The sequence below is a fragment of the Prauserella isguenensis genome, assembly GCF_014191605.1.
GTDB lineage: Bacteria > Actinomycetota > Actinomycetes > Mycobacteriales > Pseudonocardiaceae > Prauserella > Prauserella isguenensis.
Genome location: NZ_JACHWU010000001.1, coordinates 975,835 through 1,032,192 on the forward strand (window position 1 = coordinate 975,835; position 56,358 = coordinate 1,032,192).

A 56,358-nucleotide genomic window follows, 5' to 3' on the forward strand; every position below is an offset into this window, starting at 1 on the left:
TGGCGGTCTGCTTGTCGCCGGAGTTGACGGCGGTGAGGAACGTGTCGACCTTCGGTCGCCACGCGCCGCTGCCCGTGGAGTCCGTGCCGCCGGTGTCGGAATCGGGGGCGTCCACGGTGCTCGACTCCGCCGGATCCGGCATCTCGGCGCTGGGGCTCATGTCCCCCGGGCTCATGTCGCCGGCGCCGATGTCGCTCGGATCCAGGCCGCTGACCTCGACCGACTGCCAGCACCACGATCCGCCGTCCTTCTTCAGGCCCGCGGTGACGGGGACATCCTGCCCCTGGATGTTGACCGAGCCGTCGGCGGTCGCGGTGTTGCCGTTCTCCTCCACCGTGCCGAGCTCGGCGCTCTGGACGTGGCTCGCGGCCTGGATGACGCCCTGGACCATCGTCTCGGCGCCGGAGCAGGTGAGTTGTTGCAGTGCGCCGCTGTCCTGGTTGTTGAAGCCCGTCATGATCTTCTCGGCGAGGGCCTGTGCGCCGGAGCCTTCCGACCCGCCGGCCTCGTCGTCGTCGCTGAGGAGGAAACCGGGCGTGACCCAGGCGAGGAGGGCGAAGACGCCGAACAGGAGGGCGGCCGAGCCGAGGGCGATGCCGACGATGAGGCCGGTCTTCTTCTTCGGCGGTTCACCGCCGGGGCCGCCCGGGTACATGCCGTACTGGCCACCGCTCGGGTCGTATCCGGGGTATCCCTGCTGGCCCGTCGGGTCGTAACCGGGGTATCCCTGTTGGCCGGGGTAGCCGTGCTGTCCCGGGTATCCCTGCTGGCCCGGGTAGCCCTGGCCCTGCTGTTCCCAGCCGCCCTGGCCGTACGGCTGTCCTGGTTGTGGTGGATACGTCACCGGGGCCTCCTGCTCGCGTTACGACCGCGCGGATTCTGCCACGCGGAGGTGGTGCGCGGGTGGTTTACCGGTGGTTCGCCGATCACGCCTCGTCCGGGATGGACAGAAACCACCCCGGACACACGAGCAGACCCGACCCCCGCGTGGTGTGGACCACGTGTGGGCCGGGCCTGCCGTCATGCCGGTGTTCAGCCGTTTGCGAGCGCCTGCAACCGGTCGTAGGCGCCGTTGAACGAGTTCTGGTCGAGCGGACTGGACGTGTACTGCCAAATGGTGTGGTAATCCCAGCCGTTGGGTAGCGAGCCGACCGAGTCGGCGTACCGCGCGACCCACAGCGGCACGGTGTCACCGAACGACTGCGCCGAGCCGACGCACATGTTCCACCAGCTCGTCGACGTGTAGATGACGGGCCAGCGGCCGGTACGAGCGTGGTACGTGTCGTGGAAGTCGCGGATCCACGCGCCCATCTGTGCCTGGTTCATGCCGTAGCACGCGTCGTTGCCGTAGGGGTTGTACTCCATGTCCAGGGCGCCGGGCAGGGTCTTGCCGTCGCCCGACCAGCCGCCGCCGTTGTCCACGAAGTAGTTCGCCTGCGCACTTCCGGAGGACGAGTTCGGCACCGCGAAGTGGTACGCACCGCGGATCATGCCGACGTTGTAGGAGCCGTTGTACTGCTGGGCGAAGTACGGATTCGTGTAGCTCGTGGCTTCCGTGGCCTTGACGTACGCGAACCGCTTGCCCTGGTCCCACCAGTGATTCCAGTCCACGTTTCCCTGGTGGCTGGCCACGTCGATGCCGGCCACCGTGGCCTCGGCGCGCATCCCGTCGGAGGTCACGCCCTGTGGCAGCAGAGCCTTGGACTTGCTCGCCGGTGTGGACGACGACTCGCCTTCCACCTTGGCGATCTGAGATCCCATCTCGTGGTTCCCGATCTCGAACGCATCCGCCGGAGCGGCATTCGCCGGGGTCAGTGTGCCGAGCAGGAGCGCACCGACCGAACCGGTCACAACAGCAGCGGTCATCCGCCGCCACATTCTTCGAACAGTGGACATGCGACGTATCCCTTCACAATGTGCCCTCGCGATGAACGGCTTACTGCAGGTAGCCGCTCGGGCGTTGATTGTTATAGGACGTCGCGAACTTTGTCACTAGTTGGCGTGAAAACTCCGCTACGCGTGGGTGATATACGTCCGGGAATTGTCCCCCGGACGGGAAAGCGTCCACTCGCGGTAGGAGTCGGCGCTGTTCGTGTGAAGTTGTCCCGCCGGAAATACTCTGGTCGTAATTCGTTCGGGTGAAAGCGGCTTTTGCGGTTTCGTGCTCCGGGTATATAGCGCCGGCGCGTGATTTCCGCCGATGCGGCGGCGAGGCCCACGGGCGAAACCCACGGGGCGGTGCCCAGGGTGGCCGGCACGCCGGAATCATGGGTACGGAGTCGCCGCCCCGTCGCACTGCACCGGAGTCACCGACCCGGGGTCACCGCACCGGAGTCACTGCTCCTGCGCGAGTGCGTGCCGCAGGTGGCGTGCCGGCACCACGGCCGTCACGAGGTCGTGCGGGTTGATCGCCAGCGGGTGCTCGCCCAGCAGGTCGACGATGTCGCGGCCGAGGACCGCGCGCGCGTGCGGCCATTCGGCGGGAACCAGCGACTTCTGCGTGTACGCGGGCACCAGGATGCGCCCGTCGGCGTTGTGGAACCCGATGACGGTGCGCTGCACGGGAGAGAGGGCGTAGACGAACAGCGTCGCGTCCAGGATCACCGGCGGCAGGTCTTCGGGCGGGTGGTGTTTGGTGTGCACCAGCTGCAGGAGCCGTTCCAGGTCGGACGCGGGTTCCGGGTAGCCGAGCGCCTTCGGGGACGGCCGGTACCGGTCGTTGGGGTGGAAGTCCTCCACGATCTCGCCTTCGTTGTTCACCGGATAGGCACCGACGACCGCCCAGGAGGGCACGCGCCCCGCCGGGTCGAACGCCTCGTCGATCACGTACAGCCAGCTGTTCGGGTTCGCTCGGGCGTTGGCCCGCATCTCCTTGGTGATCTTCGGGTTGCGGCCCGGCCGGTGCTGGGGCTCTCCCGGTACCAGCCGGTTCGCGTCGTCCCGCTGCTCCATGTAGCTCTCCACGTTCAGTGCCCGCGCCGTCGGCGCTTGCTTCCCGTAGGTGCGCCGCCTTGCCACCGCTGTCCGTACCACCGCCGCCGCGCGTCCACCGGGGCGCGGCTCGCCTCCCGCCGTGCCCGCGGCGGAGCCCGCCGCGTTCGGTCGACGCCCACTCTAGTGTGGACACATGCCCGCATCGCGCTCGGTCGATCCCGAAGAGTTACGACAGGCTGTCCGGAGCGTGACAGCCTGGCTGGACGGAACCGACCCGGAGGAACCCGATCGGAAGCAGCTGGCCTCGGCCGTCCGGTTGAGCCTGCGCACCCTCGCGGCGGTCGCCCCGGGACACAGCGTCGAGGTGCGTGTGCCGCCGTTCGGTGCAGTGCAGTGCGTCGAGGGGCCGAAGCACACGCGGGGCACGCCGCCGAACGTCGTCGAGACCGATCCCCGGACCTGGCTGGAGCTCGCCACGGGGCGACTGCCGTGGGCGGACGCGGTCGACCGTGGCTTGGTCGCCGCCTCCGGAGCTCGCGCCGACGTCTCGCACTGGCTGCCTCTCGTCCGGGTGTGACGCCGCGGGCGTCACGGTTTGCGGGCGACGCCTCCGCCGATGCAGTGCTGCGCCTCGTTGAGGGGCGTCAGCCGCGGGCCGTCCTGCCACCAGTCGGCGAGGCGGATGACCCCGGGCTCGACGAGTTCGAGATCGCCGAACAGCGCGCGGATCTCGTCACGGGTGCGGAAGGTTCCCGAGCCCATCGGGCTGTGGCGGAACTTGTCCTCCGCCCGCCGGGCCATCGGCGTGTGCTCGTTCTCGGGATCCATGAAGTGGGCGATCGCGACGAACGAGCCGGAGGGAAGGCGCTCGTAGAAGCGGCGCATGATCTCGGCAGGCCCCTCGGGCGGGCCCTCGTAGTGATGCAGGGTGCCGATGTGCAGCAGCGCGATCGGCTGCGTGAAGTCCAGTCGCTGCTGCACGACCTCGTTGTCGAGCACGTCCTCGGGATCGAAGATGTCGGCGCCGACGAGCGTGGTCTGCTCGTTCTCCTCCAGCAGCGCGCGGCCGTGGGCGAGGACGACCGGATCGTTGTCGACGTAGACGACCTCGGCGTCGGGAATGACGCGCTGGACAACCTGGTGTGTGTTCTCCGCTGTGGGCAGACCGGAACCACAGTCGAGGTACTGCGTGATGCCGGTCTGCTGGGCGAGGAACCGCACCGAGCGGATCAGGAAGTCACGATTCTCGATCGCGAGGTGCTCGGCGTAGGGCGCCTCGGAGAGGACGCCGTCGCGGACCTCGCGGTCGATCTCGTAGTTGTCCTTGCCGCCGAGGAAGGCGTCGTAGACCCGCGCGATACTCGCCCGGGTGGGGTCCACCCCGACGGGAGCGCGGTCGGTCTGCGGAAAGGGGCCGGTGGGCACGGGAGGACAACCTCGCATTCGGCTGGGGACGTCGAGCGCACACAGCGTAGTCGGACAGACGTGGGAGAGTAAACATCGACAGGGGCGTCGTCGGACTTGATAGCCCGGCCGGGGGCGCCTACGTTGAATGTCCGGTTGAATCTGCTGCGTTACGATGATCGTTCCCGCCGGCGACAGGCACGTGTGGGTTACCGACTTGCGGATGAAGGGGACAAACGGCTGATATGACACCCGGATCAGAGGCTTCGTGGCCGACCGGGCCGTCCGCAACCGGAACTCCCTCACCCGTCCAGGCCGCGGTGCGGGACACCACCGACGACAAGGGTCCGACCGCGCGGCGCATGATCCTGGGCTCCCAGCTGCGCAGGCTGCGTGAGGCCGCGGGGTACTCGCGCGCCGACGCCGGTTACCACATCCGCGCGTCGGAATCGAAGATCAGCCGTCTCGAGCTGGGGCGGGTCAAGTTCAAGGGTCGCGACGTCGAGGACCTGCTCACGCTCTACGGCGTGCAGGATCAGACCCAGCGCGCGAACTTCCTCGAGCTGGTGGACCAGTCCTCGCAGCCGGGCTGGTGGCAGAAGTTCAACGACTACATGCCCCGCTGGTTCGACGACTTCGTCGGGCTCGAAGAGGCCGCGGCTCGCATCCAGACCTACGAGCTGCAGTTCTTCCCCGGGCTGCTCCAGACCAGGGAGTACGCCCGGGCGATCATGACCCACGGCCTGCCGGAGCACGCCTCCGAGGCTGCCGACGCGCGGGTGCGGTTGCGCATGCGCAGGCAGCGGCTGCTGTTCCGGCCGGACGCCCCGAAGTTGTGGGCCGTGGTCGACGAGTCGGTGCTGTACCGGCCGATCGGCGGCAGGGAGGTCCACCGTGCGCAGCTGGACCAGGTGCTCGAGCTGACGGCGATGCCGCACATCACCGTGCAGGTCGTGCCGTACGAGCGCAGCGGCTACGCCGCGGAGGGTTCGTTCACGCTGCTGCGGTTCTCCGAACCGGAGTTGCCGAACATCGGCTACGTCGAGCACATCGCGGGCGGCGTCTACCTGGACAAGCCCGACGACGTCGAGCTCATCGGCCGTTCCCTCGACCGCCTGGCGGTCGATGCCGAGACGCCGGATCGCTCCCGGCAGATGATGCTGAAGGCTCGCGCGGACGCCTGAGTCCGCGCGAGCTCATGACGCGGAGCGATGCCGCGACACGCACTGTGATCGTTCGCTGAGCCGGGTGAAACTCGGGCAGGTGTCCGCATTGCGTTCAGCCGCTTGCCGATGAAGATCCACCGCTCGTCGCAGCCGTGATCCCGCTCGTCGCACATTAATTGCCGGTGTCGCAAATAGACCGCCCGTGACCTGCGGTTTCTGCTCTGCGTTGCATTCGGGTGAAGAGGATCACGGGCTTATGCACGTGCATTCACACGAGCAGTAGCGCGTGCTAACTTCTGTGCACACGTCAATGCACGTGCAGATGCATCCTCCACAGGTTGAAAGTCGGGAAGGTGAGGATCATGCAGCGGATCGAGAACGGCATTTCGTCGGAGTTGCTCACCGGCGCGCAGTGGCGCAAGAGCCGGTACAGCGGCGCGATGGGTAACTGCGTCGAGGTGGCACCCCTCACCGGTGGCGACATCGCCATGCGGAACTCCCGTGATCCTCAGGGTCCGGCTCTCGTCTACACCCGCGCGGAGATCGAAGCCTTCGTCGCTGGCGTCAAGGACGGCGAGTTCGATGACATGCTCGTCTGAGCTGGCCCCCAACGACGTCGAGGTGACCCTCGGCAGCCTGATCGCACGCGGCTACCGCTTCGTGCACCCCCGTGACGCCGACGGTGAGCTCGTGACCGTCGTCGGCGTGCGGATGCACGAGACCGTGGTCGACGTCGTCCGGCTCGACGCAGAGGACGACGTCACCGCCACGCGGATGCCCTACGACGAACCGAACATCCTCGAGCCCAAGCAGGTCCTCTGGCGGCGCAGCGGCGACATGGAAACCGTCGTCGACGAGCTGCTCGAACTCCCGGACGACGAGTACGCCGAGCCGGCACCGTCGCACCGGATGGGCAAGGGCTGCTGGGTGCCGAACGGATCGGGCCGCGCGAAGTGGCTGCAGGCCACCGCTTGACCCTCGGACGGAACGACAAATCCATACGACGAACCGACACGGACGCGGAGCACCGCGTGTGATCACGACGAGCCCGCGTCTCGACACGGCGGGTGTCCCGCCGCGTCCCCAGGTCGGCGCTCAGACCGTGGTGGTGCAGTGCACCTCCCCCCTCGTCGCTGCGACGCCCGGTCTGAGCGCCATCTCACCCCGAACGGGCCGCCTCCGCGGACTAGACTGGAGGCGGCCCGTTCTCGTCCTCAGGGGAGTCCCTCGGTGCACAACGACAGGCACGACGACCTGCGCGACCACCACGAACCGTCGTCGGAGTCGGTCACCGACTCCGACTCGGATCTCGAAACCGAACCCCGTGAGGAATGCGGCGTCTTCGGCGTGTGGGCGCCCGGTGAGGACGTCGCGAAGCTGACCTACTACGGGCTCTACGCGTTGCAGCACCGCGGCCAGGAGGCGGCGGGCATGTCCGCGGGCGACGGGCGCCACGTCGTGGTGTTCAAGGACCTCGGCCTCGTCAGCCAGGTGTTCGACGAGAAGTCGTTGTCGTCGCTGCAGGGGCACGTCGGCGTCGGGCACTGCCGCTACTCCACGACGGGAGGCGGCAGCTGGGAGAACGCCCAGCCGACGTTCCGCACCACCGGTGCGGGCACCGGCATCGCGCTCGGCCACAACGGCAACCTCGTCAACACCCACGAGCTGCACGAGCGCGCTCGCGAACTCGGTGTCGTGAGCAAGAACGGCGCCACGACCGACTCCGACCTGATCTGCGGGCTGCTTGCCGCGACCGCCGCGGACAAGGGCATCGAGGTCGCCGCCGCCGAGCTGCTGCCGACGCTGCGCGGCGCGTTCTGCCTGACGTTCTCCGACGAGTCGACGCTGTACGCCGCGCGCGACCCGCAGGGTTTCCGGCCGCTCGTGCTCGGCCGTCTGGAACGCGGCTGGGTCGCCGCCAGCGAGACCGCCGCGCTCGACATCGTCGGCGCGTCGTTCGTCCGCGAGGTCGAGCCCGGCGAGCTCATCGCGATCGACGCCGATGGCATCCGGTCCACGCGCTTCGCCAACCCGGAACCCAAGGGCTGCATCTTCGAGTACGTCTACCTGGCCAGGCCCGACACGACGATCTCGGGCCGCAGCGTCCACGCCACGCGCGTCGACATCGGCCGCAGGCTCGCCGACGAGTACCCCGCCGACGCCGACCTGGTGATTCCCGTTCCCGAATCCGGCACCCCCGCCGCGATCGGCTACGCGCAGGCGTCCGGCATCCCCTACGGGCAGGGCCTGGTCAAGAACAGCTACGTCGGCCGGACGTTCATCCAGCCGTCGCAGACGATCCGCCAACTCGGCATCCGGCTGAAGCTGAACCCGTTGCGCGACGTCATCCGCGGCAAGCGCCTCGTCGTGGTCGACGACTCGATCGTGCGCGGCAACACCCAGCGTGCGTTGGTGCGGATGCTGCGCGAATCCGGCGCCGTCGAGGTCCACGTGCGGATCGCCTCGCCGCCGGTGCGCTGGCCGTGCTTCTACGGCATCGACTTCGCCTCGCGTGCCGAACTGGTCGCCAACGGCGCCGACCTCGACGGGATCCGCCGCGCCATCGGCGCCGACTCGCTCGGGTACGCGTCCGTGGACTCGCTCGTCGCCGCGGCCGAACAGCCGCGCAACCGGGTGTGCGCGGCGTGCTTCGACGGCGAGTACCCCGTGGCACTGCCCGACGAGGCGGTCATCGGCAAGCACATGCTCGAGAACCTCGGCGGGGCATCGCGGGAACTGCCCGTCGTGGATGCGGGGTACGGTGCCGAGGACGCCGTCGGGCGTCCGTAGCGTTCGCCGAGTGAGATGAAGCGCCGGGGCGGGAGCCCCGGGGTGAACCGGTGCCCTGGGGCATCGCGTGCCGCAGTAATGCCGAGTGAGGAGTCCGCGTCCCGATGAGCGAGTCTGGCCACGAGCCGGTCGTTGCCGACCACGGCGTCGAGAAGGCCGGCGTCGAGAAAGCCGGTGCCGAGAAAGCCGGTGCCGACAACGTAGGTGCCGAAGGTGCCGGTGCGACGTATGCCGCGGCGGGCGTCGACATCGACGCGGGCGACGACGCCGTCGAGTTGCTGAAGCCCCATGCCGCGCGGGCTACCCGTCCCGAGGTCGTCGGCGGGGTCGGCGGGTTCGCCGGCCTGTTCTCGTTGAAGCTCGACCGCTGGAAGGAACCGCTGCTCGCGTCGTCGACCGACGGCGTCGGCACGAAGATCGCGGTCGCGCAGGCGCTCGACAAGCACGACACCGTCGGTATCGACCTGGTCGCGATGGTCGTCGACGACCTCGTCGTGACGGGTGCGGAACCGCTGTTCCTGCAGGACTACATCGCGGTCGGCAAGGTCGTTCCCAAGCGGATCGCCGCGCTCGTCGAGGGCATCTCGGAGGGCTGCGTCCAGGCGGGTTGCGCTTTGCTGGGCGGTGAGACCGCCGAGCACCCCGGCATGATGGCCGACCACGAGTACGACATCTCCGCGACCGGTGTCGGCGCGGTCGAGGCGGCCGACGTCCTCGGCCCCGACCGGGTGCGTCCCGGCGACGCGGTCATCGCGATGGGTTCGTCCGGACTGCACTCCAATGGCTACTCGCTGGCCAGGCATGTGCTGCTCGACATCGCGCGACTGCCGCTGGACGGGCACGTCGAGGAGCTCGGCCGCACGCTCGGTGAGGAACTGCTCGAACCGACGCGCATCTACGTGAAGGACTGCCTCGCGCTCGTCGCCGAGGCCGGTGTCCGCACGTTCGCCCACATCACGGGTGGCGGTCTCGAGGCGAACCTCGAGCGCGTGCTGCCACAGGGCCTCGTCGCCCACCTCGACCGCGGGTCGTGGACGCCTGCGCCCGTGTTCGCGGTGATCCAGCAGCGCGGCAAGGTCGACCGGGCGGAGATGGAGAAGACGTTCAACATGGGCGTAGGCATGGTCGCCGTCGTCGCGGCCGAGGACGTCGACCGCGCGCTGGCCGTGCTCACCGCGCGGCATGTGCCCGCGTGGGTACTCGGCGAGGTCAAGACGGCAGACGGCGGCACCGCCGACGGGCCGCGTGCCGTGCTGTCGGGTGAGCACCCGCGGTTCTGATCACCACCGTCGCTGCGTGTGCCGTCGGCCACCCTCGCCGGCGGCCCTGTGGAATCCGGTCGACACATCCCTGCCGGACGCGCCATCGTGGCTGACGTGAACGAGCTGCGCGTGTCATCCCGCTTCGTCGTCCCCGAGGGGGAACTGTCGGAGCGGTTCTCGCGCGCCTCCGGCCCCGGCGGTCAAGGGGTCAACACGACGTCGTCGCGCGTCGAGTTGTCGTTCGATGTGGCGCGGTCGGCGGCGGTGCCGGAGTCGCTGCGGTCACGGGTGCTGGCCCGTCTCGACCGGCGGCTGGCCGACGGGGTGCTCACGGTCGTGGCCGCCGAGCACAGGGAGCAGCTCCGCAACCGGCAGGCCGCCCGGGAGCGGATGGCGAACGTGCTGCGCGACGCGGCCGCGCCGCCGCCGAAGCAGCGCAAGCCGACCACACCGACGCGGGGGTCGAAGGAACGGCGGATCGCCGCGAAGAAACGCCGCTCGGACGTCAAGCGCAATCGGCGCGCCCGCCGCGACGACTGAACGGCGGCCCGCACGCCGCGGCGCCGCTTCGAGGATCCACAGTGCGACCGTGACGCCCGCCGTCGCGCCTGCCGTGTTCACCAGGACGTCGTCGACGGAGGCGACCCGCCCGATGCCGGCGACGTACTGCATCAACTCGATGCCGCAGGACGCGGCCAACGCCGACGCCGTGGTGCGGCGGGTGCTCCGCCACCACGTCCATCGCAGCGGCAGCAGCATCGCCACCGGCAACAGCAGACCGAGGTTCGCGGCGACCTGCCACGCGGCCTCCCTGTCGGCGGCCACGGGCAACAGATCCGTGCCGGGGATGACGTGCACCCGGCTTTCACCCGCCGTCGGCACCGTGACCAGTAGCAGTATCCAGCACGTCACGACTGCGATCGCCGTGTCGAGAGTCGCCGTCGTGAACGCCCGCCACACCGGAAGCCGCCGGCGTCTGCGGGACAGGAGCATCAGCCACGCTGCCGACGCCGGAACCAACATCGTCAGACCGACCGGAATGAGCCGGCCGAAATGGTGCAGCAAGAATTCCACGCGGCGGACCCCCTTGCTTTTCGCGTGCCACGAGAAGAATGGCAAAGCGAGCGCACGGGCGCACAGAGACGATCGTCGTGACGTTTTCGGACTTGCCGGGGACTCGAGTTCGGTGGTACCTGAACCGCGATTTTCCGCAATTCCGGGCCACGTGTTCCAGTGGTGCTTTCCCTGCGTTAACAGGACGTTCCCGGCGGCGAATCCTGGGGCGTCGACCCTCGTCCGTTCGTAGGTGGCCCGTCCGGGCGAATTCTTGTCGCCGTTTCGTGGTCGCCGGGTGGCGGTGTCGCCGGCGCGTTCTCGGCTACGACCGGAATGCCCACGGAAGTGTGATCATGTCCGGCGACGGACGATTTCGGAGGAATTGTCCGAAGTCGTTGCGGCGGCTCGCAGGCAGTCGGTGAGGACACGCTGCAGGTGGACACCGCGGGCAGCGTCGCATTCATGGCTGCGGACACCCGTGGCGATGAGGGCCGCGAAATCGTCGAGCAGCGCCGTGTACGCATCGGCCGCACCGCGGGAGCGCGCAAGCGTCCGCAGCCCGTGTTCGCCGTAGACCGTGAACTCCGCCGCGGTCGGCTGCACCGGGATGCGGGTCGACATACTGACCGTCGACGTCGCCCCTCCGGTGTGTGCGAGCACGATGTGCCACAGGTCGGCATCCGTACGGTGGGCGGCGGCGACCTCGGTCACCGGCCCGAGCGCAGCGTCCATCAGGTCGAGCACGTGCGGCCCGACGTCCACCAGCACGCCATCGGTGGCGCGCCACCCGGAACCCCCGTACGTGTCGCCCAGCAGTGCCCCGGACAGCCACCGCGCGGCGCCGCCCGTCCAGCCACCCACCTCACGGATACCGGCCAGCCACTCGCGGGTGTGCTGGGTGTAGCGCATCGTCAGCATCATCAGCGACGCCACGCCCGCCTCGTCGACCGCGGCGGCGACCCGGTCAGCCGTCTCGAGGTCACCGGCCAGCGGCTTCTCGAGGATGACGTGCTTACCCGCCCGCGCGGCGCGTTCGGCGAACCCGCCCTGCACGGACGGCGGGACCGCGAAGGCGACGGCGTCGACGGCGTCCAGCAGCTCGTCGAACGTGCCGGTCGCCTGCGCGCCGTGTTCGTCGGCGAGCTCGGCCGCCACCTCCGGACGTCGCGTCCAGACGGCTTCGAGTTTGGTCGCCGGATGGTCCGCCAGCCCCGGTGCGTGCACGGTCCGTGCCCACGGCCCGCCGCCGACGAGGCCGACCCGCAGCTGCGTGTCGCTCATGTCCCGCAGCGTAGGACCCGCGGCGCCGACGCGGGCGTCCGGTGATCACGTCCGGTGCCGCACGGAGCAGTCCGGAGCCGCCGCCGGACGCTCAGCTGTAGTCGTAGAACCCGCGGCCGGACTTCTTGCCCAGCATGCCGGCGTCGACCATGCGCATGAGCAGCGGCGGTGCCGCGTACGTCGGCTCCTTGTACTCGTCGTACATCGAGTCGGCGATGGCCTTGATCGTGTCCAGGCCGACCATGTCCGACAGTCGCAGCGGCCCCATCGGGTGGGCCGTGCCCTTCTCCATGCCCTCGTCGATGTCCTCGGCCGAGGCGAACCCGGCCTCGTACATCCGGATCGCCGACAACAGGTACGGCACGAGCAGTGCGTTGACGATGAAGCCGGCGCGGTCCTGGCAGTGGATCGCGGTCTTGCCGAGCGTGCCCGTGACGTGCGCCTCGGCGCGCGCCACGACGTCGTCGGCCGTGCGTACCGACGCTACCAGCTCCACGAGCGGCAGCACCGGGACCGGGTTGAAGAAATGCACGCCCACGACGTGCTCCGGCCGCTGGGTCGCCATGCCCAGCTTCATGATCGGGATGGAGGACGTGTTCGAAGCCAGGATCGCGCTGTCGGCGGTCACGACCTTGTCGAGCCTGCCGAACAGCTCCGTCTTGGCCTGTTCCTGCTCGAGGATGGCCTCGACGACGAAATCACGGTCGGCGAAGGCCTCGATGTCGGTGGTGAAGGTCAGCCGTCCGAGGGTCGCATCGACATCGGCGTCGGCGATCTTGCCCGCCTTCGCCGCACGTTGCAGCGACTTCTCGATCTTGCCCTTCCCGGCGTCCAGCGCCGACTGGCTGACCTCGTTGACCACGACGTCCAACCCTGCCCTCGCGTGTACCTCGGCGATACCCGAGCCCATCAGGCCCGCACCGACAACACCGATCCGCTGGATATCCGGCACGTTCTCTCCCTTGAGGTGTCATTGGGCACGCGGAATGCGGGGGTGGTCACCGATCGCTCGGTGCCACCCCCGCATTCGCCTGCGTCATCGACGGTAGTCGTCGTACCCGTCGTCGTACGGGTCTTCGTACCGCTCCTCGTCCTCATGGCCGTTCTGGTCCGAGGAGTTGCTCGACAGCTCTCGCTGAAGTGCCTCGAGGTCCGTGGTGGGAACGCTGTACTTGAGCTCCCGGGCCACTTTCGTCTGCTTGGCCTTAGCTCGGCCGCGCCCCATGGCTCGACCCCCTTGCGCAGGGGCGGGGCGGCCGGGGGAAATCGGCGGCCCCGCGTCGTCTCGACAACTATTTCCTAGAGGACACCGTACCGTGTCCCCCGGGCCGGACGCGACGTGGCGCGGTGTGCGAGACGCGACACCTATGAAGATCACCCTCGAACGGGCCAGCCGATGCCCGCGCCGGGGCGGCGACGTGCCAGGATTCCGGGGTGCTCCGACCCTTCGTCGCCTATCTGCGGGTTTACGAACCGCTCGTCGCCTTCGGTGAGCCGCCGGACGAGCGGCTGTCCCGTGCGGTCGAGGAGGCTGCGCTGACTCGGCCCGACGCGGGCGAGCGCGAGATGGTTATGTGGCTGAAGTCACAGGCCGGTGAGCGGCCGCGGATGCTGCCCAAGGAGCCCTCGTCCCTACCGGACGTGCTGGTGCTCGACCCCGAGGAGGTGCCGACCGAGGCGAGCGCCGAGGTCGGCCCGGGACCGCTCGTCTGCCCGCTGGAGATCCGCCCGCGTTCGGCGGCGGCGCTCGTGGGCTTCCTGGGCGAGGCGCATCCGGCGCTGAAGGGCGTCGTCGTCGACGCGCTCGGGGCGCCGGAGGACCGGATCAAGTCGCGCGCCAACTCCGCGCTGCGCGACCTCTACGGCACGTCGATGCATGTGCTGTCCACGACGTGGACCGTGCCGCTGCCGTGGTTCTCGCTGGTCGACCCGCGGCAGTTCCGGCTCGAACTCGGCTCCGGCCGAGGCGACCCGAAGCGCGAACTGTCGTGGCGCGCGCCGATGACGGACGCGCTGCGCCGGGTCGGCGAGGCCGAGGAGCTGGTCGGCAACGCGCTCGGCGAGGACGCGGGGCCGGTGCAGATCCTCAGCGAGACGCACCGTTGGCTGGCGAACTTCCACCCGGCGTCGGCCGTCGAGCTCGACTACGGCGGGCTGGTGCAGCTCGTCGACGACCTGACGCTCGAGTCGGACACCTCCGCCGACGAGGTGCACATGCTGCTCGAGGCGCTGCGCAACGGCGACGTCGACGAGGTCGGCGAGATCTTCCAGACACTGCGCGACTACTGGGGCGAACTCGCCGCCCGCGAACGCTTCAACTGAGCGTGACGGCCGTTCGTGCCCCCGAAGTGCCCTGGGGGGGCCGGTGCAGTGGTCAGCGCAGGGCATCCGCCAGCGCGGCGGTGACGCGGAGTGAGCCGACGTCGCGGTCGGCGCCCGTGACGACACCGGCACCGACGGCCATGCGGTCGACGGCCTCGCCGGTTGGTGTCTCGCCGAGCAGTCGCAACGCCTCGACCAGGATCGGCTCGCGGGCGCGCGCGTTGCCGTCGGCGATCTTCAGCGCCACCGCGGTGCCGTCCGCCAGCGTGAACGCGTGGACGCCTTCCGCTCCGCCCTTCATCAACAGTCCGGGCACGGCGTCCATCAGGACCGTGTCCTCCCGGCCCGTGCCCGCAACCAGCCACGGATACGCCCGCATGGCGCCGGCGACCCGCCGCCTGTCCCCGGACTCGGCCGTGACCAGGCGTCCGAAGGCACGGGCCAGGCCGGTCAGCGAGTAGGCCAGCAGTGGGGCGCCGCACCCGTCGACGCCGGTCCACGCGATCGGCTCGCCGGTCACCTCCGACACGGTCTCGGCGATCGTGGACTGCAGCGGGTGCTGGGGGTCGGTGTAGGTCGCGGTCGGCCAGCCCGCCGTGACACACGTCGAGAGCATCCCGGCGTGCTTGCCGGAGCAGTTCATCGCGGCCCTGCGGCGTTCGGCGGCCGGCTTTCCACGTGGTGTGTCGGGTGGGCAGTGCAGGGCGTCCTCGTCGAGGCCCGCCTTCTCCAGGAGTGTGAGCGCGCGCTCGACGTGCTCGGGCTCGCCGTTGTGCGACGCGCACACGAGCGCCAGATCGTCGTCGGCCACGTCCAAACCGGCCTGCAGCATGCCGAGCGCCTGCAACGGTTTGTTCGACGACCGCGGGTACACCGGTTCGGCGACGTCGCCGACGGCGGCGCGCACCGTTCCGTCGGGTGCGGTCACGACGAGACTGCCGTGGTGCACGCTCTCCACGAAGCCGGAGCGCACCACTTCGACGAGGGCCGTCATGCCTCGTCGTCCTCGGTGGTGGGGGCGGAACGCTGGGAGTCGAGCAGTTCGTCGACCGACGCCGTGCCGTGGGCGTACCGGCGGGCGATCTCGGCGTTGAACGTGTCGACGACGGCCTGCACCTCACGGCGCCGCTGCGACACGGACCCCTCCTGCCCGCGGTAGGAGTCGAGCGTCTCGGCGAGTTGGTCGTCGGAGAGCGACACGACGTCCGACAGGTTCGCGTCGCCGACGAGCGCCTCGGCGGCGCGGCGGTACTCGCCCGCCCGCGTCGGTTCGAGCGTCTGATGCCTGCCCGACCCGGTCGCAGGTCCGAGCGCGTTGTCGGACAGGATCGCGGTGAGCTGGGTGACAACGTCCTCGTCGCCGGGGTCGTCGGAGCTCCGCCGCAGCTGTTCCGCCTTGACGATGTCGATGCGCGCGTGCAGCAGTCTGCGCAGGTAGGAGAGGTCCGTCTCCTCCTGGGCGGCCTCGTCGCGCCGCTCCCGCAACGTCGGCAGCGGCAGTGCCTCCGGTTCACTCGCGTAGCCGGGCGCGAGGACGCGGTCGATACGACGTCGCCCGCCGGGCCGGACTTCGATCACGGGTTCATCCTGCTCTACGTCGTCGATCTGGACCAGAGGCCGGACACCTCCGGGAGTCGGGAGATGATGTCACCCTCGGAGGCGCTGCACGGCTTCGCGTCCCGGCGCGGCGCCCTCCTCGGGTACCGAGTCCGGGTCGATCGCCGCCTGCGGCCTCTCGTCGCCCGACCCCGTGATCAGCTCGGCGTCCACCGGCGTGGACCGCTTCACCAGTGCCAACGCGATCGGGCCGAGCTCGTGGTGCTGGGCGACGCTGCCGACCCGGCCGACGGTGCGGTCGCCGCGCAGCACCGGGTCGCCGGTCTCCGGATAGACCTCCATCGATCCGTCCAGGTGCAGCAGCACCATGTTGCGTGGCGGCCTGCCGACGTTGAACACCTTGGCGACCGTCTCCTGGCCGCGGTAGCAGCCCTTCGCGACGTGGGCCGCCGACCCGATCCAGCCGACCTCGTGCGGAATGGTGCGGTCGTCGGTATCGACGCCCACGCGCGCCTGCCGGGACTCCACGCGGAGCGCGTCGAACGCCCACGAGCCGGCGGGACGCGCACCCGCGTCCGTGAGGCGCTTCCAGACGTCGACCAGCTCGGCGCGCGGAACGAGCAGGTCGATCGCGTGCGGGCCCGGCCACGGCATGCGGCGTGCGAACCCGCTGCCCGGCAGCGCGGCGATCGCGAACGGCTCGGCGGGCAGCGCCACGGGTGTGTCGCCGAGGGCGGCGAGCGTCTGCTCGGCGTCCGGCCCGAGCAGCGTCAGCACGGCGTACTCGCCCGTGGCGTCGCGAATGTCGACGTCCGACCAGAACTTCATGGCCTGCAGGTAGTCGATCAGCGTCTCCTTGCCGCCGTTCGGCATGGCGCTCGTGGCGTGCGAGTCCGGGTCGGTGTCGAGGTAGACGACGTCGCCGGTGTAGCCGACGACCATGTGCGCGTCGATGTGGCCCTGGGCGTCGAGCACGAGCGACTCGGTGCCGGTGTCGGCGGGCAGTGCGGAGACGTGCTGCGACAACACGAGGTGCAGCCACGACAGCCGTTCGGAACCGCCGACGGTGATCACGTGCCGGTGCGACCGGTCGACGACCGCCACGCCGCGCGTGGCGGTGCGCTGCTCGGCGAACGGATCACCCCAGTGCCACGGCACACCCGCCTCCGGGTGGTCGTCGGGTGCCGAGACGGCGCCGGGCAGTTCGGACAGGGGCGAGGAGTACGTCATACCGCGATCGTATGTCGGTGGCCGCGCCGATGGTCGGTAGCGTTCGCGGGCCCGCTGGGTACGGTGAAGCCATGCGCGTCCTCGCTTTCCTCGACGGCACCTTCGCCGATCCCGACCAGGCCCACATCCGCGTCGACGACCTCGGTCTGGTGCGTGGTGACGGCATCTTCGAGACGATCCTCGTCACGAACGGCGTGCCGCGAGAGCTGGACGCGCACCTCGACCGCTTCGCCCGGTCGGCGGCGAAGATGGACATGGCGCCGCCGGACCGCGAGGCGTGGGAACGCGTCATCCGCCTGGTGATCGACAACTGGCCGACCGACGTCGAGCTCGCGCTGAAGATCGTGCTCACCCGCGGGATCGACGGCGACCCGGACGAGAGGCCGACGGCGTTCGCGTACGGCACCGAGATCGCGGAGTCGACGAAGACGGCGCGGCGCGACGGCATCGGCGTGGTGACGCTGAACCGCGGGTTCGAGGCGGACCTGATGGAGCGCGCGCCGTGGCTGCTGCTGGGCGCGAAGACGTTGTCGTACTCGGTGAACATGGCGGCGCAGCGGGAGGCGCGCCGCCGCGGCGCCGAGGACGTGATCTTCACCAGCACCGAGGGTTACGTGCTGGAGGGCCCGACGTCGAACGTCGTCGTGGCGCGCGGTGGCACGCTGTACACGCCGCCGCCGACGAACGGCATCCTGCCCGGTACGACGCAGGGCGACGTGTTCCGCGCGGCGGAGCGGGCAGGCTGGAAGACCGAGGTGACGCAGCTCAAGGCCGACGAGCTCGCCGCGGGGGACGCCCTGATGTTGGCCTCGTCGGTGCGGAAGCTGACGCGCGTGCACACGCTCGACGACGTCCGGCTGGCCGACGACCCGGCCGTGGCCATCCACGCCGAGCTGGCGAAGGCCTACGACGCCCAGTACGAGTGAAGCTGCGCCACCTGCGCCACCTGCGCCTCCTCATGGCGCAGGTGGGCGACTGCGATCCCGCTGAGTCATCCGCAGCGCTGAGGCGGAATGCTCCCCAAGGTCACCAAGCTGGCGTTGAGCGCTCCTGAGGTGCCCGGGGAGCGCCTCAGGGCGTGCGAAAGTTGCGCTGAACGGGTGTCGCTCGAAGGTGTGGGCGTCAGCCGACGACGCGTTCGAGCACGAGGGAGACGTGCGGAGTCTTCGGGTGGCCCATCATGGCGCGCTCCTCGACGTAGCCGAGGTTGCCGCTGCCGTCGGGCATGATCCCGTACAGTCGTTCGGCGGCTGTGACCTCCTTGGCCGTCTGTGACCGCACCACGGCGTCGGTGGCGAGTTGCCACGCGGACTGCCCGCGGGTCTGGCCGTAGAACAGCTCGATGATGCCGGAGGAGTGCGACAGCACGAGCTCGATCGTGTCGTCGGCCTGCGGGCGCCAGAAGCCGGTCTCGCGTGCGGCGGGCCGGATGACGTTGCCGTCCGCGTCGAGCAGCCAGGACCGTGCCTCGTGGTACAGGAAAGGACGGCCGTCGTGGGCGATGGTGAGCTGCTGCGCGACGCGCGCGGGCTCGTCCATCGTCGGGTAGTTGACCTCGCCCTCGCCGCGCCACACGCCGATAAGCGGCAGCAGTGCGAGGCACGCGTCGTTGAGGTCGGCGCCCTCCCGCAGGTTGGCCGTGTCGCCGGGGATCGGCATATCGTCCAGCTGCGGGATGTTGCGGTGGGCCGTTTTCTGGGCGCGTTGCGCTGCGGCCTCGATGGCCTCGTCGCCGCTCGACATCGGGGGTAAGCCTTACTCAGCGTTGGTGACGGGTGCTGTGCTGACGAACCGTGTCGCTCAGCTGTCGGTGTACAGCCGGTAGACGACGTAGCCCGCGAACCACGTCGACGCGACGATGGCCAGGATCAGCAGCGTCGTAAACAGAATCTCCACGCGCGGAAGAATAGCGCCCACGTCCCGGTTCGCCCGAGTCCCGGTGCCGCCTCGTGAGCATGGTCACCGGTCCGGGTTTCTGTCCCCGCCGCGTTCGCCAGGGCGGACGTGCCCACGTCTCCGAAACACTTAGCCCTTGCGTTAACTGTTTCGCGGGGTAATACTTAGCCGTATGGCAAAGCTTTCGACTCCTGTGGCCGGTTCGGCTCCGGCGGAGCCCGAGCTCGACGGCGTCTTCCTGGCGCTGGCCGATCCCACGCGGCGTGCGGTGATCCACCGGCTCGGCGTCGGCTCGGCGAGTGTCGGCGATCTGGCGGCCGAGGCCGCGATGACGCTGCCCTCGTTCCTCAAGCACGTGCGGATGCTCGAGCGCAGCGGCCTGATCAGGACACACAAGGACGGCCGGGTGCGTACGTGTGAGCTCGACCGGGACCGACTCGGCGTCGTCGACGGCTGGCTCGCGCAGCAGCGACGGCTCTGGGAGGAGCGCACCGACCGGCTCGAAAGCTTCGTCACCGGAAACCCCGAAACCGGCGGTGACGCCACCGCCGACGAAAGGAACGAATCATGAATCCAGAACTCGACTTCACCCTCGACCGCATCATCCGGGCGCCGCGGAAGGCCGTGTGGCAGGCGTGGGCCGACCCGGACAACCTCGCGCAGTGGTGGATCCCCGAGCCGATGCGCTGCCGGGTCGACCGGCTCGACGTGCGCCCCGGCGGCGCGTTCGTGACGCGCATGAGCGACGACGGCACCACGTTCTCGCCGCACCTGGACGCCTGTTTCCTCGCGGTCGACGAGTTCGAGCGCATCGTGTTCACCAACGCCGTCGACAGCGCGTGGCGGCCGGCCGACCCCGAGCCCGTCACGCTCGTCGCCGAGATCACGATGCGCGACCACCCGGACGGAACCGATTACCGGGTCGTGGTGCGCCATCGCGACCCCGAGGGGCTCGCCCGCCACGTCGAACTGGGCGCCGAGGACGGCTGGGGCACCGTTGCCGACCAGCTCACCCGCTTCGCCGAGAACGGCGTGGACTGACGGCTGCAGAGCGGCCACGCCGGGCGGGAGCAGGCCGGATCGGGATACCGGTCGTCACGGAGGCGTCGGCCGTGACGACGGGTCGAGGCGGTCGAGGATCGCTGCGGTGACCCACGGGGCGAAGTCGTCGTGGGGCCAGCCGCAGACCGTCACCAGGTGGTCGTAGGCCTCGTGTGAGGTGAGCAGGCCGATCGTGTCGGCGAGGCGTTCGCGCGACGTCGCGTCCTGGCTCGGGACGTCCGCGAACGCAGACGTCTCGAGCCAGGCGGTGATCTCCCGCCTGCGCATCGCGGCCAGTTCCGCCCGCGCGGCGGCCACCGTCTCGTCCGACATCGCGGCGGCGGTGAACGCCCGCCAGATGCCCAGCGAGTCGCGCAGTCCGTCGGCCAACCGGGCCGTCGCGGTGGCCAACGCTCCGGCGAGGCCGGCCCCGCCGCTCGGGAAGCCGCCTATGAGCGCGGTGATGTCGACGGTGTCCGAATCGCCCGCGAGTCCGGTGCGGAACGCGGCCAGCAGCAGGTCGGCCTTGCGCCCGGTCTGCGTCACGGTCTCGAGGCCGACCCCCGCCTCGGTGGCGATCCGCCGCATGCTCGTGCCCGCGTAGCCGTGATCGGCGAACAGTCGGCCCGCCGTGGCGATCACGTGTGCGCGGGTGCGTTCGGCCCGCTCCTGCCGTACGCGGGATCGGTAGCGACGACGGGGGCGGCGCGACTCGTCGGATTCGTCGAACTCGGCTACCATCGGAATTCGACGATACAGTGTTTCGGTCAAGTGTCGGCAGTCAGTGCCCCTGGGGGCACACAGCAACCGGTCCGCGGGAGGCCCGTCATGGCTTCAGTACTCGTGTGCGTACAGCCGGCGAGGGGGCACGTCGGACCGACGAAACCCGTCGTCGCCGCGCTGCTCGAGGCGGGGCATGACGTGGCCGTCGTGACCGGCGCCCGTTACGAGCGCGTGTTCGCCGACCTCGGCGCCGACGTGACCGTGCTCGACGACGAGGTGGACTTCGACGAGACCGACCTGAACGGCTCGGTCCCCGGTAGGGCGCGGCTGAGCGGGCTGAAACTGGGCCGGTTCGACCTGGAGAGGTTCGCGGATGCGATGCCGGCGCAGCTCCGGGCGGTCGATCAGGTGCTGGCGCGCGGCGTCGACGTCGTGTTGTGCGATCCCTTGTTCGCCGCAGGCATGGCGCTCGCGTTCCGCCGCGGAGCGCCCAGGGTTCTCGTGCTCGGGTTCGTGCCGTTGACCGCACCGATGCCGTACCGGCCCGCACCCCGCGGCATCGGTGAACGACTGCAGGGCGCGGCGTTGCGGCGATTCATGCGGTGGATGACGGCACCGGCGAGGGAGACCGCGCGGCGGCACGTCCGCGAACTCGTCGGCGCCGACACCGAGCTGTCCTTCATGGACTGGCCGATGCGCAGCGACGGCGTGCTGCAGTTGACGTGCCCCGGCTTCGAATACCCACGGGAGCTGCCCACGTCGGTGCACTTCGTCGGCCCGACGACCACGAGCGCCGCGAGCGAACACCCACTGCCGGAGTGGTGGGGTGAATTGGACGGGTCGCGGCCGGTCGTCCACGTGACGCAGGGGACGGTCGCCAACGACGACCTCGGGCGGCTCGTCGATCCGGCCGTCGAGGCGCTCGCCCCCGACGACGTGCTCGTGGTCGTCACGACCGGCGGCACCGCGCCGAGTGTCGACCCACTGCCCGCCAATGTCCGCGTGGCCGACTTCCTGCCGTACGACGAACTGCTGCCGCGGTGCGATCTGATGATCAGCAACGGCGGGTACGGCGGCGTCAACCACGCGCTGCGCCACGGCGTCCCGCTGGTCGTCGTCGGTGCCAGTGAGGACAAGTCGGAGGTGGCGGCGCGTGTGACGTGGTCGGGCGCAGGCCTGGGCTACGCGCGGGGCTCGCTGCCGGTGCCGAAGCTGCGGTCGGCCGCCCGGCGAGTGCTGGCCGACCCGGCGTACCGGCGCCGCGCGGGCGAGCTGGCGGCCGAGATCGCCGCCGGCCCGACGATCGACGACATGGTCAAACTGATCGTCGACGGTTGAGATGCGGTGGCGGTCGAACGCCCGGCGGAACGTCCGACGGTGCTGTCAGTCGTCGCGGCGGCCGGGCGAGACGAGACCCGTCTCGTAGGCCAGTGCGACGAGCCGGGAGCGGTCGCGGGCGTCGAGCTTGGTGAGCAGCCTTCCGACGTGCGTGCGCGCGGTCGCCGGGCTCATGAACAGCCGCTCGGCGATCTCCCCGTTGGAACGGCCCGCCCCGACCTCGGCCAGTACTTCGCGTTCCCGTTCGGTGAGCCCAGCCAGCCGTTCGGACGCGACGGGTGCGGGACCGTCCGCCGCCGCGCGCATGACGCGCCGGGTCACGGCCGGGGACAGCAGGGCGTCGCCGCGCGCGACGATCCGCACAGCCTCGCGCAACTCGTCCGGGGTCGCGTCCTTGAGGAGGAATCCCGCCGCACCGGCGCGGATCGCCTGGAGGATGTTCTCGTCGGTGTCGAACGTGGTGAGCACGACGACCTGCACCGCGCGCAAGTCCGGGTCGGCGACGATGCGCCGCGTGGCGTCGAGCCCGTCGACTCCGGGCATGCGGATGTCCATGAGCACCACGTCGGGGCGCTCCGCGGTCACGAGCGCGACGCCGCTGTCGGCGTCGTCGGCCTCGCCTGCCACGTCGATGTCGTCGGCGCGCTCGAGCAGCGTGCGCAGGCCTGCGCGGATGAGGTGCTGATCGTCGACGACTGCGACGCGGATCATGCGCCGTCCCGCAGTGGTATCCGTGCCGTCACGTCGAGCCCCTCTCCCGGTTCGGTCCGTATCCGCAGGGTGCCCCCGAGCAGTGTCAGGCGTTCGTGCATGCCGGTGATCCCCCAGCCTCCGGAGGGGGTCGCCGGGGACGCGCCGCGGCCGTCGTCGCTCACCCGCACCGTCACGGCATCGTCGCCGTAGTGCACGTCCACGACTGCTGAGCTGGCGTCGGCGTGCCGCAGCACGTTGCTCAACGCCTCCTGCACGACACGATAGGCCGTCACGTCCGAGACGACCGGCAGCGCGCGCGGGGCGCCGGTGGTGCGGAGGTCGACGTGCAGTCCTCCGACCGTGGCGGTGTCGACGAGTTCGCCGAGGCGGTGCAGACCGGGACGGGCCCCGGCCGTGGTGTCGTGGCTCGCGGTGTCCTCGGAGTCGGTGTCCTCGGAGTCGGCGTCCGGGTTGCGGAGCGCGTCGACGGTCGCGCGCAGTTCCCGGCCCGCGTCGCGGCAAGCCGTGCGCGCCGCGGTGAGCGACCGCTCGGCTGTGGCGGTGTCGTCGTGGAGCGTCTCCCTCGCGACGTCGGTGTGCAGTGAGATCACCGACACGGTGTGTGCCAGCAGGTCGTGCAGGTCGCGGGCGATGCGCACGCGTTCCTGTTCGACCCGACGGGCCGCCTCGGCCTCCTGTTCCAGTGCCGCCGCGGCGGCCTGTCTGTCCAATTCAGCCCGCCAGCCGCGCCGGGACCGCACGCTGTCGCCGAGTGCGATCACCGCGATCATGAGGGTTGCAGAGGTCGGCGTCTCGAGGCCCAGCACATACGACAGGTCGTCGCCCTCGACCACCCGCACGGCAGTGGACACCACGAGCAATGCCAGCGCCGTGCCGCACGCCCAGTAAAGGCGACCGCACTCGGCCGCCGAGTACAGTGCCGCCGCGACGGGAACGGCCAACCCGATGGGCGGGTAGGACAGCATGTAATAACCGAGCAGTGCCACGGCCGTGACGACCAGTACCGCGACGGGAAAGCGGCGGCGCAGGAGCATCAGCGCACCGAACAGCGCGCCGAACGCGTAGGCGGGCGAGCTGACGGTGCCGTCGCCGCCGACGTTCGCCGTGACGGCCGTGCCCACGACGATCAGCACGATCACGCCGAGAACGGTGTCGATCAGGAGCTGTCTGCGGTCGGACGCCGGTGGGGGTTCCCCGTGCGGTTCCATATTGTCCCGTGCGCTGGTGCTGTGGGGTTTGACGTGGATCATCTCCCGGTTTCGCCCGGCGTCACTGCGGCCGGAACCCGGGAACCATTCTGGCCAGCAACCACGCCACGGCGCCCGCCGCCACACCGGTGAGGACGCCGGTCAGCAGGCTGCTGCCGAAGGCGGCGCCGCGAACCACGACAGCTTCGAACGCTGGTGACAGCGCGCCCGCGAGGTTGCCGCCGAGTTCGGGCGGCTCGGCCTGGGCGACGTGCCACAGCGCTTGGTGCACGGCGCCCAGCACCACTCCGTAGCCGGCGCCCACGGCCGCGAGGGTCTGCAGCGGTGACGGGACGCGGCGCCAGAGCACGAACGCCACCCACACGGCCAGTGGCACGAAGACGAGCAGGCCGTTCAGTATCGGGGAGACGGGTCCGAGGTCGTGGGCGATCGCCCGCGGTGCGCCGAGTAGCGCCAGGCCGATGAGCGTCAGCGGTGCGATACCGAGGCGTTCGCGGAGCCGGCCGGTCATGACCGTGCTCCGGCGGTGATGCGCTCCGGGGTCTGCACGGACGCGTATCGGTGCAGCCGCAGCAGGCCGACGAAGGCGAGCGTCGCGGTCACAGTGCTCATGCCGAGCCGGAACCAGTGGCCGACCTCGAACTCGACGGCCGTCTGCGTCAGCAGTTCGGCGGAGTGCACCGCTGTGCCCTCGTCGAACATGGTCTCGTTGCGCGGCCAAAAGTACAGCATGGAGAACAGGAACTCGCCGAGCGAGAGTGAGGTGAAGCTCGCCGTGAACCACCAGTTTGCCGGCTGCACTTTCCGGACCAGCAGCAACGTGACCACGGCGGCGATCAGCGTGGCCGCACCCATCGGTGGGAAGAAGTCGGCGGGACCGGTGACGTCGAAGAAGGAACTCGCCTCGGTCAGCGACCGTGGGACATCGTGGAACACGTTGGGATAGATGACGATGGTCTCGACCGCGATTCCGCCGAAGGCCACCATGGCCAACCAGACGTACGCGGCCGAGACACAGAATCGGAGGCGGCTCACCCACATGACAGGACTCCGTATGGAAGGGGACGGACACCGACACCGGAAACGCTAGGCCGGTCCGACCCGCGGACGCGTCCGTCGCGGCGCGCCCGTCGCCTACGCTTTTCGACGTACGCCGGCCCGGAGTGAGCCGCGGGCACGTGGCGTGGTGTTCGTCGGCCCCACTCAGCCGCTCGTCCTATGTGGATTGGCTGTCGACGTCGAGTCCGATGCTTACGGGAGATTCACGACCCGGTAAGTCCCGCTGGCGAATCAACGCACTGCACGGCCTGCAGGATCTGCACACGCCTGTCCCCGTGGTCGGCGAAGTCTTTCGACCCCGACCTTTCACAGGCTTGCTCACCGGGACTTCTCTCGCCGGCTCGGCCGTCAAACGGGTTTGCGTGCGACACCGCCGACGATGTTGGCCTCGGCCGCGTCGATCGTGTCGGTGCTCTCCGGGCGCCAATCGGGAAGCCACACCAGGCCCGGTTCGACGAACTCGAAATCGCCGACCAACGCGACGATCTCGTCCCGGCTGCGCTGGGTCAATGGCAACGTCGCACGGTTGGTGTACTGCCCGGCGACCGTCCGGAACGCATCCTGTACCTCGTCGTCCTCGGTGTTCAGGCTGACATGGGTCAGCGCCAGCAGACTGCCCGGCGGCAACTGTGCACGGTAGTAGGCCAGGGGGCGTTCCGGATGCCGCTCGTCCGGCATGAAGTGCAGTAACGTCACGATCAGCAGGCAGATGGGCTCGTCCGGGTCTATACCGCCCTCGTCCAGCACCCGCTGCCACAGATCCTCGCCGTCGAAGTAGTCACCGAAGAGCGCGTAGTGCCGTTCCGGATCGGCCGTGTCCTCCAACAGGATCTGCGCATGCGCATGCGATCGGCTCGTTGTCGATGTAGACCACCCGGCATTCACCCGGCGCGACCTCGTCGGCCACCTCGTGCACGTTGCCCTGAGTCGGCAGTCCGCTACCGATATCGACGAACTGCCTGATACCGGACTCGACCGCGAACCGCACCGCTCGGCGCAGGAACTCACGGTTGGTCACCATGCCCACCCGCATCTGCGGCAACTCCCGCAACTGCTGCTCGGCGAACTCGCGGTCGACGGCATAGTTGTGCCGACCTCCGAGCACATAGTCGTAGATCCGGCCGGCGCTCGGGCATGGGCCGAGCGTAACCTCTGCCCCGCCGCACGCACACACATGCACCCATCCGCACACGGCCGCTCGGCGCGACGCCACCGACCGGGGACGCAGTGCGGAGTCGTGACCGTCGAGGCGAACGGTCGCTGGTCGAACCCACGTGTCTCGACGTGGTCGCCGCCGGGAGGCATGCTCGGCCCATGGTGGTGCGCGACGGTGACCGGGATTCGACGCTCTCGGTGTCGGACGTCCTGGAGTTGCTCGACGCGGTCGTCGCGGAGTCCGACGCTCCGGACGTGCCGACGACCGTGGGTACGGGTCTGGCTGCCGACGAGGTCGCCGCAATCGAGGGCAGGGTCAGGGACGTGCGTGCCTCTTTGGCGCGCTGGCGCCGCCGGGGACAGGAGCTGTCGGCGCTGTTCTCGAGTGCGCACGAACTCGCCGAGCTGCGCGACACCGATGCGCTGCTGGATCGCCTGGTGGAGCGGGCCCACGACCTCCTGGGCACCGACGTGACGTACCTGTCCGAGTTTCATGAGGGCAACGACGAGCTGCGGGTCCGGTCGACATCGGGCGCGGTCGACTCGTCGTTCCGTGAACTGCGGGTACCGCCGGGGATGGGCCTGGCGAGCAGAGTCGTGCAGACCCGTAGTCCACAGTGGACCTCGACGTATCAGCAGAACGACGACATCCCGCACGAGCCGGGTATCGATGCGGCCGTCGCTGCGGAAGGACTCGTCGCGCTGCTGGGTGTCCCGATGATCGCGGGCGACCGTGTCCTCGGCGTGCTGTTCGCCGCCAACCGAAGCGGACACAGCTTCGCTCCCGATGAGGTGGCGTTGTTGAGCGCTTTCGCGAACCACGCCGCCGTCGTGCTGCAGACGACGTCGTTGCTGGAGCAGGCGCGGCTCGCGGCTCACGAAGCGGATCGGGCCCGGGCGGTCCTGGCCGAGAACGTGACGGCGATGGAGCGTGCCAGCGCCGTGCACGAGGACCTCACCGCGGTAGTGCTGAAAGGCGGCAGCGCCCAAGGTCTGGCGGACACGTTGAGCGACGCTCTCAACCGGGCCGTGACGATCCTCGACCGGGATCGCGTCCCGGTGGCGCAGGCGCCGGGGTCGGAGGCCGGTCTGCTCCACGGCGGGGACGTGCCGTCCACGCGCGTGCGACGTGCCGTCGAGGAGAGCAGGCCCTCGGGCCGGTGCGTGTTCGTCGAGGGGGCCCCGACGGAACCGGAAGTGGTGGTCGCCGTGGTGGCGGGCGACGTTTTTCTGGGCGCGGTGCTCGTCGGGCACGGCGAGCTGGAACTCGGGGCCGTCGAGCAGCGGACGATCGAGCGGACAGCCCAGATCGCGGCCCTCGTGGCGGTGCAGCAGGACGCGGTCGCGGAGGCAGAGGATCGCGTCAGGGGCGAGCTCGTTTCGGACATCCTGCGGGGTGACGGGATGCAGCGGCGCGATCTCGCTCGCCGTGCGCGCGCCCGGGACGTGTGGCTCGACGAGCTGTGCACGGTCGTCGTCGTGGCGGTGCCCGCAGAGGCCCGGCGGGCCGTCGCGGTGGCGGTGCGCCGTTCGGGTCCGGCCGCTCTCGTGGGCGAGCGCGACGGGGTGCTCGCCGTGTTGTCGCCGGGCTCGGAACCCAACGACGTCGCCCGTGAGGTGTGGGCCGTCGCCCGCCGAGCCGTGGAGTCTCCGGTACTGGCCGTGGCCGGGCCGCCGGCCCCTTCCCCGGCCGAGCTGGGCGCATCGTTCGAGACGGCGCGCCGGTGTGCGCAGTTGCTCCAGCACCGGGCCGTGCCGGAGGGCGCGGTCGACGCTCAGGCCTACGAGCCCTACCTGGCCGTGTTCGGGTCCGGTTCGCGGGACCTGTCGCGGTTCATCGACTCGGTCATCGGCCCGGTGCTGCGATGGGACGCCGAACGCGGTACCGAGCTGTTCGCGACCCTGGCCGCCTTCGCCGACTCCCATGCCAGCCCGACCCGCACGGCACGGGCGCTGCATGTCCACATCAACACCGTCACGCAGCGGCTCGAACGGATCACCGCCCTGCTGGGAGACGACTGGCGCGAACCCGAACCGTTGTTCCGGGTATCGCTGGCGGCCCGGATGCACGCGCTCGTAGGCGGTCGTGCGACCGGCGGTCCCGTCGACGCCGGCTGACCCCACGGCGCCTCGGCCCGTCGTGGGCGGGACTCCCGTACGCCGAACACATACTCGGCGAACGGGTGAAACACACGTCGTGGCGGCAACGAATATGGGTTGTTTACCCGTATGGGTGTCGCCTGTCACGTCCTAGTGTTCCTGGTCGACCGGTACCGGCAGCGCGGCCGACCTCGCCGTCCCGCCTTGCCGCCCGGAGGTGAACGGTCGTCGTGGATCCGCGGCGACGCAGTACGGCGTGGGAGGTTCGTGTGTCCGTGAACAGCAGGTTGTCCGGGTTCCGGGACGAGTCACCGACCGCTCGGCGGGGGTTGCTCGCCGGACAGGGCGGGCACGATCCGGACGCGTTCCGTGCGCTGGATCCGTCCGCAGGCCTCACCGTCGAGCAGGCCGACCACATGATCGAGAACGTCGTGGGCGTGTTCGGCGTGCCGCTCGGCGTGGCCACGAACTTCACGATCAACGACGAGGACGTCCTGATTCCCATGGCGACCGAGGAGCCGTCGGTGGTCGCAGCCGCCAGCAACGCGGCCCGGATCGCGCGGGCGAGCGGCGGGTTCCGCACCTCGAGTTCCCGGCCTGTCATGCAGGCCCAGATTCAGGTCGTGGATGTGGAGGACCCGGAAGGCGCGCGGCTGCGCCTGCTCGACGCCCGCCACGAACTGATGCAGGCGGCCGACGAGCAGGACCCGCAGTTGGTCGAACTCGGCGGCGGCGTCCGCGACATCTCCGTACGGGTCGTCGAGTCCAGGGCGGGGCGGTACGTCGTGCTGCACCTGATGGTCGACGTCCGGGACGCCATGGGCGCGAACGCCGTCAACTCCATGGCCGAGGCCCTCGCGGTGCGGGTCGGCGAGATCGCCCGCGGTCGTGTGTTGCTGCGGATCCTGACCAACAAGGCGGACACCCGGTTGGCACGTGCGAGCGCCGTGTTCGACGCCGAGGAACTGGGCGGGCCGGACGTCGCGGCAGACATCGTCCACGCGGGCGCGCTGGCCGAGGCCGATCCGTACCGAGCGGCGACCCACAACAAAGGCATCATGAACGGGATCACCGCCGTCGTGCTCGCCACGGGAAACGACACGCGTGCCGTGGAGTCGGGGGCGCATTCGCACGCCGTCGGTGCGGACGGCCGGTACACCGCCCTCTCGCACTTCGAGACCGACACCGGCGGCAATCTGGTGGGCACGCTGGAGCTGCCGATGCCGGTCGGGCTGGTCGGCGGCGCCACGAAGGTTCATCCCGCGGCCCGGGCCGCGGTGGGACTGCTCGGTGTCGCCACGGCACAGCAGCTGGCCGAGGTGATCACGGCGGCGGGCTTGGCGCAGAATCTCGCCGCGCTGCGCGCGCTGGCAACGGAGGGCATCCAGCGCGGTCACATGTCGTTGCACGCGCGCAACGTGGCGGTCTCCGCAGGAGCGACGTCGGACGAGCTTCCGCACGTCGTGTCCCGCCTCGTCGCCGACCGTGCCGTACGCGCAGACCACGCCGACAGAGTGCTCGCCGAACTCAGGGCCGGCGGGCGGTGAACCGTGTCGGGCGGCGGCACTCGCAGATCTCGGTCACGACACGGGAGTGAGCAATGAGTGGCAACGAAGAAGCGGCTTACAAGGAATCCACTTCGGACTCGGCAGGCGAGCGACGGCCGGCGTCCGGCGACGCCGAGGCCACGCCTTATCTCGTGTTGTGGGGCGACGCGGTGGCGCCGAAAGAGCTGGGCCGATCGTTGATCCTCGCCGTCCCGGTGGCGTTGGCGGCGTTTCTGCTGGCGCAGCAGGTCTTCTCCGGGACGGGCAATCAGAAGGTCGCGGACGGTTACGCGCTCCTGGTCGGACTCGCGGCATGTGTGGTGACGGGTGCGGTCTGCGCGAAGCTGTTCACACCGAAACGCGTGTTCGTCGAGAGTCACTCCGACGACGTGCGCCCCGACCTCGCCCCGGAGCTCTCCTCCCCTGAGGCCGTGTCGGGCCTGCCCGAACAGTACATCGCGGAGATGCGGGAGATCGGGCTGTACGGATCCGCGCCGTCGGCCGAGGGCCCGGCGCGGTCGGCTGACGGCCCGGTGGACAAGGGAGTTCGGCGATGATCGTTGACCTGCTCTGGGCCCTCGGGATGGGGCTGACGGGTGCCGTCGTGTTCGGCGCCATCGGCTTGGTGTCGGGTACCGACGAGACCGCGACGCTCGGGCCGTTGACCTTGATTGTCGTGTTGGCCGGCGTCCCTCCTGTCGGCGTGTTCACGTTCTTCATCGCCGCGGCCGTGTCGAAGCACATGACGCACGCGATTCCGACCACTCTGCTCGGGATCCCCGGTGACACCATGGCCGTCCCGCTCATGGAGGACGCGGACGGGATGCGGCGGCTCGGGGCGCCACACGTCGCGTTGCGCAAAGCCCTCGCGGGTGCGCTGCTGTCGGCGGTCGTGGCGGTGCCGGTGGCCGTGGGAATCGCGACCGCGTTGGCGCCGCTGTCCGAGACGGTGGAGGCGGTCGCACCGTGGCTGTTCGCGGGCGCCGCGATCTTCGTGGGGTACTTCTCGCCGGGCCGCTGGGCGAGCGTCGTGGGCATCATTCCCTTCACGCTGGCGGTCGCCGCGTTGCACGGGTTCACAGAGCAGCATCTCGGCGACTCGCTGAGCATCTCGTTCTTCCTCGGCATCGCGATCGGGCCGCTGCTGGCGGATCTGGTGAGGGCGACGTCCCGCAGCGGGCGTGCGGGGATGGAACGCAGTGGTGTCCGGGAGTTCCGGCTCGCGCCGGACCTGTCGGGCGGCAAGGGTTCCTTCCCGAATCCGCTACGGGTGCTCACCCGGCAGCAGATCGGCTACACGGCGGGTTCTGCGGTGGTCACGTCGTCCACCTTCGTTTTCAGCCCGGTGGCGACGACCGTCATCGTGGGTGAAGCGGTGGGGGCGCGGCTCAAGCACCCTTACCAGCGGCTCAGCTCGTTGATGGCGGTCAAGAACGGCACGACGGAGTCGACGTACCTGGCGGAGACGATCATTCCGCTGGTGGCGTTCGGCCTGCCGTTGAGTCCGGTCGCGGCCGGCCCGGCCGCCGCATTGTTCAACGCGCCGCCGGTCTACTCGGTGGATTCGGGGCAGAACCTGCATTCGATGCTCTCGTCGTGGCAGTTCCTGCTGTGCGGTCTGCTCGGTGTGCTCGTCGCGGCCGTCGTCGTCTACCCGGTCGCCATGAAGTACGCACGAGTGGCCAGCGCATGGGTGATCACACGCATCAGCCACGAGGCGCTCATCGCCGCGTTCGCCGGGTTGATCGTCGTCGTGTCGTGGTACGAGGGAGGCCTGCTCGGGCTGTTGACGTCGTTGACGGTGGGGCTGCTCGGTGGGTTGTGCAACCGGGCGTTCGGCATGAACGCAGGTGTGCAGTTCATGTGCTACTACACCGCGACGATGTTCGTCCCCATCCTGCTGGCGGCGTGAGCGACCGCTGCGCCGACCGCCACGAACGGCGCAGCGAGTGTTGAGCTCGGGGTTTCCTGGGGAAAACGACAGTAACGCGGCACCAGGATCGCTCCGTGCTGTCCAGCACGTGGACTGAACTCGGAAGTGGTGGGCCGCCCGGGGCTCGAACCCGGAACCCGAGGATTAAAAGTCCACTGCTCTGCCAATTGAGCTAACGGCCCTGCCGCGCGTCAGCTTAGCGGCCGCGTCCCGCGAGGCGGGAAGCGGTCCGGTGCTCGCATACGCTGCCCATGTGGCCTGGTATTGGGAAGTTCTGATCGGCATCGCCGTGGCCCTCGTGGTCGTGTGGGTGGCGCTCGTCGTCGTCCTGGTGGCGGTGCGGCCCCGCGGCGCGCTGCTGCGCGAAGCGTTGCGCCTGTTGCCGGACGTGCTGCGGCTCGTCCGCAGGCTCGCCGCCGACCGCGACATGCCTCGCGGCGTGCGTGTGCGGCTCTGGCTGTTGCTGGCCTACCTCGCGTTGCCGATCGACCTCGTGCCGGACTTCGTCCCCGTACTGGGTTACGCCGACGACGCCATCGTCGTCACCGCCGTGCTGCGCTCCGTCGTGAGACGCGCCGGGCTCGACGCCGCACGTCGCCACTGGCCCGGCAGCGACGACGGGTTCGCCACGCTCCAGCGCGTCACCGGCATCACGCCGGACGCGGGGCGTACATGATCACGGCCACGCCCACCAGGCACAACGCCGCTCCGATGTAGTCCCAGCGGTCCGGCTGGAACTTGTCGACGACCATGCCCCACGCCAGCGAACCCGCCACGAACACACCACCGTAGGCAGCGAGGATCCGTCCGAAGTTCGCATCCGGCTGCAGCGTCGCCACGAAGCCGTACGCGCCCAGCGCGATCACGCCCGCCGCCACCCACAGCAGCCCACGGTGTTCGCGCACGCCCTGCCACACCAGCCACGCCCCGCCGATCTCCGCCAGCGCGGCCAACCCGAACAACAGCACCGAACGCACGATCGTCATGACAAAGCACGGTACGGCCGCGAACCGGGCCGAGCGCGACGGCAGGCCGGACGACGCAACAGGTGCGAACCCGGGCCCCGGAGTCCGCAACACGGGCCCCGGAGTCCGCAACACGGGCCCCGTAGTCCGCAACACGGGCCCCGGAACCAGCAACACGGCGCCCTGAATGCGCAACACGCGGGGGCGGGCAGGTCGGCGTACCGGTCGATCGACTGATGCCGCACCGGGTGTGGCGTTCGTAGCGTCCATGGTCATCGAGATGCACCGATCGACACGAGAGGAACCCTCATGACCAGCGCCAACGCCACCACCGCCAACGCCACCACCGCCGCCGTCGCGGACGCCGCCGACGCCACGACTGCGACCGCCGAGGGCCATGCCGCCACGGAAGCCGGACGGGACGGCACCGGAGCCGGAGGAGACGCACCCTTGCGGCTCGTCGTGATCATCGGCAGCACGCGCAGCGGCCGGTTCGCACCGGTGGCCGCCGCGTGGTTCGCCGACGAGGTGCGCAAGCACCACGGCTTCGACGTCGACGTCGTCGACCTGCAGGGCATGGACCTGCCGGACTCCCTCGAGGGCACGGCCGACACCGAGGCACTCGGGCTGCGGCTCGCCGCCGCCGACGCGTTCGTCGTCGTCACCCCGGAGTACAACCACAGCTACCCCGCACCCCTCAAGGCCGCCATCGACCACTTCCACGGGGAGTGGCTGGCCAAGCCGGTCGGCTTCGTCACCTACGGCGGAATGAGCGGTGGGCTGCGGGCCGTCGAGCACCTGCGCGGGGTGTTCGCCGAGCTGCACGCCGTGACGGTCCGCGACACCATCAGCTTCTACAACTATCCGCACCAGTTCGGCGACGACGGCGTTCCCAACGACGCCGTGTCGGCGGGCGAGGCGGCCAAGGGCATGCTCGGCCAGCTGTTGTGGTGGGGCAGGGCGCTCCGCGACGCCCGCGCCGTGCACCCGTACGGAGGCTGAGTCCCCGAGGATCGTTCTCCCTTGAAGAAGGCGCTGCGGAGGAGGCGCTGCGGAGGATCGCTTGACCTCGACCTCACTCGAAGTTGCAGGCTCATGGCCATGCACTCCGCAGTGATCCACGGTCGAGGCGACGAACTCGCCCGCATCGGCACGCTCGTCGACGAGGTGCGTGCGGGGGCGGGGCAGGCGCTGGTGTTGCGCGGCGAGGCGGGGATCGGCAAGTCGACACTGCTCGCCACCGCCACCACCAACGCCGGAGACACCGCCACCCCCGGAGACACATCCGACCTGCTGGTTCTACGTGGTGCGGGTGTCGAGGCCGAGTCGGCGATCCCGTTCGCAGGGCTGCACCTCCTGCTGCACCCGGTCGCCGGACACGTCGACGAACTGGCCGAACCGCACGCCGGAACGCTGCGCCGGGTCCTGTCGGGCGACGGGTCCGTCGATCGGTTCGCGGCGGGCGTGGCCCTGTTGGAGTTGCTGGGGACGTTCGCGCGGAGCGGACCCGTGCTGGTGCTGGCCGACGACGTCCACTGGTTCGACGCGCCCTCGGCCGACGCGTTGTCGTTCGCCGCGCGCAGGCTGTCGGGAACTCGGGTCGGGGTGCTGCTGGCGGTCCGCGAACCACACGCGCCCGCCACGCCCACACCGGGGCTGCCCGAACTGCGGTTGTCCGGGGTGGACGACGACGCGGCCCGGCGGATTCTCGCCGCGACGGAACTGCCACGGCACCGGTGGGACCGGGTCGTCGCCGACGCCTGCGGGAACCCGTTGGCGCTGCTGGAACTCGGCTCCTCGGATCGGGACAGTCGCGGGGACCCGTTCGCCGATGTGGTCGCGGAACTGCCGCCCGCCACGCGGACGGTGCTGCTGGTCGCGGCCGCCGACGGCACGTGCGACATCGGTACGATCCTCGCCGCCGCAGGCACCCTCGGCGCGTCGATCGACGACCTCCGCGTGGCCGAGGACGCAGAGCTCGTGATGTTCACCGAGGGCTGCTTCGGGTTCCGGCACCCACTCGTCGGCACGTCCGTGTACCGCGCGGCCACACTGGCCCGTCGGCTGGAGGCCCACCGTGCGCTGGCCGAGGTGCTCAGCGAGGACGGCGACGCCGACCGCAGGGCCCGCCACCTCGCAGCCGCTACGACCACGGCCGACGAGTCGGTCGCCGCGGCACTCGAGACCGGCATCGAGCTCGCGCGGGTCCGCGGTGGGATGGCCGCGGTCGCCGACGACTACGAACGGGCCGCCCACCTCAGCCCGAGACCGAGGGACGAGGGTTTCCGCCTGACGTCGGCCGCCCGTGCCGCTGCCGATGCCGGACAACCCGAGCGGGCGCGTGACCTGGCGGAACAGGCGGCGGGGCTGCTGCCGGAGCCAGTGGACGCGACGTGGGCGGCGATCGTCCGCGCCACGCTCGCGGAGGACGACGAACGGACCGCCGAGGCGCATCACCTGCTGGTGACGACCGCCCGACGGATCGCGGCGGAGACCCCGGAGTCGGCGGGCAAGCTGCTGTTCCTGGCGGTCGGCGCCGCGTGGCGGGGCGACGACCCGGCCCGCGCCGTCGAAGCCGCGGCCGTCGCCGACGAGCTGGCGCTGCCCGGAGCCGCGCGCGTACGCGCGTTGGCGACCGCCGCGAGCGCCGATGTCGCCGACGCCGTCGCTGCGGTGCGAGACCTCGTCGCCGCAGGCTGTGCGGAGCTGACGGAGTGCACCGACGTCGCGTTGACGCTGCGCTCCGAGGTGCAGCGCTCGTGGTGGTCGCTGCTGTCCGGCGACCCCGACAGCGCCTACGCGAGGGCGACCGACACCGTGCGTGAGGCCAGGCGGCAGGCCGCCACCGGGGCGCTGCCCGCGGCGCTGGAGGCGCTCGCGCAGGCGGAGCTGCACCTCGGCGAGCTCGACGCCGCGGCGCGGACGGCCGCGGCAGGGCTGGACGTGGCGACCCGCATCGGGCAGCGACGCGGCGTCGCGACGCTGTCGGGGGTGCAGGCCCTCGTGGCCGCCGTGCGGGGTGATGCCGAGGCCACGGCGTCGTACGCCGCCGAGGCGGACCCGGCCTCCGCTGCGCACGCGCTCGCCCTACTCGACCTCGGCGACGGCCGCACCGAGGCTGCGGTCGACCGGCTGGCGGCCGCGCACCGGCCGGGCCTCGCCGGACTGTCGGCCGTGCCGGACCTCGTCGAGGCGGCCTCCCGGACGGACCGCGCCGAGAATCACGAGTTCGCCGCACAAGCGCTTGCGGACTACGTGACCTGGGCAGAGGCCGTCGAACAGCCGCAGGTGCGCGCCGTCGCACTGCGCAGCCGTGGCCTGCTTGGCGAGCCGGACCTGCTGCGACCCGCACTCGGGATGGCCGACCGGGCGGGCCCGTGGCAGCAGGCTCGCACCGAGCTCGCCCACGGCGAATGGCTGCGCCGCGAACGCAACCCCGTCCAGGCCCGGCCCCACCTGCGTGCCGCGCTGACGGCGTTCGACCGGCTCGGCGCGCGCCCCTGGGCAGACCGCGCGCGCACCGAGCTACGCGCCGCGGGTGAGGGTCGCGCGCGCCGCCCCAGCCGCGAGAACACCACCGTCGACACCGGCGGGCTCACGCCCCAGGAACTGCGCATCGCCGCGCTGGCCGCCGACGGCCTCAGCAACCGCGACATCGGCAACCGGCTGTACCTGAGTCCGCGCACGGTCGGCTACCACCTGTACAAGGCGTATCCGAAGCTCGGCGTCTCCGGCAGGGGCGAACTCGCGAAACTGGAGCTGATGGCCTGAGCCGTCGCTCGTCGTGCCACACTGCACGCCGTGGAGTACCAACTGTCGGCAGAGCTCACCGCCCCGGAAGACGGCCCTGACCTGGACCCGCTCCAGCAGGTCGGCGTGGTGGCGCTGCTCGACACGCGGCTGTCCCGCCTGGCGGGGATCGAGGGGCCGGACGGTGTCGAGATCACGCCCGTCGAACACGCCGTGCACGCGCACCTCGGTGGGGCGAACGTCAGCTGGCTGCTCGACGCGCCCGCACTCGTGTTCGCCGAGGACGCCACGCGTGCCGTGCTGGAGCAGCTCCTGGAGGAGACCGAGCTGCTCCGCGGCTGGCAGGTCAAGCACTGCGCCGTCACCGCCACCGACGACCAGCTCGAGACGGCCCTCGCCGCGTCGACCGAACCGGACGCCGACGCCGTCATCGAGATCGACCCGGCCAACCAGCTGGAACTCAGCGAACGCAGGCAGCGGCTGCTCGACGCGTCCGAGTACCTGCGCGCGTTCGGTCTCGACGCGTTCGGATTCACCGAGGGCGGCGATGTCACCGAACACGAGGCCCGCTACGTCGCGGGTGCCGTGATGCACGGCGTCGAAATGGTCACCGACGAGCTGTTCGGTGACATCCAGCTGCTCGAGGACGAGGACGGCACCGCGGTCGACGTCGAGGCGCTCTGGGTGATGGACGAACTGCCCCAGCAGTACGCCGACCAGTACACCGCGCTGTTCGCCAAGCAGCTGCTCGTCACGACCGCGATCCTCGGCTACCGGCTGACGCAGGAGGAGTGGACGGCGCCGCTGTGCCTGGCCGAGGCGCTGGCGCTGCACGTCGTCAAGTCGCGGGCCGAGCTGGAGCTCGACCTCGCCGACGCCATGCCGGAGGAGCGTGCCGCCGAGATCTTCGGCCACTTCGACGACCACGCGTTCGCCGACGGTGCCCACGAGGAGCTTTACGACGTCTCCGACCTCGACGCCTTCGACACCGACGTCATCACGTGGTTCCGCCCCGACCCGCGGTACAACGACACCGCCGGTCTCCACCCCTACCTCACCGACGAGGACTGAGCGTCCCGTTCGCCCCGGGCTCACAGCTTCGTCGGGATGAGGAACCACAGGGTCGAGAACAGGCCGCCGATCAGGACCACGGCCACGGCCATCAGGACCGGGCCGTAGACCACCTTGGCGATCAGCCCGACAGTGAGCGTCACCGCGATCGCCAGGCACACCAGCCCCGCGATGACCAGCCTGTTGCCGACGCGCAGGATGGTCTGCCTCCTCCCCGTGCGGAACAGCATGCGGTGCCAGGCCGCGGGTGCGGTGAGCAGCGCCGTCGCCGCCGCGGCGAACAGCACCGTCACCAGGTGCAGGATCTTCTCGAACCCGCTCGCCTCGCGGAACTGCGCCGTGAACGCCACCGCCAGCAGGAAGCCGAACAGGATCTGCACTCCGGCCTGCGCGACGCGAAGCTCGCCCAGCAGCTCGTTGACGTTCCTCGTCAGCCGCTGATGGTGCGCCTCCGCGTGGGTGTCGTGCGTGGTCGGGTGCGCGGCGGGACCACTCGGTGCCGCCTCCGCACCGGGTGTCGTCGTGCTGTCACCGTGCGGTGGGCCCGTGGCGGGTGCTCCGCCTGAGGTCTGTTCCGGTCCGGTGCCGTTCCCGGTGTCGTGCGTCGCGCCCTCGGTCTGCGCGGCGTCGGACCCGCTGCCGCGCGATTCCGCTTCCGAGCCGCTGCCCATGTCGGTTCCCTTACTCCCGGCCACGTGCCGACGCGGGTTCGGGCGGGACGACCACGGGACGCCGTTTCGCGGTGCGTTCGTGCCAGCCGAGGGCCGTCACCGCGACGATCACGACCACGAGACCCGCCCACTGCGTCACGGTCATCGTCGCGCCCAAAAAGGACACTCCGATGACGACCGCCGTCGCCGGGTAGGCGAGTTCGGCCAGTGTCGCGCGCGCCGCCGGCGTTGCGCGCAGGCCCGTGTAGTAGAGGCTCAGCGCGAACAGCCCCGGGATCAGCGCGAGCAGTCCCAGTCCCACGGCGTTGTCCCAGCTCACCGTGTACGGGTTCCCCTGAGCGGTCACGATAATCGCGGCGACCGGAAGTCCCACGGTGAAGCGCAGAGTGGTCACGTCACGTGACGGCAGGCTGGTCGACACCAGGCGGCCGAGCACGGTGCCCGCTGCCCACAGTGCCGCGGCGCCGACCGCGAGCAACGCCGCGCGCAGTGCGCCGAACTCGATGTCCAGCGGGTCGGCGAACGCCAGCAGCCACGCCCCCGCGATGGCCGGGACGGCGAAGAGCACGTAACCGCTCCGCAGTCGTTCGCCCAGTACGACCCATGCCGCCAGCACCGCGAACAGCGGTTGCATTTTCTGCAACACGAGCGGCGTGATCGCATCACCTGTCTGGAACGCCGCCGTGAACAGGGCCGTGGCCAGCGCGGAAGAGCCGCCGCCGATGATCAGCACAGCCAGCCACACCCGCGGACCGCAGCGCGCCAGTGCCCGTACCGCGCGCGGCACGAACGGCGCCAGCACCGCCACGATGATCAGGTGCTCCCAGAACACGACCGTTCCCGACGGCAGGTCCTCCGCTAGCGGCAGCCGGAGCAGTCCGTCGGTGCCCCACAGGGCAGCCGCCACCGCGACGAGCCAGGTCCGGTCCCGGGGCGCGCCCGCATCAGCCACTCCGGCGGCGCCCGTTCCCGTGGGAGTCGCGGAAGACGGTCCTGCGTCGGAGGGAGTTGCGTCCGGTGAAGTCACGCGTGTCAGGTTACGACCGGTCGTCGATAACAGAGGTGGTCGTGTCACGCAGTGAGATCGCTCGACCGTGTCAACCGGCTTGTGGTCGATCACCTGGTGGCGTTAAGGACGACGCATGAAACGACTCCCCGTTGCCCTTGCCCTGACGTCCGCCGTCGCCCTCGCGAGTGCCGGCACGGCCACCGGCGCCACCACGGCAGCGGACTCGGCGGCCGCCGAGTCCGCCCAGTCCCGCGGAGGGGTGGCGTTCGCGCACGGCACGTTCGCCCCGTACGTCGACGGTGCCACCGCGGCGACGTACGACCTCGAGGGCGTGCCCGCGGGTGCGCGCGCCTCGGTGCTGTCGGTGTCGAGTGATCCGGTCGGCACCGTCACGAAGTTCACCGTCTCCGGCTTGCAGCCGAATCGGCACTACGGCGCGCACGTTCACGAGAACCCGTGCGGCCCGACCGGTGACGACGCCGGACCGCACTTCCAGCACGTGCAGGACCCGAACCCACCGTCGACCGACCCCGAGTACGCCAACCCGGACAACGAGGTCTGGCTCGACTTCACCACCACCGCCCACGGTTCGGGATTCGCGGCGTCGCATGTGGACTGGGCCTACGGCGACCGCAGGCCGGGCTCGGTGGTGATCCACGAGCACCACACCTCGACCGAACCCGGAGAGGCGGGCGAGGCGGGTTCGCGCCTGGCCTGCATCAACGTCGACTTCTGATCCGCCATCCGCCATCCGCCGCGACGCGGCCCGGGGCCCGTGATGCGGCCCCGGGCCCGTGCGGTGTCGGTGAGCGTGTATTCGACCTTCGGCGGCACGGTCGGGTACGCGGTGCGCACGAGCAGGCCGTCGCGTTCGCATGGCGCCAACGTCGTGCCGCGCAGCCGTTGCTGCCACCGCGGCGTTCGTGACGGTCGCGGTGGCGCTGCGTACCCGACGTGCGGTTCGCCGGTGAACCGTGTTGCGGGTTCCGGGGCCCGTGTCGTGGATTCACGTGACGGTGTCGTGCCCGCCGTCCTCGGGGACGCCGACGACCGCGTCCAGCGACAGGTGTTCGGCGAGCAGGTGTTTGAGTTCGCCGCCCTCGATGAGCTGGATCCGGCCGTTCCGGCGTGCGAACGCGCGGGCGGAGGGGCCGAACCAGGACGTCGTGACGAGCACGCCGCGGCTTGCCCGCCTGTCCTCCACGACGCCCGCCAGTGAACGGACCGCCTCGGCGGGCACCGCCGAACGGTAGCGTTTCGCCTGCACGACGCAGAGTCCGCCGACGATCGGATCCTCGTTGACGGCGACCGCGTCGACACCGCCGTCGTGCGAGGCCTGCGTCGTCCAGGCGCCCATCCCCGTCGCCTCGAACAGTTGCCGTACGAGATGTTCGAACTCGGTCGGCGACATGTGCACCAGTACGGGCCTCGCGTCGAGGTCTGCGGCCGCGTCGCGGGCCGTCGCGACGCGGTAACCGGACAGGTCGGGCTCTGCGATCGGACGGACGGCTTCGAGGTCCCACGGGTGGGATGACACGCGGGCGTCCAGATGGCGCAGGCATTCGGTCGGGTCGAGGCGGTCGAGCACCAGGTCGGAGAACTGAGCGCGGGTGGCGGACACGCTGACGAGACAGGGTGTCCGTGTCCGCCCGGTCGCCTTGTCGCGGGTGCGGGCGTGGCCGCTCGCGACGACCTCGTCGACCACGGTGCGCGGATGCGCTTCGAACACGTCCCGCATCGTGCGGAGCACGAGCCGTGCCACGAGCGCCGCGTAGCGGGCCCGGACCTGTTCAGTGGACGACCTCTCCGCCGCGATCTCGTCACGTGCGGGCGTGTACCGGTATTCCGTGACGTCCGGAATCACGTGGATGTCGGGCAGCATGCGCGTGACGAACAGTTTCCGGCGCTCGGCGTCGTAGGCGATTTCGACGGCTCCGGTCAGGTGCGCGGGAACGGGCTGTGCGGTGAGCGCGCGGGTGAAGTAGTCGGCCACCGAGCCGGGATCGAGCGCGCGGACGCGGTGTTCCAGTTCGTCGACGGCGATGTTGTGCTGGGCGATACCGCGCTCACGTTCGTGTTCGGCGGCGTCGTGCGCTGCGCGAGCGGCGGCCAGCCGTCTCTTACGGTGCTGCCGCGCGACCTGTCGTTCCGCCGTGTCGGCCTCGAACCGGGCGCGGGCCCGCCGCAGTGCTCGGCGTCGGCCGTCGGGAAACAATCGATCCAGTGTGGACGGAGGTGGCCGGTAGTCGGCCCACTCGGGCATCGCAGCATGCGCGGTGAGCTGTGGCTCCGGGGTGAATTCGCGGCGCTGGTAGGACCTGCGGAGTCGGGAGAAATCGAACGGCGGCTGGTTGAGGGCGTCGACGAGGACGGTCTCGAGTGTGTGGACCCGCGCGGTGACGGCCTCGGTCAGCGCTGCGGCCTCGGAACGCCTGCGCTCCAGGTGGTAATCCCACGCTTCACGGTCGGCCTGCCGCGGAATGGCCGGTGCGTGAACGTCGTCGGCCGTCCGTCGTCGGGCCTCGGACTCCGGGACGGAGTCCGAGAAGGATTCGCTGCGGCGCTCCATCATTTTCCCCGCGTCGTCGCTTACCGCGTATTTCCCGGTGTGCCGTCTTCCCGGTATTCGGATCCCCGGGCGTGCCGGGTGCTCACAGTGCGGAACCGCAGAATATAATTTAGGCGTCGCGGTCGACGGGGGATAGCTCCGTTCGGTGATTGCTGGTATCACCGAACGAATTCGGAGAGAGTCGGCCGGGTAATGTGCGAATGTCCACGGAACGGCGACCGTCGCCTCGGGGAATGCGCGGACAATGAATTGTGAACACCGACAGTGGGGTGCGTGAGCGCTCCGGCGGCTCCGTGGGCCTCGTTGTATGAACGGAGCCATGTGACGACGTCGAGTGTCTCCTCGGTTCGCCAGAACGACCGCGCGTCGGCGGGTCGGCGTGCGGGTGGCGTGCGGGGTGGCGATGATCGTCGTCGGCGGCGACTAACCTGGAGACATGACCGCCACCTTGACGACGCCTGCGCTGCAGGTCGGCCCTTATCGGGTCGACCCTCCCGTCGTGCTCGCTCCGATGGCGGGCATCACCAACGTCGCGTTCCGCCAGCTGTGCCAGGAGTACGGCGCGGGGCTGTACGTGTGCGAGATGATCACCGCCCGCGCCGTCGTCGAGCGCCATCCGGGCACGATGCACATGATGACCTTCGCCGCGGGCGAGTACCCGCGGTCGATGCAGCTCTACGGCGTCGATCCGGCGACGATGCGGGAGGCCGTGAAGATCATCATCGGGGAGGGTCTGGCCGACCACATCGACCAGAACTACGGCTGCCCCGTGGCCAAGGTGACCCGCAAAGGCGGCGGCTCCGCCCTGCCGTACAAGCGCACGCTGTTCGGCAACATCGTGCGCGCGTCTGTCGAGGCCGCCGAGCCTGCGGGCGTGCCCGTGACTGTCAAGTTCCGCGTCGGCATCGACGACGACCACCACACCTACCTCGACGCGGGCCGGATCGCCGAGGCCGAGGGTGCCGCCGCGGTGTCGCTGCACGCCCGCACCGCCGCGCAGCGCTACTCCGGCAAGGCCGATTGGTCGCACATCGCACGCCTCAAGGAAGCCGTCACGGGCATCCCGGTGCTCGGCAACGGCGACATCTTCACCGCCGACGACGCCCTACGCATGGTCGACGAGACCGGCTGCGACGGCGTCGTCGTCGGTCGCGGGTGCCTCGGCAGGCCGTGGTTGTTCGGCGAGCTGGAGGCCGCGTTCCAGGGCAGGCCGAGGCCGGAGGCGCCGAACCTGGGTGAGGTCGCGCAGGTGCTGCGCAGGCACACCGAGCTGCTCATCGAGCACGACGGCCACGACAAGGCCATGCGCGACATCCGCAAGCACATGGCCTGGTACTTCATGGGCTTCCCCGTGGGCTCGGAGCTGCGGCGGTCGTTCGCGACCGTGTCATCGCTCGAGCAGCTCGACGACCTCATCGGAAAGCTGTCCCACGACGCGCCGTTCCCCGCGGACGCCCTCGGCCCGAGGGGTAGGCAGGGCTCGCCCGGCAAGGTCACGCTGCCGCACGGCTGGCTCGACGACCCCGACGACCCGTGCGTGCCCGAAGGCGCCGACATGATGCATTCCGGGGGCTGAGCAGAACGCTCCCGGGGCGGCACCGGTGAGGGAGGATCCGTGCCTCCTCCTGTCGGCCCGACCACCGCCGCTCACAGGCACTCCGGCGCATGGCTGTGTGCCACGCCTCGGCGGTGCTCGTGGGGCGATCGAGCGCCCACTCGCTGCGGAAAAGCAAGCGGGATTCGGGCGGTGCATGAAGCGGTAGACTCCGAAGAATGGGAAAGCGGCAGTACGGGCAGTTCTGTGGGCTCGTTCGTGCCGTCGAACTGGTCGGGGAACGTTGGGCGCTGCTGATCGTCCGCGATCTGCTCGTCTCGCCGAAGCGCTACACGGATCTGAAACGCGGTCTGCCGCGCATCCCGACCAACGTTCTGTCGGCGCGCCTGAAGGAACTCGAGACCGCGGGCATCGTCGAACGCAGGCTGCGGCCACGGCCCGACGGGTCCGTCGAGTACGCGCTCACCGAGTACGGCGCCGACCTCGAGGACGTCGTCCTCGCCCTCGGCCGCTGGGGCGCCCGCGCACTCGGCGAACCGGGCCCCGACGAGATCATCACGGCCGATTCCCTGGTCATGGCGCTGCGCTCGACGTTCCTGCCCGAAGCTGCCCAGGCGGAGAGCGACGCGACCTACGAGATCCGGGTCGGCGACGTCGTCGTGCACGCCCGTGTCGAGGGTGGGGAACTCGCCGCCGCGCCCGGCGAGGCCGGCGGTGTCGATCTGGTCGTCGACACCGGCCCGGCGTTCCGCGCGCTCCTCGCGGGGGAGCTGACACCGGACGACGCGCTGGCCGACGGCCTCGTCGCGATCACCGGGCCGAAGGAACTGCTGGCCGCGTTCACCCGGTCGTTCCGCATCTGAACGCGCCCGTTTCGTCCGTTCCGAGGTCGGCGGCGGGTTGTGCCCGTGGCCGCCTGTGACATCGCTCGTCCTGTTGAGCGATTCTCACGTTCTACGGGTCCCGTCGGCTCAAGAGGCGCGTCTCTTCTGTCGACATCCCTGTATGGGGTTCGACGCTGTTGGAGGTGACGCGGTGACGCCGGCCGAACCCGTCCACGACACCGCCGCACTGGTCTCCGCCCACGAATCACTGGCCGCCGCCTTCGCCGAGCAGGGTGACTGGCGCAGCGCCTACGAGCACCTGCGCTCGGCGCTCGGTCACGCCAGGAGGCTGCCGGCTGCGACCCCGATCCCCGAGCAGTACCGCCGTGAGGTCGAACAGCTGCGCCACGAGAGCCTGACCGACGCGCTCACCGGCGTGTACAACCGCCGCTACCTCGACCGCACCCTGCCGTGGCTCGACCCGGTCGCCGTCGCACTGGTCGACCTCGACGAGTTCAAGAGCGTCAACGACCGCTTCGGGCACGACGTGGGCGACCGGGTGCTGCGGCAGGTGGCGCGCATTCTCCGGCAGTCGCTCCCGCCGGGCGGGTTCTGCGCCCGTTACGGCGGCGAGGAGTTCGTGCTGGTGGTACCGGTGACGTCGCCGAGAACGGTCGCGGCGATCGTCGAGCGGGCGCGCATGCGCGTCGAACAGTTCCCGTGGCGGACGGTGGAACCGGGGCTGGCGGTCACGATCAGTGCCGGCATTTCGCCTGCCGATGGCGACGCCGACGCGCGCCTCCGCATTGCGGACGAGTTCCTCTACCAGGCAAAACGAGAGGGTCGCAACTCGGTAGCCTTCGAAGAGCCGCGCGAAGCCGACTCGATACGCACTCTCAGTGCGTATTCGGTTCGGCCGCATTCGTGAAGGCGTTCACTCGCAGTTCCCTACGGGGTGACCGTTGACGCCAAACAACGCAACTCTGTGTAAAAAGTTCGGGCCTTGGTGTCGTCACGAAAGAGGGACGTCCGTACGATAGCGCACACTGTCTGAAAGTCGATCACGCCACGGTCGCGGTGATGTCGCGAATGCGGCATGTGACCGGTGTTCTGGGGAAGGAGTGGGCGCGTGTCCGACGAGCACGGCTCGCCTGCCTCGCGCCATGCCCAGGCCGCCGCCGACCAGGTCGCAGAATGGCGTCGTCGCGCCGAGCGCAACCGGGCAGACTCCGAACGGAAACGCCGGCGTTCCCTCGACGGGGACGGCGGCACGAGCGTGTCCGAGTTGCTCGCCAAGACGGGCTACAACCCGCAGGCGGGCAGACTCTCCCGGGCCGCGGAGGAACCCGCAGAGCCACCGTCGTCACCGCGCGGTCGGCGCGCCGAGGCCGAGGTGCGCCACGAGGCGCATCCGGAATCGCGCCCCGAACATCGCCAGGGACCGCGCTCCGAGGCCCGCCCCGAACCGCATCCGGAACCCTGGCCCGAACCTCGGCCCGCCCCACGACCGGAGCCCCGTTCCGAACCGCGACCGGAACCGCGCGCCGATGCCCACGGTGAGCGGGCCGGTGAGCCTCCCGTTCCCCCTCGCCGCGGCGGGCGGCCGCCCGCCGCACCCCCGGCCCGGCCCGGCCCGCCCGCGCCGCCGGAATCGGCTCCCGAACCACGTCCCGAACCCCCGCGTCCCGAACCACCGCGTGCCGCACAGCCTGCACCACCCGAGTCGCCGGAACCGCCCGCTCGCCCGCAGACGTCGCGGCCGCCCGCGCCGCCGTCCGCCCCGCCGCCGGCACGTCCGCCCGAGCCGGAACAGCAGGACCCGGGACGGCAGCATGACCTCGGACGACAGCAGGACCCGGGACGGCAGCAGGACCTGCGACGTTCACCCGGGCCGGGCGAACCGCCTGCGCGCAGGCCACGGCCCGAGCCCGACGCGCGGCAACCGCGGGGCGGTCCCGCCGACCCGCGGCCGCCGAGAGAACAGCCCAGCGGTGGCCCGCAGCGTGAGCCGGGACCGGCCGCACCCCGTCCGGGGCGTCCGGACGGGGCGCCGCAGGGCGGTCCGCGTCCGCCGGTTCCGCCGGGACAGCGCACACCACACCATTCCGGTCCGAACCCGCGGCCGGTCCGGGACGCTCGCCCGCAGGCCGCTCCCGAGCCGCCTGCGGCCTCCTCCGGCCAGCCCGCGGCGTTCGATCGGCCCGCACCGCCGGGCCCGCCTGGTCGACCCGGTGGACAGCGCAGGCCGCCCCGACCCGCCGATCCGGGCGCGCCCGCGGCTCCGGCGGCGTCGGGAATGCCCGCACCGCCCGAGTCCGCGGGGCCGCCGCCCGCGAATCGGGCAGTCGAGCCGCCCCGGCGCGCCCCGGCGCCGCCTGCGGGGCGGCCACGCGGGCACACCGAACCGCACGCCGAGGGTGCGCCGCACCCGAACGGCCGTCCAGCGGGGCCGCCGGTGGACGGTCCCGGTCCGCGTCGCCCGGCGTCGCGTCCCGATCCGGCGCGTGCCGAGCGACGTCCGGGCCCGCCGCGTTCCGAGCCCGAACCCGAGCCGCCGACCGTGTTCGGGGCCGTGGCGTCCGTGCTGGACGCCGGCCCTGACCCCGACCCCGACCCCGACCCCGGCGACGTCGACGGCGACCCCGGCCACGGCGACATCGACGGCGACCCCGGCGTTCGACGGGGCGCCGGGGCTCCGCGGTCCGTGCAGGGTGCAGGGCCGCGCGGCGCCGAACGGCCCGATGCGCCGCGTCCGCGCAGACCGGCGGCGCCGCCTCCCGCCGAACCCGCACCGGCCGAGCCGTCGCCGGCCGAACCCGCACCGGCCGAGCCGTCGCCGGCCGAACCCGCTCCCGATGATCCCGAGCCGGACGGCCCGGAGCCCGAGGAACCCGGTCGCGCGGCTCCCGCGCCGCCGCGTCCGCGCAGGCCGCTCGCTCCCCGTCGGGACCGGGAGCAGGACCGGGTCTCGATGACCGACCAGATGGAGCCGGTCGACGAGCAGACGCAGTACAAGCGCAAGATCGACAACACGCTCGCCCGGTTCTCCGCCGCACACGACGAGCTGGAGGCCGAGGAGAGCGAGCGCCGCGCGCGCAAGGAACGGTTCGCGGCGAGGATCGAGCACACGCGCACGAAATTGCAGGCCGTCGTGACGTCGAGGATCGGGGGCCGCGGTTCGGCGGTGAAGGGCGACCGGGACGCCGCGGGCGAGGCCGGTGAACGTGCCGATGCCGACCAGTCCGGCGAGCAGCACGCCGCGGACCGCGCCGACGACCAGTCCGACGAGCACTCCGACGAGCATTCCGAGGAGGGCGCGCCCGCGCGCACCCGGCTGCAGGAGAAGAAGAAGCGGAAGAACGACAGGGCACGGCTCGCGAGCAAGACGCTGGCGATCGTCGCCGCCGCGCTGGTCTTCCTCGCCACGGGCACCATGTGGGGCGCGAAGACGTGGTTCGACTCGAAGTTCAACCAGATCGCGGCGCTCGACGAGAACTCGGCGCACATCATGCCCGGTCAGCTCGGCGACGAGAACTTCATCATCCTCGGCTCGGACACGCGTGAGGGTGCGGAGGCCGAGGAGAACGTCGGTACCGCCTCCGACGTCGGCGGCGCCCGGTCGGACACGTTGATGGTGGCGCACGTGCCGGAGGACCGTACCCGTGCCGTCGTCGTGTCGTTCCCGCGTGACCTGGAGATCACGCGGCCCGCGTGCGAGCGCTGGGACTCCGAGTCCGGCCGGTACGGCGAGGTGATGCCCGCGGCCGAACAGGTCAAGATCAACACCGCGTTCTCGGTCGGCGGCCCGAAGTGTGTGACGAAGGTGGTCCAGGAACTCACCGGGATGAAGATCAACCACTTCGTCGGCATCGACTTCCACGGCTTCAAGGGCATGGTCGACGCGGTCGGCGGGGTTCGCGTGCAGATCGACGAACCGATCGTCGACCAGACGCTCGGCAAGGTCGTCACCGAGACGGGGAACGTGAAGCTCCAGGGCGACCAGGCGCTGAACTACGTCCGTGCGCGCAAGGTCTACAGCGACCCGACGTTCTCCGACTACGGCCGGATGCAGCGCCAGCAGAAGTTCCTGTCGGCGCTGCTGGACAGGACGTTGTCGGGCGACGTGCTGTTCGACACCGGCAAGCTGAGCAACTTCGTCAACGCGTTCACGCGGTCGACGTTCGGCGAGGGCATCGGCGTCGACCAGATGCTGACGCTCGCGCAGTCGATGCGCGGGTTCGACGCGGGCAAGGTCGAGTTCCTGACCGTGCCGACGGTCGGCGATGCCAACGAACGTGGCAACGAGGTGCTGCTCGAACAGGACTCCCAGGCGCTGTTCGACGCGATCATCGACAACACGCCACTTCCGGGTGAGGAGAAGCCGGCCGACGAGGCGTCCGCCGGTGGGCAGCCCTCCTCCGAGGAACAGCAGGCCGTGGAACAGCCCGCCAGCGCATCGGCACCCTGACGGAGTCACGGACGGCCCAGGAACGGGCCACGGATGCGGCCACAGACCGGCTCGCAGTCCGCGGACCTGCATCGACGCGCCCGGCAGTTCTCACCGAGCCGTCGGTTCGCGTTCACCGATGGTTCAGATCCGGATTCGGCGTTGGGCCATCACGGGCCGTAGAGTCAGCCGTATGCGGGACGCCTACAACCTCGAACTCGACAATCTTCGTGCCCAACTGGGTGACATGGTGCAGCTGGTCGCCGAAGCGATGGAGCTCGCGACGCGATCGCTGCTGCACCAGGACCTCGAAACGGCCGAGCAGGTCATCAGCGACGACGTGAAGGTGGACGACGCCCGGTCGGCGGCCGAGGAGAAGGCCTACGGCCTGCTCGCGCTGCAGGCGCCGGTGGCGACGGACCTGCGCATCGTGGTCGCGGCGCTGCACGCGGCCGAAAGCATCGAGCGGATGGGCGACCTGGCGCTGCACGTCGCGAAGGCCGCCCGCCGCAGACACCCGGAGCCGGTACTGCCGCCGGACGTGCGGCCCGCCTTCGAGCGGCTCGGTGACGTGGATGTGCGCCTGGCTCGCAAGCTCGAACGGGTCGTGCGCGGTGACGACGCGGAGGCCGCCAAGAGCCTCGAGGACGACGACGACGAGGTGGACGAGATCCACCGCAATCTGTTCACCGTGATCATGGACAGCGACTGGCAGCACGGTGTGTCCCCGGCCGTGGACCTGACGCTGCTGAGCCGGTTCTACGAGCGTTACGCCGACCACGCGGTCTCCGTGGCGCGCCGGATGCTGTTCGTCGTCACTGGGCGTATGCCAAATCACAGTTCCAGCGACGTTTGATCGATGGGTCCTAATCCGCTCGGGCTACGCGGTGGCCACGTGCCGTATGACCTGCGCATGCATTGCCGACAGCGGTCGGTCACCCCGCGGTGATGTCGCTGTGACGTCGTCGGCGCGTCGCACCTCGTTCACCTGCCGTTCATTCGCTTCATGAAGCGGTGTCATGTCCCGCCCATAGCGTTCGACGCGGCACACACCCCGAGCGGCGGCAGGCGAACTGCCGCACCAGAACCCCGGAAGAGGTCAACTGTGAAGCGTTCCACCCTGGGCCGCGCCTTTGTTCTGCCGACGACGGCCGCGCTCGCGTTCGGCTTGGTCGCCTGCGGCTCCGCCAACGAGGAAGGGGCGGCGAGTGGCCCCACCGTCAACGGCGCGGGCGCCAGCTCGCAGGAGGCGGCGCAGAACGCGTGGCGTACCGGCTTCCTGGAGAACAACGACGGCACCATCAACTACGACCCGGTGGGCTCGAGCGGCGGTCGTGAGCAGTTCACCAACGGTGGCGTGGACTTCGCGGGCTCGGACGCCTACCTCGACGACAAGGAGGTCAAGGCCGCCCAGGAGCGTTGCGGTGAGGGCGGCTTCGTCGAGGTTCCCGCTTACGTCTCGCCGGTCGCGCTGATCACCAACATCGAAGGTGTCGACAGCCTCAAGCTGAAGCCGGAAACGATCGCCAAGATCTTCAACCAGAAGATCACCAAGTGGAACGACCCGGAGATCGCCGCCACCAACAAGGGCGTCAACCTGCCGGACACCCGGATCGTCCCGGTGAACCGTGCCGACGGCTCCGGCACCACGGAGAACTTCGCCGAGTACCTCAAGGCCGCGGCGCCCGAGCAGTGGCCGCACGAGGTCAGCGACGAGTGGCCGGTCGACGGCGGCGAGGCCGCGCAGGGCACCTCCGGCGTCGTGCAGGCCGTCAAGAACGGCAGTGGCACCATCGGTTACGCCGACGCCAGCCAGGCGGGCGACCTGACGACCGTCGAGGTCGGTGTCGGTGACGAGTTCGTGAAGTACTCCCCGGAGGCCGCGTCGGCCGTGCTCGACGTCTCCGAGCGGGTCGAGGGCCGCGGCGAGCACAGCTTCGCCTTCGACCTGGCCCGCGACACGAAGGAGTCCGGCACCTACCCGATCGTGCTGGTGTCCTACGTGCTGGCCTGCAGCAACTACGACAACGCCGACAAGGCCACCATGGTCAAGAACTACCTGAACTACGTCGTCAGCGCAGAGGGCCAGAAGGCCGCTGCGGAGCAGGCCGGTTCCGCGCCGATCTCCGACGACCTGCGGTCCAAGGTGAAGCCGGCCGTCGAGTCCATCGGCTCGTCGAACTCCGGCAGCTGACAGCCGTCGGTAACCGTCGCACAAGCGACAACGGGCGACCCGAGTGGCGTCCCCGCACTGTCCGGGTGGTCTCCTCGACGACGAGGTGACCACCCGGACACGCGCGTGTCAGGAGACTTGTTCGTGAGCCGGTTTGTGCGCCACCGCGGCGGCCGAACGCAAGAACGGAAGGGATAGAACGTGGCTTCCACTACCGAGGCCCCGCCCCGGAAGAACCGGGTGCCGCGACGTCCGGGTGATCGCATCTTCGCCGGTGTCTCCACCGGATCCGGCGTGTTGATCCTCGTGGCGCTCGCGGGTGTCGCGGTCTTCCTGGTGACGGAGGCGTGGCCGGCGCTCACGGCGCCCGCCGAGGACATCCCAGGCGGCCAGGGACTCGTCTTCTACATCTGGCCACTGCTGTTCGGCACGCTGATCTCGGCGGTGCTGGCGCTGGTCATCGCCGTGCCGCTCGCGGTGGCGATCGCCCTGTTCATCACGTATTACGCACCGCGCAGCATCGCCAAGGCCCTCGGCTACATCATCGACCTGCTCGCCGCGGTGCCCAGCATCATCTTCGGCCTGTGGGGCATGAACGTGCTGGCGCCCGTCACGGTCGATCCCGCGTCCTGGGCGTCCGAGTACCTCGGCTGGATTCCGTTCTTCGCGGGGCCGCCGTCCTCGACGGGCCGCACCATGCTCGTGGCGATCATCGTGCTCGCCGTGATGGTGCTGCCGATCATCACCGCCGTCGTGCGCGAGGCGTTCATGCAGACGCCGCAGCTGCACGAGGAGGCCGCGCTCGCGATCGGCGCGACGCGGTGGGAGATGATCCGCATGGCCGCTCTGCCGTTCGGCCGCTCCAGCATCATCGGCGCCTCGATGCTCGGCCTCGGCCGCGCGCTCGGCGAGACGATGGCCGTCGCGATGGTGCTGTCCGCGTCCGCGGGTGGCATCACGTTCAACCTGATCAGCAGTGACAACCCGCCGACCATCGCCGCGAACATCGCGCTGCAGTTCCCCGAAGCGACCGGTGTCGGGATCCACACGTTGATCGCCTCCGGCCTCGTGCTGTTCGCCATCACTCTGGCCGTGAACATGATCGCCCGCGCGGTGATCAACAGGCGCAAAGACTTCGACGGAGCCAACTGATGTCCACCTCGCTCACGACTCCCCAACAGGACCCGGACCTGAACACGCCGCTCGGCGGGGTGTCGCTCACGGCCGGTCAGCTGCCGCGGGGTGCCGCGCCGACCACGCTCGTGGCCGCGGGCCTGGCGGGCCTGCTGCTCTGGTTCCTGGCCGACTGGGACATCGTGCCGTGTGCACTGCTCGCGGCGGCCGCCTACGTGGTGATCATCTACACCTGGTCGCGCGCCGTGGAAGGGCCGCGTAAGGCCACCGACCGGTTCGTCACGGCTGCCGTCTCCGGTGCGTTCCTGCTGGCCTTGCTGCCTCTCGTCTCGGTGATCTTCACCGTGGTGTCGAGGGGCGTGGTGCGGTTCGATTCCGAGTTCTTCACGTACTCGATGGTCGGCGTCACCAGCGAAGGCGGCGGCATCTACCACGCGATGATGGGCACGCTGATCATCACGGGGCTCGCCACGCTGATCTCCGTGCCGATCGGCATGCTCACCGCGATCTACCTCGTCGAATACGGCCGCGGCAAGCTCGCCAAGGCCATCACGTTCTTCGTCGACGTCATGACCGGTATCCCGTCGATCGTCGCTGGTCTGTTCGCCTACGCACTGTTCGTGATGATGTTCGGACCCGGCGTGCGCATGGGTATGGCCGGCGCCGTCGCACTGAGCGTGCTGATGATCCCCACCGTCGTGCGTTCCACCGAGGAGATGCTCAAGCTCGTACCCAACGAGCTGCGCGAAGCCTCGTACGCGCTCGCTGTGCCCAAGTGGCGGACTATCCTGAAGGTGGTGCTGCCGACAGCGCTGGCCGGTATCGCCACGGGCGTCACGCTCGCGATCGCCCGTGTCATCGGTGAAACCGCGCCACTGCTGGTGACCGCGGGCCTGACCGACGGCGACAACTTCGACCCCTTCGACGGTCGAATGACCACACTGTCGGTCTTCTCGTACTACGAGTACCAGAGCCCCGGCCTGTTCGCGGAGGCGTCGTTCGACCGTGCGTGGGGTGCCGCTCTGGTGCTGATCATCATCGTGATGGTGCTGAACCTCGTCGCTCGGGCCATCTCCAAGCTGTTCGCCCCGAAGACCCGCTGACGGCCCGGAAAGAGTAGGAAGTAACTGTGGCTAAGCGCATCGAGGTCAAAGACCTCGACATCTACTACGACAAGTTTCTCGCGGTGCAGGGCGTGTCGATGACGATCCAGCCGCGGTCGGTCACGGCGCTGATCGGGCCGTCGGGCTGCGGCAAGTCGACGTTCCTGCGCACCCTCAACCGCATGCACGAGCTCGTGCCGAACGCGCGCGTCGAGGGCTCGGTCGTCATGGACGACGACGACCTGTACGGGGCCAACGTCGACCCCGTGAACGTGCGCAGGCAGATCGGCATGGTGTTCCAGCGGGCCAACCCGTTCCCCACGATGTCGATCTACGACAACGTGGCGGCCGGCCTCAAGCTGAACAACAAGCGGCTGAAGAAGTCCGACATGGACGACCTCGTGGAGCGGTCGCTGAAATCGGCCAACCTGTGGGAAGAGGTCAAGGACCGCCTGCACAAGCCGGGTTCGGGGTTGTCGGGTGGACAGCAGCAGCGGCTGTGTATCGCGCGTGCCATCGCCGTGCAGCCCGAGGTGCTGTTGATGGACGAGCCGTGCTCGGCGCTCGACCCGATCTCCACGCAGGCCATCGAGGACCTGATGCTGGAGCTCAAGGAGAACTACACGATCGTCATCGTCACGCACAACATGCAGCAGGCCGCGCGCGTGTCCGACACCACCGGGTTCTTCAATCTGCAGGGCGTCGGCAAGCCCGGTGAGCTCGTGGAGATCGACGAGACGACGAGGATCTTCTCCACGCCGTCGCAGAAGGCCACGGAGGACTACATCTCGGGCCGCTTCGGCTGACGCTGCCCCCGCAGCCCACCACCCCGGGTTGCGGCTTCGGGGTGCCGTGTTGCGGTTTCCGGGGCTCGTGTTGCAGTTCGCGGGGGCGGTGTTGCACCCGCGCGTGCCCCACAATCCCCGTGGACGGGCTCACGGGCGGGCTGCGCCCATCGGGACCGTGGTGCGGTCCGGGCGACGGCCACGCGGGTGCGAAAGCCCGCAGCGTGGCGTCGACGAGCGCGTCGGCGAAGGCCGCGCTCGAGACGATCAGCGGTGACCTATCGATGGAGGTCGAAGCGTTCGGCTCTCCGTGACGACCGTCCGCCCCGGCGGTGACGACACCGACCTGTCCGGTCGTGGGTTGACGACGACCACGCCGAACCCCGCGTATGCGCCGCTGCGCGAACAACTCGGCGCGATGTTCGGTGAGGTTCGAGGATTTCGATCCGGCGCGGGCGGGCCGAGGTTCTGGTCGAGGTCGTAGACCTCGACGAGGCGCCGCGACGCATCGTTCCGGCAGTGCCGCCTACGACATGTCCGTGGACATGTTCCGTGCGACGGCTGCCGAGTTCGCGGAGTGGAAGCGTTGAGCAGGCAGGGCGACTGACGCGGCGCACAACGCAGGACACGCGTTCTCCGAGCGCAGAACACGGGCCCTGGGGCCGCAACACGGGCCCCGGGGAACGCAACACGGGCCCCGGGGGCTGCAACACGGGCCCCGGAAACCACAACACGGGCCCCGGGGAACGCAACACGCGTGTCGGGTCAGGTGCGGAGGAAGCGGACGTGGGGGTGGCCTTCGGGGCTGGTGGTGACCTCGGCCTTGACGTTGTAGACCTGCAGGATCAGCTCCTCGGTGAGCACGTCCGCCGGGTCGCCCGCCGCGACGACGGCGCCGTGGTCGAGCAGCACGATCTCATCGCAGTACATCGCGGCGAGGTTCAGGTCGTGCAGGGCGATCACGGACGTCACGGGCAGCGAGGCCAGCAGATCGAGAAGCTCGAACTGGTGCTGCACGTCGAGGTGGTTCGTCGGTTCGTCGAGAAGCAGTTCCCGCGGACGCTGGGCGAGCGCCCGGGCGATCTGCACCCGTTGGCGTTCGCCGCCCGACAGGGTCTGCCAGCGCTGGGCTGACCTGGCCGTCATGCCGGTCTGCTCCAGCGCCTCCTGGACCGCCGCGTCGTCGTCGGCCGACGCCGACAGCCACGCCCGGCGGTGCGGCACCCGACCGAGTCCGACGACGTCGCGCACCGTCAACGGGATCTGGGTGTCGGAGTGCTGTTCGACGACGGCGACGCGCTTCGCCAGCGTCCGCCTGGGTACGTCGGCCAGCTCCCGGCCGTCCACAGTGACCAGACCCGCCGACGGCTCGAGGACGCCGGCCAGCACCCGTAGCAACGTCGACTTGCCCGATCCGTTCGGTCCGAGCACGCCCACGGTCGACCCGTCGGCGGGTGCCACGCTCACGCCGTCGAGCACGAGCCCGCCGCCGAGCGACCGCGACACCCGATCGGCGGCCAGGCCGGCGTCCACAGCGGACTCCGTCGTTCCTGGCCGCGGGGTCGTTGCTGGCTGCGGGGTCGTTCGGTACCGCGAGGTCATTGCGCACCCCGGGAGCGGTAGAGGATCAGCACGAACGCGGGCACTCCGATCAGCGCCGTGACGACGCCGACGGGCACCTCCTGCGGTTGCAGCACGGTCCGTGCCACCGTGTCGACCCACACGAGCAGCACCGCACCAGCCAGCGCGCTCACGGGCAGCAGGCGTGCGTGCCCGGGGCCGGTGAGCAACCGTGCCGCGTGCGGGAGCACGAGTCCGACGAACCCGATCGCCCCGACGGAGCTGACGAGCACGGCCGTGAGCAGGGCAGTCACCGACATCAGCACGACGCGGGTCCGGCCGACGGCGACGCCCAGTGTGGCGGCAGCGTCCTCGCCGAACGCGAAGGCGTCGAGCGACCGGGCGTACCCGCCGCACACCACCAGCGTGCCCGCCAGCACCACGGCGCAGGCGGTCACCTCGGACCAGCCTGCGTTCGCCAGCGAGCCGAGGAGCCAGAACAGCACGCCCCGTGTGGTCTCCGCGTCGGCGGAGGTCAGCACGATGAACGACGTCAGCGCCGACAGCAGCTGCATGACCGCCACGCCTGACAGCACGACACGGTCGGTGGTCCCGCCGAGCGTGTGGCTGAGGGTCAGCACCAGGGCGAACGACGCCACCGCGCCGAGGAACGCCCCGCCGGACATCGACAGCACGCCACCGCCGACCCCGAGGACCACGACCAGCACCGCGCCGGTCGACGCCCCGGAGGACACGCCGAGCACGAACGGGTCCGCGAGCGGGTTGCGCAGCAATGACTGCATCACCACGCCGCACACCGCGAGTCCCGCACCGCACACGGCGGCCAGCAGCGTGCGCGGCAGCCGCAGGTCCCAGATGATGCCGTCGCGCAGCACCGACAACGTGGGGTCGGCGAGTCCGACGCGGGACAGCAGCGTCGCCCAGACGTCGCTGACGCCGATGTCCGCGGGACCGATCGTGACGGCGACGGCGATCGAGGCGAGCAACACGAGGCAGCCGCCGAGC

The 56,358-nt window shown here is 70.2% G+C and carries 52 protein-coding genes, 1 tRNA gene and 4 pseudogenes (2 of these 57 cut by a window edge); 31 read left to right on the forward strand and 26 right to left on the reverse strand.

The genetic code is table 11. The features are described 5' to 3' along the window. The 3 genes from FHS23_RS04535 to FHS23_RS04545 all read right to left on the reverse strand — a co-directional run. Nucleotides 1-844: the 5' portion of a hypothetical protein gene (locus FHS23_RS04535; protein WP_183648213.1), read on the reverse strand. 230 nt of this gene lie to the left of the window's left edge; only the first 844 of its 1,074 coding nucleotides appear in the window; it begins with the start codon at nt 842-844; its stop codon lies beyond the left edge, outside the window. A 188-nt stretch (nt 845-1,032) separates the two neighbouring features. Continuing rightward, a complete protein-coding gene (locus FHS23_RS04540) occupies nt 1,033-1,896 on the reverse strand; it encodes a lysozyme (RefSeq protein WP_183648218.1) in 864 nt (287 codons plus the stop codon). Nucleotides 1,897-2,334: 438 nt separating this feature from the next. Continuing rightward, nucleotides 2,335-2,952, reverse strand: coding sequence for a type VII secretion system-associated protein (locus tag FHS23_RS04545; RefSeq protein ID WP_183648221.1), 618 nt, complete (start codon nt 2,950-2,952; stop codon nt 2,335-2,337). Nucleotides 2,953-3,127: 175 nt separating this feature from the next. On the opposite strand from FHS23_RS04545, the gene FHS23_RS04550 reads away from it, so the two are divergent. Beyond that, on the forward strand, nt 3,128-3,511 hold the full coding sequence (locus tag FHS23_RS04550; protein WP_183648224.1) for a sterol carrier family protein: 384 nt from the start codon (nt 3,128-3,130) through the stop codon (nt 3,509-3,511). Between the two features lie 11 nt (nt 3,512-3,522). On the opposite strand, the gene FHS23_RS04555 is transcribed toward FHS23_RS04550, so the two are convergent. After that, nucleotides 3,523-4,359, reverse strand: a complete 837-nt coding sequence (locus FHS23_RS04555) for an SAM-dependent methyltransferase (protein ID WP_343053638.1) — start codon at nt 4,357-4,359, stop codon at nt 3,523-3,525. 341 nt (nt 4,360-4,700) lie between these two features. Here FHS23_RS04555 and FHS23_RS04560 point away from each other — a divergent pair, with 341 nt between their 5' ends. The 6 genes from FHS23_RS04560 to arfB all read left to right on the forward strand — a co-directional run bounded on the left by FHS23_RS04560 (nt 4,701) and on the right by arfB (nt 10,096). Then, the gene (locus FHS23_RS04560) at nt 4,701-5,522 is read left to right on the forward strand and encodes a helix-turn-helix domain-containing protein (protein WP_183650864.1); all 822 of its coding nucleotides are present in this window, start codon (nt 4,701-4,703) and stop codon (nt 5,520-5,522) included. 344 nt (nt 5,523-5,866) lie between these two features. Further along, nucleotides 5,867-6,103, forward strand: a complete 237-nt coding sequence (locus FHS23_RS04565; RefSeq protein ID WP_221218950.1) for a DUF397 domain-containing protein — start codon at nt 5,867-5,869, stop codon at nt 6,101-6,103. Further along, complete coding sequence (locus FHS23_RS04570) at nt 6,087-6,479, forward strand: hypothetical protein (protein ID WP_183648231.1); 393 nt, start codon at nt 6,087-6,089, stop codon at nt 6,477-6,479. Before FHS23_RS04565 ends, FHS23_RS04570 begins: the two co-directional genes overlap by 17 nt. Before the next feature lie 279 nt (nt 6,480-6,758). Then, nucleotides 6,759-8,294 carry an amidophosphoribosyltransferase gene (gene purF, locus FHS23_RS04575; protein ID WP_183650869.1) on the forward strand — a complete coding sequence of 512 codons (1,536 nt, stop codon included), beginning with the start codon at nt 6,759-6,761 and terminating at the stop codon, nt 8,292-8,294. A gap of 104 nt (nt 8,295-8,398) precedes the next feature. After that, on the forward strand, nt 8,399-9,574 hold the full coding sequence (gene purM, locus FHS23_RS04580) for a phosphoribosylformylglycinamidine cyclo-ligase (protein ID WP_183648234.1): 1,176 nt from the start codon (nt 8,399-8,401) through the stop codon (nt 9,572-9,574). A gap of 96 nt (nt 9,575-9,670) precedes the next feature. Continuing rightward, nucleotides 9,671-10,096 carry an alternative ribosome rescue aminoacyl-tRNA hydrolase ArfB gene (arfB, locus tag FHS23_RS04585; protein WP_183648237.1) on the forward strand — a complete coding sequence of 142 codons (426 nt, stop codon included), beginning with the start codon at nt 9,671-9,673 and terminating at the stop codon, nt 10,094-10,096. A 96-nt stretch (nt 10,097-10,192) separates the two neighbouring features. Here the strand turns inward: arfB and FHS23_RS23875 are convergent. The 4 genes and pseudogenes from FHS23_RS23875 to FHS23_RS04605 all read right to left on the reverse strand — a co-directional run. Then, a pseudogene (locus FHS23_RS23875) lies at nt 10,193-10,579 on the reverse strand (VanZ family protein); the annotation flags it as partial. A 384-nt stretch (nt 10,580-10,963) separates the two neighbouring features. Then, entirely contained in the window at nt 10,964-11,893 is a 930-nt protein-coding gene (locus FHS23_RS04595) for a Gfo/Idh/MocA family protein (RefSeq protein ID WP_183648241.1), read from the reverse strand. Between the two features lie 91 nt (nt 11,894-11,984). Then, nucleotides 11,985-12,845, reverse strand: a complete 861-nt coding sequence (locus FHS23_RS04600) for a 3-hydroxybutyryl-CoA dehydrogenase (RefSeq protein ID WP_183648244.1) — start codon at nt 12,843-12,845, stop codon at nt 11,985-11,987. A gap of 84 nt (nt 12,846-12,929) precedes the next feature. After that, entirely contained in the window at nt 12,930-13,118 is a 189-nt protein-coding gene (locus FHS23_RS04605; RefSeq protein ID WP_183648247.1) for a DUF3073 domain-containing protein, read from the reverse strand. A gap of 209 nt (nt 13,119-13,327) precedes the next feature. Here FHS23_RS04605 and FHS23_RS04610 point away from each other — a divergent pair, with 209 nt between their 5' ends. After that, the gene (locus FHS23_RS04610) at nt 13,328-14,215 is read left to right on the forward strand and encodes a DUF8083 family protein (RefSeq protein WP_183648250.1); all 888 of its coding nucleotides are present in this window, start codon (nt 13,328-13,330) and stop codon (nt 14,213-14,215) included. 52 nt (nt 14,216-14,267) lie between these two features. On the opposite strand, the gene FHS23_RS04615 is transcribed toward FHS23_RS04610, so the two are convergent. From FHS23_RS04615 to ygfZ, 3 genes are all read right to left on the reverse strand, one after another. Next, the gene (locus FHS23_RS04615) at nt 14,268-15,209 is read right to left on the reverse strand and encodes an asparaginase (protein WP_183648253.1); all 942 of its coding nucleotides are present in this window, start codon (nt 15,207-15,209) and stop codon (nt 14,268-14,270) included. Further along, nucleotides 15,206-15,793, reverse strand: coding sequence for an RsiG family protein (locus FHS23_RS04620; RefSeq protein ID WP_183648256.1), 588 nt, complete (start codon nt 15,791-15,793; stop codon nt 15,206-15,208). The genes FHS23_RS04615 and FHS23_RS04620 overlap by 4 nt, the downstream gene beginning before the upstream one ends. Nucleotides 15,794-15,862: 69 nt before the next feature. Next, nucleotides 15,863-17,002 carry a CAF17-like 4Fe-4S cluster assembly/insertion protein YgfZ gene (gene ygfZ / locus FHS23_RS04625; RefSeq protein WP_183648259.1) on the reverse strand — a complete coding sequence of 380 codons (1,140 nt, stop codon included), beginning with the start codon at nt 17,000-17,002 and terminating at the stop codon, nt 15,863-15,865. 71 nt (nt 17,003-17,073) lie between these two features. On the opposite strand from ygfZ, the gene FHS23_RS04630 reads away from it, so the two are divergent. Continuing rightward, complete coding sequence (locus tag FHS23_RS04630; protein WP_183648262.1) at nt 17,074-17,928, forward strand: aminodeoxychorismate lyase; 855 nt, start codon at nt 17,074-17,076, stop codon at nt 17,926-17,928. A 196-nt stretch (nt 17,929-18,124) separates the two neighbouring features. Here the strand turns inward: FHS23_RS04630 and FHS23_RS04635 are convergent, their stop codons facing one another. Continuing rightward, complete coding sequence (locus tag FHS23_RS04635) at nt 18,125-18,745, reverse strand: heme-binding beta-barrel domain-containing protein (RefSeq protein WP_183648265.1); 621 nt, start codon at nt 18,743-18,745, stop codon at nt 18,125-18,127. Between the two features lie 325 nt (nt 18,746-19,070). Here FHS23_RS04635 and FHS23_RS04640 point away from each other — a divergent pair, with 325 nt between their 5' ends. Then, entirely contained in the window at nt 19,071-19,469 is a 399-nt protein-coding gene (locus FHS23_RS04640; RefSeq protein WP_183648268.1) for an ArsR/SmtB family transcription factor, read from the forward strand. Next, entirely contained in the window at nt 19,466-19,939 is a 474-nt protein-coding gene (locus FHS23_RS04645) for an SRPBCC domain-containing protein (protein ID WP_183648272.1), read from the forward strand. The genes FHS23_RS04640 and FHS23_RS04645 overlap by 4 nt, the downstream gene beginning before the upstream one ends. A 54-nt stretch (nt 19,940-19,993) precedes the next feature. Here the strand turns inward: FHS23_RS04645 and FHS23_RS04650 are convergent, their stop codons facing one another. Next, entirely contained in the window at nt 19,994-20,680 is a 687-nt protein-coding gene (locus FHS23_RS04650) for a TetR family transcriptional regulator (RefSeq protein WP_183648275.1), read from the reverse strand. A gap of 87 nt (nt 20,681-20,767) precedes the next feature. On the opposite strand from FHS23_RS04650, the gene FHS23_RS04655 reads away from it, so the two are divergent. Next, nucleotides 20,768-22,000: a glycosyltransferase gene (locus FHS23_RS04655; protein ID WP_183648278.1), complete on the forward strand. Its 1,233-nt coding sequence runs from the start codon at nt 20,768-20,770 to the stop codon at nt 21,998-22,000. Between the two features lie 45 nt (nt 22,001-22,045). Here FHS23_RS04655 and FHS23_RS04660 read toward each other — a convergent pair whose 3' ends face one another. The 5 genes and pseudogenes from FHS23_RS04660 to FHS23_RS04680 all read right to left on the reverse strand — a co-directional run bounded on the left by FHS23_RS04660 (nt 22,046) and on the right by FHS23_RS04680 (nt 26,155). Then, nucleotides 22,046-22,711, reverse strand: a complete 666-nt coding sequence (locus FHS23_RS04660; protein ID WP_183648281.1) for a response regulator transcription factor — start codon at nt 22,709-22,711, stop codon at nt 22,046-22,048. Further along, entirely contained in the window at nt 22,708-23,964 is a 1,257-nt protein-coding gene (locus FHS23_RS04665) for a sensor histidine kinase (protein ID WP_425501077.1), read from the reverse strand. Before FHS23_RS04665 ends, FHS23_RS04660 begins: the two co-directional genes overlap by 4 nt. A gap of 19 nt (nt 23,965-23,983) precedes the next feature. After that, a complete protein-coding gene (locus FHS23_RS04670; RefSeq protein ID WP_183648287.1) occupies nt 23,984-24,433 on the reverse strand; it encodes a hypothetical protein in 450 nt (149 codons plus the stop codon). Beyond that, on the reverse strand, nt 24,430-24,957 hold the full coding sequence (locus FHS23_RS04675; protein WP_343053639.1) for a DUF1772 domain-containing protein: 528 nt from the start codon (nt 24,955-24,957) through the stop codon (nt 24,430-24,432). The genes FHS23_RS04670 and FHS23_RS04675 overlap by 4 nt, the downstream gene beginning before the upstream one ends. 372 nt (nt 24,958-25,329) lie before the next feature. After that, nucleotides 25,330-26,155 (reverse strand): annotated as a pseudogene (locus tag FHS23_RS04680) (SAM-dependent methyltransferase). Nucleotides 26,156-26,295: 140 nt separating this feature from the next. On the opposite strand from FHS23_RS04680, the gene FHS23_RS04685 reads away from it, so the two are divergent. The 4 genes from FHS23_RS04685 to FHS23_RS04700 all read left to right on the forward strand — a co-directional run bounded on the left by FHS23_RS04685 (nt 26,296) and on the right by FHS23_RS04700 (nt 31,695). Next, nucleotides 26,296-28,254, forward strand: coding sequence for a helix-turn-helix domain-containing protein (locus tag FHS23_RS04685; protein ID WP_183648293.1), 1,959 nt, complete (start codon nt 26,296-26,298; stop codon nt 28,252-28,254). A gap of 251 nt (nt 28,255-28,505) precedes the next feature. Beyond that, on the forward strand, nt 28,506-29,783 hold the full coding sequence (locus FHS23_RS04690; protein WP_183648297.1) for a hydroxymethylglutaryl-CoA reductase, degradative: 1,278 nt from the start codon (nt 28,506-28,508) through the stop codon (nt 29,781-29,783). 53 nt (nt 29,784-29,836) lie between these two features. Beyond that, nucleotides 29,837-30,340 carry a hypothetical protein gene (locus tag FHS23_RS04695; protein ID WP_183648301.1) on the forward strand — a complete coding sequence of 168 codons (504 nt, stop codon included), beginning with the start codon at nt 29,837-29,839 and terminating at the stop codon, nt 30,338-30,340. Further along, on the forward strand, nt 30,337-31,695 hold the full coding sequence (locus tag FHS23_RS04700) for a tripartite tricarboxylate transporter permease (protein WP_183648304.1): 1,359 nt from the start codon (nt 30,337-30,339) through the stop codon (nt 31,693-31,695). The genes FHS23_RS04695 and FHS23_RS04700 overlap by 4 nt, the downstream gene beginning before the upstream one ends. Nucleotides 31,696-31,822: 127 nt before the next feature. On the opposite strand, the gene FHS23_RS04705 is transcribed toward FHS23_RS04700, so the two are convergent. Continuing rightward, nucleotides 31,823-31,898 (reverse strand) — tRNA-Lys (locus tag FHS23_RS04705). A gap of 71 nt (nt 31,899-31,969) precedes the next feature. On the opposite strand from FHS23_RS04705, the gene FHS23_RS04710 reads away from it, so the two are divergent. Continuing rightward, nucleotides 31,970-32,392: a DUF1232 domain-containing protein gene (locus FHS23_RS04710; protein ID WP_183648307.1), complete on the forward strand. Its 423-nt coding sequence runs from the start codon at nt 31,970-31,972 to the stop codon at nt 32,390-32,392. Here FHS23_RS04710 and FHS23_RS04715 read toward each other — a convergent pair. Continuing rightward, the gene (locus FHS23_RS04715; RefSeq protein WP_183648310.1) at nt 32,367-32,702 is read right to left on the reverse strand and encodes a YnfA family protein; all 336 of its coding nucleotides are present in this window, start codon (nt 32,700-32,702) and stop codon (nt 32,367-32,369) included. The two genes, FHS23_RS04710 and FHS23_RS04715, sit on opposite strands and share 26 nt — an antisense overlap. Nucleotides 32,703-32,990: 288 nt before the next feature. On the opposite strand from FHS23_RS04715, the gene FHS23_RS04720 reads away from it, so the two are divergent. The 3 genes from FHS23_RS04720 (at nt 32,991) to FHS23_RS04730 (ending at nt 37,502) form a co-directional block, all read left to right on the forward strand. Continuing rightward, nucleotides 32,991-33,683: an NADPH-dependent FMN reductase gene (locus FHS23_RS04720; RefSeq protein ID WP_183648313.1), complete on the forward strand. Its 693-nt coding sequence runs from the start codon at nt 32,991-32,993 to the stop codon at nt 33,681-33,683. A gap of 99 nt (nt 33,684-33,782) precedes the next feature. Then, nucleotides 33,783-36,452, forward strand: coding sequence for a helix-turn-helix transcriptional regulator (locus FHS23_RS04725; protein WP_246381324.1), 2,670 nt, complete (start codon nt 33,783-33,785; stop codon nt 36,450-36,452). Between the two features lie 30 nt (nt 36,453-36,482). After that, nucleotides 36,483-37,502: a hypothetical protein gene (locus tag FHS23_RS04730; RefSeq protein WP_183648317.1), complete on the forward strand. Its 1,020-nt coding sequence runs from the start codon at nt 36,483-36,485 to the stop codon at nt 37,500-37,502. 20 nt (nt 37,503-37,522) lie between these two features. Here FHS23_RS04730 and FHS23_RS23075 read toward each other — a convergent pair. Both FHS23_RS23075 and FHS23_RS04740 read right to left on the reverse strand, forming a co-directional pair. Beyond that, nucleotides 37,523-37,954: pseudogene (locus FHS23_RS23075) on the reverse strand (DUF6328 family protein); the annotation flags it as partial. 229 nt (nt 37,955-38,183) lie between these two features. Beyond that, nucleotides 38,184-39,125: an EamA family transporter gene (locus tag FHS23_RS04740; protein ID WP_183650876.1), complete on the reverse strand. Its 942-nt coding sequence runs from the start codon at nt 39,123-39,125 to the stop codon at nt 38,184-38,186. A 190-nt stretch (nt 39,126-39,315) separates the two neighbouring features. Between FHS23_RS04740 and FHS23_RS04745 the strand changes: the two genes are divergently transcribed. After that, the gene (locus FHS23_RS04745) at nt 39,316-39,918 is read left to right on the forward strand and encodes a superoxide dismutase family protein (protein ID WP_183648318.1); all 603 of its coding nucleotides are present in this window, start codon (nt 39,316-39,318) and stop codon (nt 39,916-39,918) included. Between the two features lie 56 nt (nt 39,919-39,974). Here FHS23_RS04745 and FHS23_RS23080 read toward each other — a convergent pair. Then, nucleotides 39,975-40,085 (reverse strand): annotated as a pseudogene (locus tag FHS23_RS23080) (winged helix-turn-helix transcriptional regulator); the annotation flags it as partial. A gap of 103 nt (nt 40,086-40,188) precedes the next feature. Continuing rightward, nucleotides 40,189-41,751, reverse strand: a complete 1,563-nt coding sequence (locus tag FHS23_RS04755; protein WP_246381326.1) for a restriction endonuclease — start codon at nt 41,749-41,751, stop codon at nt 40,189-40,191. A gap of 436 nt (nt 41,752-42,187) precedes the next feature. Here FHS23_RS04755 and dusB point away from each other — a divergent pair, with 436 nt between their 5' ends. From dusB to FHS23_RS04805, 10 genes are all read left to right on the forward strand, one after another. Next, the gene (gene dusB, locus FHS23_RS04760; RefSeq protein ID WP_183648319.1) at nt 42,188-43,327 is read left to right on the forward strand and encodes a tRNA dihydrouridine synthase DusB; all 1,140 of its coding nucleotides are present in this window, start codon (nt 42,188-42,190) and stop codon (nt 43,325-43,327) included. A 197-nt stretch (nt 43,328-43,524) separates the two neighbouring features. Further along, complete coding sequence (locus tag FHS23_RS04765; RefSeq protein WP_183648320.1) at nt 43,525-44,169, forward strand: winged helix-turn-helix transcriptional regulator; 645 nt, start codon at nt 43,525-43,527, stop codon at nt 44,167-44,169. 172 nt (nt 44,170-44,341) lie between these two features. Then, a complete protein-coding gene (locus tag FHS23_RS04770; protein ID WP_343053641.1) occupies nt 44,342-45,058 on the forward strand; it encodes a GGDEF domain-containing protein in 717 nt (238 codons plus the stop codon). A 1,644-nt stretch (nt 45,059-46,702) separates the two neighbouring features. Beyond that, complete coding sequence (locus FHS23_RS04775) at nt 46,703-48,598, forward strand: LCP family protein (protein WP_343053642.1); 1,896 nt, start codon at nt 46,703-46,705, stop codon at nt 48,596-48,598. Between the two features lie 172 nt (nt 48,599-48,770). Then, nucleotides 48,771-49,433, forward strand: coding sequence for a phosphate signaling complex protein PhoU (phoU, locus tag FHS23_RS04780; RefSeq protein ID WP_183648327.1), 663 nt, complete (start codon nt 48,771-48,773; stop codon nt 49,431-49,433). 249 nt (nt 49,434-49,682) lie between these two features. Further along, nucleotides 49,683-50,771 (forward strand): phosphate ABC transporter substrate-binding protein PstS, encoded by a 1,089-nt coding sequence (pstS, locus tag FHS23_RS04785; RefSeq protein ID WP_183648329.1) that lies wholly within the window; start codon nt 49,683-49,685, stop codon nt 50,769-50,771. Nucleotides 50,772-50,951: 180 nt separating this feature from the next. Then, nucleotides 50,952-51,902 (forward strand): phosphate ABC transporter permease subunit PstC, encoded by a 951-nt coding sequence (gene pstC / locus FHS23_RS04790; protein WP_183648332.1) that lies wholly within the window; start codon nt 50,952-50,954, stop codon nt 51,900-51,902. Then, a complete protein-coding gene (gene pstA, locus FHS23_RS04795; RefSeq protein WP_183648335.1) occupies nt 51,902-52,987 on the forward strand; it encodes a phosphate ABC transporter permease PstA in 1,086 nt (361 codons plus the stop codon). The genes pstC and pstA overlap by 1 nt, the downstream gene beginning before the upstream one ends. 26 nt (nt 52,988-53,013) lie before the next feature. Further along, complete coding sequence (pstB, locus tag FHS23_RS04800) at nt 53,014-53,793, forward strand: phosphate ABC transporter ATP-binding protein PstB (protein ID WP_183648338.1); 780 nt, start codon at nt 53,014-53,016, stop codon at nt 53,791-53,793. A 119-nt stretch (nt 53,794-53,912) separates the two neighbouring features. After that, nucleotides 53,913-54,086, forward strand: a complete 174-nt coding sequence (locus FHS23_RS04805) for a hypothetical protein (RefSeq protein ID WP_183648342.1) — start codon at nt 53,913-53,915, stop codon at nt 54,084-54,086. 451 nt (nt 54,087-54,537) lie between these two features. Here FHS23_RS04805 and FHS23_RS04810 read toward each other — a convergent pair whose 3' ends face one another. Next, complete coding sequence (locus FHS23_RS04810; protein WP_343053643.1) at nt 54,538-55,305, reverse strand: ABC transporter ATP-binding protein; 768 nt, start codon at nt 55,303-55,305, stop codon at nt 54,538-54,540. Between the two features lie 65 nt (nt 55,306-55,370). Then, a protein-coding gene (locus tag FHS23_RS04815) for a FecCD family ABC transporter permease (protein ID WP_343053747.1) crosses the window boundary here: on the reverse strand, nt 55,371-56,358 show its 3' portion. The gene runs 26 nt beyond the window's last position; 988 of the gene's 1,014 nt are visible here — the last part of the coding sequence; its start codon lies off the right edge, out of view; it ends in the stop codon at nt 55,371-55,373.

What these genes read in the sequence shown, in the direction of transcription:
- FHS23_RS04640 (WP_183648268.1), top strand. Translation starts at nt 19,071, where the DNA reads ATGGCAAAGCTTTCGACTCCTGTGGCCGGTTCGGCTCCGGCGGAGCCC.
- FHS23_RS04725 (WP_246381324.1), top strand. Translation starts at nt 33,783, where the DNA reads ATGCACTCCGCAGTGATCCACGGTCGAGGCGACGAACTCGCCCGCATC.
- FHS23_RS04655 (WP_183648278.1), top strand. Translation starts at nt 20,768, where the DNA reads ATGGCTTCAGTACTCGTGTGCGTACAGCCGGCGAGGGGGCACGTCGGA.
- FHS23_RS04755 (WP_246381326.1), bottom strand. Translation starts at nt 41,751, where the DNA reads ATGGAGCGCCGCAGCGAATCCTTCTCGGACTCCGTCCCGGAGTCCGAG.
- FHS23_RS04685 (WP_183648293.1), top strand. Translation starts at nt 26,296, where the DNA reads ATGGTGGTGCGCGACGGTGACCGGGATTCGACGCTCTCGGTGTCGGAC.
- FHS23_RS04560 (WP_183650864.1), top strand. Translation starts at nt 4,701, where the DNA reads ATGATCCTGGGCTCCCAGCTGCGCAGGCTGCGTGAGGCCGCGGGGTAC.
- FHS23_RS04695 (WP_183648301.1), top strand. Translation starts at nt 29,837, where the DNA reads ATGAGTGGCAACGAAGAAGCGGCTTACAAGGAATCCACTTCGGACTCG.
- phoU (WP_183648327.1), top strand. Translation starts at nt 48,771, where the DNA reads ATGCGGGACGCCTACAACCTCGAACTCGACAATCTTCGTGCCCAACTG.
- FHS23_RS04720 (WP_183648313.1), top strand. Translation starts at nt 32,991, where the DNA reads ATGACCAGCGCCAACGCCACCACCGCCAACGCCACCACCGCCGCCGTC.
- FHS23_RS04615 (WP_183648253.1), bottom strand. Translation starts at nt 15,209, where the DNA reads ATGACGGCCCTCGTCGAAGTGGTGCGCTCCGGCTTCGTGGAGAGCGTG.
- FHS23_RS04645 (WP_183648272.1), top strand. Translation starts at nt 19,466, where the DNA reads ATGAATCCAGAACTCGACTTCACCCTCGACCGCATCATCCGGGCGCCG.
- FHS23_RS04665 (WP_425501077.1), bottom strand. Translation starts at nt 23,964, where the DNA reads ATGATCCACGTCAAACCCCACAGCACCAGCGCACGGGACAATATGGAA.
- FHS23_RS04570 (WP_183648231.1), top strand. Translation starts at nt 6,087, where the DNA reads ATGACATGCTCGTCTGAGCTGGCCCCCAACGACGTCGAGGTGACCCTC.
- FHS23_RS04700 (WP_183648304.1), top strand. Translation starts at nt 30,337, where the DNA reads ATGATCGTTGACCTGCTCTGGGCCCTCGGGATGGGGCTGACGGGTGCC.
- ygfZ (WP_183648259.1), bottom strand. Translation starts at nt 17,002, where the DNA reads ATGACGTACTCCTCGCCCCTGTCCGAACTGCCCGGCGCCGTCTCGGCA.
- FHS23_RS04765 (WP_183648320.1), top strand. Translation starts at nt 43,525, where the DNA reads ATGGGAAAGCGGCAGTACGGGCAGTTCTGTGGGCTCGTTCGTGCCGTC.
- FHS23_RS04660 (WP_183648281.1), bottom strand. Translation starts at nt 22,711, where the DNA reads ATGATCCGCGTCGCAGTCGTCGACGATCAGCACCTCATCCGCGCAGGC.
- FHS23_RS04565 (WP_221218950.1), top strand. Translation starts at nt 5,867, where the DNA reads ATGCAGCGGATCGAGAACGGCATTTCGTCGGAGTTGCTCACCGGCGCG.
- FHS23_RS04635 (WP_183648265.1), bottom strand. Translation starts at nt 18,745, where the DNA reads ATGTCGAGCGGCGACGAGGCCATCGAGGCCGCAGCGCAACGCGCCCAG.
- FHS23_RS04550 (WP_183648224.1), top strand. Translation starts at nt 3,128, where the DNA reads ATGCCCGCATCGCGCTCGGTCGATCCCGAAGAGTTACGACAGGCTGTC.
- FHS23_RS04605 (WP_183648247.1), bottom strand. Translation starts at nt 13,118, where the DNA reads ATGGGGCGCGGCCGAGCTAAGGCCAAGCAGACGAAAGTGGCCCGGGAG.
- FHS23_RS04650 (WP_183648275.1), bottom strand. Translation starts at nt 20,680, where the DNA reads ATGGTAGCCGAGTTCGACGAATCCGACGAGTCGCGCCGCCCCCGTCGT.
- FHS23_RS04630 (WP_183648262.1), top strand. Translation starts at nt 17,074, where the DNA reads ATGCGCGTCCTCGCTTTCCTCGACGGCACCTTCGCCGATCCCGACCAG.
- pstA (WP_183648335.1), top strand. Translation starts at nt 51,902, where the DNA reads ATGTCCACCTCGCTCACGACTCCCCAACAGGACCCGGACCTGAACACG.
- FHS23_RS04715 (WP_183648310.1), bottom strand. Translation starts at nt 32,702, where the DNA reads ATGACGATCGTGCGTTCGGTGCTGTTGTTCGGGTTGGCCGCGCTGGCG.
- FHS23_RS04745 (WP_183648318.1), top strand. Translation starts at nt 39,316, where the DNA reads ATGAAACGACTCCCCGTTGCCCTTGCCCTGACGTCCGCCGTCGCCCTC.
- FHS23_RS04540 (WP_183648218.1), bottom strand. Translation starts at nt 1,896, where the DNA reads ATGTCCACTGTTCGAAGAATGTGGCGGCGGATGACCGCTGCTGTTGTG.
- FHS23_RS04670 (WP_183648287.1), bottom strand. Translation starts at nt 24,433, where the DNA reads ATGACCGGCCGGCTCCGCGAACGCCTCGGTATCGCACCGCTGACGCTC.
- purM (WP_183648234.1), top strand. Translation starts at nt 8,399, where the DNA reads ATGAGCGAGTCTGGCCACGAGCCGGTCGTTGCCGACCACGGCGTCGAG.
- dusB (WP_183648319.1), top strand. Translation starts at nt 42,188, where the DNA reads ATGACCGCCACCTTGACGACGCCTGCGCTGCAGGTCGGCCCTTATCGG.
- FHS23_RS04595 (WP_183648241.1), bottom strand. Translation starts at nt 11,893, where the DNA reads ATGAGCGACACGCAGCTGCGGGTCGGCCTCGTCGGCGGCGGGCCGTGG.
- FHS23_RS04545 (WP_183648221.1), bottom strand. Translation starts at nt 2,952, where the DNA reads ATGGAGCAGCGGGACGACGCGAACCGGCTGGTACCGGGAGAGCCCCAG.